Here is a 57,671-nt window from a genome sequence, read left to right on the forward strand (position 1 = left end):
CCCTGAAAGACGATCAGGTTGATAGGTCGGATGTGTAAGTGCAGTAATGCATTCAGCTAACCGATACTAATGGACGAACGCTTGGCCGCATTTATTCAACGCTCTCAGAGAATCGATCTGAGGACAAAGGTAAATTGCGGACTTGGGTTACAAACCCTTTTGAAGGGTAAATAAAGAAGCTTCGGCTTCCTTTTGGAATCTGCAATTCCGCAATTTCAACCGCTCTTACGATTCAACACCAAATTCAAGGGTGTGGTGCTTACCAGTGCCACATTCTTCTTTGGCGACCATACCGCCTGGTGGATACACCTGTTCCCATTCCGAACACAGTAGTTAAGCACCTCGGGCCGATGATAGTGAGTGTACTCGCGAAAGTAGGTATCGCCAATTTATAGACCCTCTGTCGGGACATCCCGGCAGAGGGTTTTTTTATGGACTCCCGCTTACAGTGGGGGTATCCTAAAAATTCAGTGGGCGATCCTGAGAAATTCATTTCTTGTGCTGCAGGTTTTGCCTAGCCTCGCAAGTTTCGGAGTTTGGCGCATGCGACTATTCACGTTTGCAATCTCAATTGCATTTCTACTTACGAGTCAGTCATTTAGCCAAGTTGTTATTAATTCGCCTCCGACTGTTATTCCCTTTCAAGGTTCTTATCCCATTGAAGACGGAACGATTTTAAACGCATACGAAGGCGCGGAAATTCATGCCAGACTTGGCATACAAGATGGTACTCTCAATTTGCTTGGAGCCGATCTCAGTCAAGGTGTTACTGCGAACAGCGGAGCTACTATTAACATCTACGATGGCAACATTAGTGCCTTCTCCGATTTCTTGATGAGTACAGGGTCAACTACAACCATGCGCGGGGGGCGATTTAGCCGGACACTCTTAAAGCAATTAGACGCCACGTTGATTATGGAAGGCGTTGACTTTGCTCTCAACGGGATTCCAATACCAGGTCTTGCATCACTCGGCGATGAAATTTCGATAGCAATTCCGGATGACACACTTTTCTCGGGTGTGTTTGCTAATGGCGCTCCATTCACATTTACGAGAAATGGGTCTTCTGGTGATCGGTTCTATGGCGAAGTTATTCTCCGCCAGACGTCCCTTCCCGCGTTTAATTCTGTCGTAAATGTGCCGGCTGACACTATGCCTACTGGGGTGCTATTTGGCCAAACGCTTAATGTGTCTACGGGTGCCAAGTTGCCCGAGGCGATGAACGCGGCACCTGGCAGTCGGGTAAATTTTGAGGGTGGAGATGCTGGTTTATTCGAGCTCAATGGGGCACGGGCCGATGTCAACTCTGGTAATGTTTGGAATTTACGTGCTTACGCCACCTCTACTATTCATATTAACGGTGGCATGACCTCACAGATTTCTGCAGGCGACGATTCAACTGTTGTCGTGAACGGTGGCACGATTGGAACGCTCAATGTAGCTCCCAATAATGATGTTCGAGTTAACGGAGGAGTTGTTGAACGGCTCAGATTTTTGCGATCGGGGGCGACGGCCATAATGCATGATGGCGTGATCACTGAACAGGTAACTCTAGTCGGTGGATCGAAGTTCCATATTCTTGGAGGTACTATTGAGCGATCTTTGAATATTCCATCAGGTGCGGAAGTTATTCTTAGTGGTGGCTTGGTCGCCCAAAACGAAAGCGCCTCCATCAATGCTTCTCCTGGCGCTGAGCTTTCACTTCGGGGTCGGCAATTTACACTCGGAGGTCAACCGATTCTGGGACTGAGCCAGCCCGGTGACTCGATCATACTCTCTGATAGACCAGATCAAATGCTCGACGCAGTCCTCGCCGATGGCTCACCATTAAGCCTTTACGTGGGCACTATTTTTCCGCCTCAGCAATTTCCTATACGCGACCGTATTTCTTCTCTCAGCATCCTCAGATTAACATTGATCCCAGAACCAACAACTCTATGCTTGGCCATTATTGGAATCATGTTCAGTAAATTGGGCCGTTGTCGATATGGCGCCTGTTCCCATTCCGAACACAGTAGTTAAGCACCTCGGGCCGATGATAGTGAGTGGCCACAAGTTTAAGGAATGGGCAAAAGAAAGTACCGCCAATTTCAGCTTTGTCTGATTTGCTGCCCCCCTCTGTCGGGACAGCCTGGCAGAGATTTTTGTTATGACAGTCGCTTCTTATTTCCTTTGATCTCGCCCACAATTGTGGCTGTGATGCTCTCCCTCTACTACGAACAATTCGCCGGACCACTCAAGCTCGGTCATTTGCCTAGTCCTGTTCCCGCGGACGATGGCGTCGTCATTGAAGTCCGTGCGTGCGGCGTTTGCCGCAGCGATTGGCATGGTTGGCAGGGGCATGATGCGGATATCAAGTCGCTGCCGCATGTGCCGGGACATGAATTCGCGGGCATCGTTGCCGAGGTGGGCAACTCGGTTCGGCATTGGCAAGTTGGCGATCGTGTGACGATTCCGTTCGTGGCCGGCTGCGGGCATTGCCCCGAATGCGAGTCGGGTAACCAACAGGTTTGCGACAATCAGTTTCAGCCGGGCTTCACCGCTTGGGGAGCCTTTGCCGAGCGCGTGGCAGTTCGCTATGCGGATGGCAATCTCGTGCGACTCCCCGAGGAACTCGATTTTGTCTCGGCCGCGAGTTTGGGTTGCCGGGTGAGCACGGCTTATCGAGCCGTCGTGTTGCAAGGCAAATTGCAGCCGGAGCAATGGGTGGCCGTGCATGGTTGCGGTGGGCTAGGTCTGTCGGCCATCATGATCGCGGTCGCTCTTGGTGCCCGTGTGATTGGCATCGATATCCACCCTGTCGCGCTCGAATTGGCGAAATCGTTGGGAGCGACGGCCGTGATCGATGCTTCAAAAGCTAACGAAGTTCCCCAACAGATCCACGAATTGACGGGACGGGGTGCCGATCTTTCGCTGGATACGCTCGGCAGCCAGATCACCTGTGCGAATTCGATCCGCTGTTTACGCAAGCGCGGCCGGCACGTACAAGTGGGACTACTGGTGGGCGACGATGCCTCGCCGCGCGTGCCGTTGGAACTGGCATTGTCGCGTGAGCTGGAAATCGTCGGCAGCCACGGTTTGCAGGCGTCGTACTATCCGGAATTGTTTCGACTGATCACAGCAGGAAAGCTCGATCCCGCGCGGCTGATTCGCCGCACGGTCTCACTGGCAGAAATTCCCACCGTGCTCGCCGAAATGAGCACTTTCACTGGCGTCGGTATGGCCATTGTTGATCGTTTCGACAAATTACGGCAGCCGATTCGTCGCGTTTGATCATCGATGTTTCCTCTCATTATCGAGGATCACGCATGCTACTAGTCATTAGTTGGCAGCCCATTGAAGCAATGTGACAATATCATGGCCATGTGCAATCTCATCATTCATAGGCGTGATTCCATAATTTAGGCCTCTCTGAGTGGGTAAAACTTCCCATTTTGTAGCCGACTGACATGTCAGTATGCACTATGAGGCACACATCGTAATGCTCATAGTGGCCAATACTTACGGTGAATTGGCCTCCAGTGGTGCGAATCTCCATGAGATTGATGGCTTCTTCGACTCGAAAGTTTCGCAGATTTTTCACGTACTTTTGACGGGGATTGGTATCCTAATAGTCGGCGGGCTACGTTTATTGCAACGTCTGTAGGGCAAAACTAGTCTGCCGCTTTTCAACTTATCTTCAATGATTGTCGGAGGGTCTAATGCAACGAGTCACTTCTTTGATAGCCATAGCGGCACTTCTTTTCTGCTCAGTCCAAGGATCAGCGCAAACAGCTGTTTTCGACTTCGAAGATGGAACCGATCAAGGTTTCGGCACAGGCTTTGGGAATGATGGTTCGGCCTCTTTTCCAATTGTCAATATTGGCGGCAGCTTACGCATGGAAGTAACAGACAACGCCTCGTTCCAGCAGGCGGGGCGCGAAACGAGCAATCCAGCCGATCCGTGGTATGTGGCGCTGCAGGCGGCTGCCGCCAACGAATCACTCGCTACGTTCAGCTACGATTGGTACATCGATACCTCGCTGGCTCCCGGCACCAATGGCACGTTCCTGCAACTCGGCTCCTATATCAATTCGGGCAGTGGTTACTATGCACAGAACTTTCCGGGTGCCGGAAAGGAAGTTGAACTGGATGGCACACAACTCGCCAGCGGTCAGGTTTTCTCCGGTACTGTCTCATTTACCTTCGCCTCAGTGGGATATGACATTCCGGCCGCGGACACCTTCTTCCGGCCTGGGGTCATCTCCAATGGGGATGGCACCGGCGTGAAGATTTACTACGACAACATCCGGATTTCTGTTGTTCCGGAGCCGGTTTCTCTGGCCCTGTTGGCTCTGTCAGTGCCAGCGTTGTTGGTCCGTCGACGTGGATCGTGAAACGATTCCTTTGAAGGATTCGTAAAATCATTCTTTGCCTCCTGTCGGGACACCCCGGCAGGAGGTTTTTTTGTTTAAGTCTGCAATGCCAGCACGATTCTTGATCTTCTCTGGCTTGAGCCAAATCGCTACGATTCCCGGCCGCGCGGTAACCTGTTCTCTGACCCCCGACCTCTGAACTCTTCCTTTCATGGCCCTCAATCCGCTCGCTCCGATTACGGATTATCAGTCGACGTTGAACCGGCTTTTCTGGTTCACGACGGCGGCTGCGCTGGGGGCGGTGTGGCTGTTGCGGCACTATTTGCCAGCCGTTGAAGCGGCGTTGAGCCGGGTCGATTTCGAGTTGCAGACCGGGGCGGGAAAGTTGCTGCCCATGCCCGGCGGATATTTGATCCCCGCCGTTGCGGTGGGGTTGATGTCGCGGATCTTTCGCATTCACAGCCAGATAGGTCATTGGCTAGGGATACGTGAGCGGTTCGAGATCGACGTGATTCTCAAGGAACTCGCCGAGCGGGTGGGGGTCGACGTCGATTTGATCTCCGAAGAACAATGGGTGGAACAGCGTTACGATCTGATGCGGAACGGCTTCTATCATTTTGCCAACACACGTTCCCCGCAAATCGATGAGCATCTCATATTGCAAGCTCTCGATTTGTGGTCTTGGTTTTGGATTGTGTTGGAAGCGGCATTCGTCTTTGTTGTAACAGGCTTGGTGCTCGTTGCCCTGCAAGTTCACGAACCGGGCTTGATGACGTTTGGTGGCGCGCTGATGCTGGCCGTGATCGGCCTGCCGGCGATACGTTTTCAATGCAAGATTTACGCGATCGCGCAAGTCCGCGCGATATTGGCTGACCCCGTGCGCGAAGCCATGGTTCGCGAAGTCTTTGCTTCTCTGGGTGCCAAGTCAATTCCTCGCCGCCGCGCGGCTTGAACGATTCTTTATTTGTTCAACTTTGGTTGACGCGGCCTTCATGAAATTTTCATGCTTGGCTCATTCCCCAAGCGGCGGCGATTTTGTAAATTAACGTCAGCCAAGCAAGAGGCGGTTTGGCAAGTTTATTTGGCAAGCGTCAGCAGGGAAGCGGGAAGAAACGTCGTGAGCGTAACGAAGCAGAGAAAAGACTCTTTATTTGTCGGCAAACTAGATTCAATCGGCGTGGCTAAATGCGCGGTGGGCCGCTGCGTGGTGGCTACCAAGACCATTCGTGCCAAAGCACCCGTGGGTCGCGTGACCGGCAAAGTCATTCAGGATGCCGAGTATGGCTCGTCCTATTGCATGGACTTGAGCGACGGCACGACTCTCGAACCAGCCGCACCGTTTCGCTTTCTGAATCATGCCTGCGAGCCTAACTGCGAGTTGGTACTCTGGAAAGTTCCCAAGACGGGGAAAAAATATTCCCTGGAGATTTGGGTCCATACGCTTAGAAAAATCAACGAAGGTGAAGAGCTGACCATCGACTACGGCTGGACCGCCGACATGGCCATTCCATGTCAGTGCGATTCTCCCAACTGCCGCGAATGGGTAGTCGCTGAGGAAGAACTTCATCTGATTAAGAAACGCCGCCGCAAGACGCCGAAATAGTTTCGTTGCGGCTAATTGCATTCTGCTCGCGCGGACCTCATAATTGCGGCGGGTTGTCTTTTCATTACACCGTCGACTTATGGGAGCATGTCATGCGCCAGCGTAGCGGGGCCATCAATCCGGCTCAACTCGTGATCTTTGCGGGGATGGCGATTCTTTGCGTGGTCTTGCTCGCCAACGCCTACAAGTTTTTTGTGCCGTCGGCTTACACAATCGACAAGACCGACGTTGTTGAAGCGCTAGAAGTGATGAAGGGGGTATCGCCGCTGCGTAAGAATGGCGTGCCGCTCGCGCAAGCGGAGTCGCTACGTGGTGGCGGCAGCTCGCGGTTGGTGGTGACTCACCCCGCGTTGGATGGCGCCTTTGAACTTGCCACGGGGAAAGTGAGCCATGGTTTTGTCGCCGGCAAATTGCCGCTCGATAAGATGCTGCATTTGGCCGTTAATGCGAACGAGATCGTTGTTACATGCGATGGGCAACCCGTGCAGGCCGTGCTGCTTGTCCCGCGGACGGAAACTAATCCGCTACGGGTCGATGCCGTTTCGCCCGATCCCGAAGTCGACATTGTTTCCACGTTGTTTACCAATCAAACATTGCTGCCCGCTCCCGCGGGAAAGACAACTCCCGGCAAGTTTGTGAGCAACAACGGCATGTCGGTCGACACGGGCCTGGATATGGGAAAGACCGGTGCGGTGAGCTTGGGCGAAGCCTTGGAACTCGCGTTCACGATTGATCCACTATCTAGCGCGTGGGTGGAAATGCCGCGAACCGTGCGGCTGCAGCATACCGCCGTGGGTTCCGAAGATCTGCTCTTGGGGATTCTGATCCCACGCACTACGCCTGGCACGGGTCCGTATAAAGTGACGATGTTCGGCGAAGAAGTGGCGTCGATTCCGCGGAAGTAGCAGATATTTAATAGCCGACTGCCGTTCACAATTTACTTATGAGCAAAGGTAAATTTGCCTTATCAGGCCGCAAATATCGACTCGAAGGGGATTGCTCCGCGGCACGCCGATTGCCCGGTGATTAGACTAGAAGTGGTACAATTGAGTGACCTTGCTTGTAGTCAAATTACGCAAGATTCGGCGATATGGATTCAAACGTATTTATCGAACTTGGCGTTGCTCTCGGCCTTGGTCTATTGGTCGGGATGCAACGCGAATGGAAGGATTCCGGTGTCGCGGGAGTTCGTACATTTACGCTCATCACCCTGCTGGGTGGTCTGCTGAGCAATCTCGATGAAGGTGTAGCCCCTTGGGCCATCGCGGCGGGGATGCTCGCCGTTGCTGCATTGTTGGTACTCGCCAATCTGGCCAAGCTCAAGGGCGGCGAAACACATTTGGGCCTGACGACCGAAGCCGCCGCGCTGCTGATGTATGGCGTTGGCGCAGCGGCTGGCCAAGGTCTGATCGTGCCAGCCGTCGTTGTCGGGGGCGCCACCGCGGTGCTGTTGCACTGGAAACAGCCAATCCATTCGTTCATCGATTCGATGGGCGAGAGCGATTTGAAAGGTGTCGTGCAGCTTGCCCTGATTGGGCTCGTTATTCTGCCGATCCTACCTGACGAAACTTACGGTCCTTATGATGTCCTGAATCCTTTTCGCATCTGGCGGATGGTGGTGCTGATAGTCGGGATCAGCATGTGTGCGTACGTCGTTCAACGGATGATGGGCGAGCGAATTGGCGCGATTCTGGGTGGCCTGTTGGGCGGATTGATTTCCAGCACCGCGACGACCGTCAGTTATGCACGCCGTACGGCCAGTCAAAATGATACGGCGTGGCTGGGGGCACTCGTCATCATGTTGGCGAGCACCGTCGTCAATGCGCGAGCTTTGTTTGAAATTGGCGTCGTGGCCCCCCAACTTATATCCCATGTGTTGCCGCCTCTCGCGATTTTGGCTGTAGTGATGAGCGTCATCTGTGGAGCCTTGTACTACTTCGCGCGAGGTCAAACGATTGAGGAATCAACCAACGAAAACCCAGCCCAATTGAAAGCTGCGATCGCGTTTGGGTTGCTCTATGCGGCCATTCTTTTCATCGTGGCCATGGTCCGCGACCAATTCGGTGACCGCGCGCTGTATGCTGTTGCCGTCGTTTCAGGTCTCACCGACATGGATGCGATCACGCTTTCCACGGCTGAAATGTATCGCGAAGATCGCATCGATGGCTCGACAAGCTGGCGAATCATTTTGATCGCGATGCTCGCCAATTTGGTTTTCAAGGCGGGCGCCGTGGCGATGCTTGGTTCGCGCAAGCTCACGTGGTTGATTGTTGTCGTGTTCGGCATCACACTCGGAGCGGGCGTCGCCCTACTTCTCGTATGGCCCGATTGGACCATCGAAGCTTTTGGGAACGCACAACCCAAAACATAGCGTAGGTATCCGTCATAATCCGTACACATGGATCAGACCTGTTTGCGCAATGCACGGACGGTCCCCGAGTCGAAGCTATGCTTAAGGAGCCAGAATCACTTAAGGAATGCCACCCATGTCATACGCACAAGATTGGAAAGCACTTTTTACTGATTGGCCCGCGGGGATTCCCAGTCGTGGGATCGTGACCAACTCATTGAACGAGCAGATGCCGTTCAAAGGTTTTATGGTCAAAGGTGACATGCTGTTCCTCGAGCGGACTAACCCCGATGCGATGGGGGGCCGGTTCATTTTTTTGAACTTTGGCGGTATCGACTCGGTGAAGCTCATTGATCCCGTCAAGGAATCCGACATAGCGGCCGCTGGGTTCACAGGTAAGTTCGCGAAGTAAGGCTCTCGCTGATTTAGGTCCGTCGGCGTCCTGCTGGCGGCAACACAAATCGTCCTCGTCGTCCGCAATAAACTGCTAGCAGTCGAGACTCTCGGTCCTGGATGCTGGCAATTGGTTCAGTCAGGCTGATCCTGTGATAAAAATGTATGATTTTCAGCCGGAAATTAACACAATCGAGTGCTTTTTCTCCTGAATCGGCATTGCCAAGGTCCGCCAAATTGTTTTGAATCTGGGCCACGCTTTGACTTAACTTTCCATCAGGGAAGCTAGCCAGGGAAGGACCCCTTGCCATGGAACGGCCACAAAGAATGTTTGTTGGAATACTGCCTAAATTTTTCCGCCTGCTTGGTCAGTCGGCTCTGATTGGTGCTTGCTTGTGTACAAGCTTGACCTTTGCCCAGCAACAAGTTGCCTCGCTCACGCCGCGGACAACGGAAAAGCGAGTCATTGGCCCCACAACGATCGTGGAAGAGGCCAATAGCGAGCTCGCCTTCAAAGCCCGCGTCGATACGGGGGCGACCACCACGTCGCTGCACGTGGAAGAGTGGGCCATCGAAAATGAGTCGAAGGTCATGGCCGAGAACATCGGCAAGAAGATTCGTTTCCGCATGAAGAACCATCGCGGTGAATCGCAGTGGATGGAAACCCAGATCGAAGAGATCGCGCTCGTGAAAACGGCCGCTCACCAGGAAGAGCGCTATAAGGTCCTGCTGACGATCTGCTGGAAAGACATGAAGAAGCAGGTGATGGTCACTCTGAATGACCGTTCCCACATGGAATATCCGATGCTTTTGGGCCGGAATTTTCTCGAAGGGGATTTCGTCGTCGACGTAGATCTCTACAAGAAGCCAAAGCCCGAAGTCGCACCGATTGAAGAAGCTTCCGCTGCCGGGGATAAATAAATCCCCGGCGCAAGCCGCTTAGTCGCACAACGTCATGTTGTGGCACATTGGCTAGCGACTACATTCCCGAACGCGGGTGGCTATTGCTGCGTTGGCCCATGTAAGTCGTGGGACGCGAAGCTTTGTGACTCTTGCGAGTAAAGCCTCTGCGCTTTTTCCATTTTCTGCGGCCTTGAGCGCCGTCGTCGGGTGTACGGCTTTCATCCGATTCCAACTCGGACCATTTCGCGCGATCCATGACACAACTCCCCTCAGCAAGATCGATTGGATTAATCGCAACTCGCACGAGCGACGTAACACATCCTCGGTTACTGGGGCGCTATTGTGATGAAATCGTGAAAATCCGGCAAGAGAATTGTTAATAGCCATTCTTGTCCTGGGCATTCACCCCATAAATACTGGCGTAAGCTCCAGCTCGTAGAGAGTCGTTTGACTTGACACTGGAGAATTGGGGTAAAATTGGCGGTTCCGCGATGGGCTCTCAATTTGCTACTCTGATACTGGAATTCCAATGGCTACTGTAAGCCGACTCGCGATTTTTGTCCTGAAAGTTTTCCATGCCCAATCGACTTGCCGACGAAACTAGTCCCTACCTGCTTCAACATCAGAATAACCCGGTGGACTGGTACCCCTGGGACACGGAAGCCTTGGAACGGTCCCGCAACGAAGACTTGCCGATTTTCCTCTCGATTGGCTACTCGGCGTGCCATTGGTGCCACGTCATGGAGCACGAAAGTTTCGAGAGCGCGGCGATTGCCGAGGAGCTGAACAAGCATTTTGTCTGCATTAAGGTCGACCGCGAGGAACGGCCTGATCTCGATCAGATTTATATGAATGCCGTGCAGGTTTTGACGGGGCGGGGTGGCTGGCCGATGAGCGTGTTTCTCACGCCCGACTTAAAGCCGTTTTATGGGGGCACGTATTGGCCGCCGGAACCACGGCACGGCATGCCTGGTTTCGACCAAGTAATTACCGCGGTTGCCAAGGCATGGAACGAAAATCGCGAAGGGGTTCTGGAAACTTCCGAGCGGCTTACCGAGGAACTTGCCCAGGTTTCGCAACAAGGCAAAGCACCGGGCGAATTGTCAGCGGCCTTAGTTCGCAACGCGGTGAGCCATTTTCGGCAAACCTACGATCGTACTTACGGTGGATTTGGCGGCGCACCAAAGTTCCCCGCACCGATGTCGTTGCGGCTGTTGATGCGTTATTGGCATCGGCATAAAGATCAATTCGCGCTCGACATGGTGACTGGCACGCTCGACCGGATGGCGGCGGGGGGGATTTATGACCATCTCGGTGGCGGGTTTGCTCGGTATTCCGTCGATGCCCGGTGGCTTGTGCCGCACTTCGAGAAGATGCTTTACGACAACTCCCTGCTGGCGATTGCGTATGTCGAAGCCTTCCAAATCACCGGCAACCAAGAGTATGCCCGCGTGATTCGCGAGACGCTTGATTATGTGCTGCGTGACATGACCAACCCTGCCGGAGGATTTTACAGCACTGAAGATGCCGACAGCGAAGGGGTCGAAGGGAAGTTTTACGTTTGGACACCCGAGCAATTGGTCGAAGTGCTGGGCCAAGCCAAAGCGGAGACTTTTGCCAAAGTCTATGACGTCACCGAGCATGGCAACTTTGAAGAGGCGAGCATTCTCAACTTGCCCAAAACGATCGCCCAACAAGCTCAGCCACTTGGACGCGAGGAGGAATCATTACGCCGAGAATTGGCCGAGAGCCGACAGAAATTGTTTAAGGCACGTGAGCAGCGAATTCATCCTCATAAAGATGACAAAGTCATCACGGCTTGGAACGGGTTGATGATCGAAGCCCTGGCGGTGGCAGGTGTGGTGCTTGGAGAAAGCCGCTATCTCGATGCGGCGCGTCAGGCCGTGGTGTTCATCGACGAGAAATTGCGGCGAAAAGACGGACGTTTGCTGCACACTTGGCGAAACGGTGCGGCAAAATACGATGGTTTCTTGGATGATTACTCCTATCTCGCTTGTGGCTTAATTACTCTGTACGAAGCAACCGGAGAAGCGAAATATTTGTCCCAGGCGATTGCGGATATGGAAGCCGTCCTCGCGCGGTTTTCCGATGCAGGGCAGGGGGGCTTCTTCTACACGGCCGACGATCAGGATGCCTTACTCGTCCGCAACAAGGAATTTGCCGACAATGCCGTACCCAGCGGCAATGCCATGGCGGCGCTTGCGTTGGTGAAGCTCGCGAAACTGACGGGCGAAGAGCGTTATTTGACCGCGGCAGAAAAAACGATGCAGGCCAGCGCTGAAATTATGCAGCGTTATCCCTCGGCGGCCGCGCAAATGTTACAAGCGGTCGACTTTCTGTTGGGGCCAACCTATGAGTTGGTGTTTGCCAGCGATCAGGGGCCAGAAGCTCGTGATGTTCTCGCTGAGCTTCAGCAACAATTTCTGCCGAACAAAGTGCTCGCGTTTGCGGGCGATTCCTTACCCGCACTCACAGGTTTGCTTGAAGGCAAACAAATCTCTGCCGCTGAACCAACACTCTACATTTGCGAAGGCTTTACCTGTCAGGCGCCCGCTCATGGCCGCGAGGAAATCCAAGAGCGCTTGACCACCGCGATGCAGAGTTAATTAAAGTTCTCGGACACGCAAGTTCCGAAACTTGTAGACTGCATCTTTTTCGCCATGATGCTGGATACCAACCGGGCCGCGGGCGTCGAGGTCGTCGTTAATGTCGCTGATCAGCACGTCGTTGACTTCAACCTTGAGCGAATCTCCCTGGCAAGTGATCCGATAGCGATTCCAATCGTCGCGCTTGAGGGCTCCGGCGATTTCGGGTTTCTTAAAAAACTCGTGCGATTCTTTCTCGTGTTTGAGGAACTTTTCATCTTTCGTGCGGCCCGTGAGGCTTGGCCAGAGCCACTCGCGCCGGCCTTCGTCGTAGATGCCACCTGACCAACGACGGTCGGAACCATCAACCTCGGCTTGATATCCGTAAACGCGGTTTGGCTCGACGTGACAGCGAAACATGAATCCCGAGTTCGCGGGGCCAGAGGGAAGCTTTACTTCGCCTTCGAGCACGAAATCGCCAAAGTCTTTCTCGCTGACAAGAAAAAATTTCTGATCGCCCGTGAGATGAATCTCACCGTCGACAACTTTTGCCTTCCCCCATTCGAACGGATTTTTCCAACCGGTCAGGTCTTTGCCGTTGAACAGCTCAACCCATTCCTCCGCCGCCTGGCACGGAAGTGCCGTAAGGAGCAAAAGACACAGCAGGGATAATAAAACAATTCGTGGGAGCATATCCGCCTCGCGATGAATGTTGTGATTCCCCCAAGATACCAAACGCGATGTTCATCGCAAGTTCGCTAGATTGTTTCCAGCGATTCCTCGGTGCTGGCCTTGATGATGCGTTCACCCGCAGGAATTCCGGTCGTCCAAAATAACGCTGGCCGCACGAAAAATTCGAGCAACGTGCTGGTGATAAGTCCACCAATGACCACCGTGGCGATCGGATAGAGAATTTCTTTACCCGGTTCGCCAGCGGCCATGGCGAGTGGAATCAAACCGATGCCCGACGTGAGAGCTGTCATCAAAACGGGGGCTAAGCGTTCCTTGCCCGCGCGAACGATCATCTCCTTGGACCACGTTTCGCCTTCCTGCTGCACTAAGTGCACGTAGTGCGTGAGCAACAAGATGCCGTTGCGCGATGCGATGCCGCATAAGGAAATAAAGCCCACCATGGCCGCGACAGTGAGTGTTTGTCCCGTGAACACGAGCGCGGCGACTGCCCCCACCAATGCGGTTGGCAAAGCCGCCATAACTTGCCACGAGAAGTTCGCCGAGCCGAATAATGTGTAAAGTGTGAGAAACATACCGATCAACGAAATGACGAACAACACGCCAATGACGCGCTGGGCCGATTGTTGGCTTTCAAATTGACCACCGAACTCAATAAAGTAGCCTTCCGGCAACTGCGCGCGTAACGGCCAAACTTTTTGGCGAATGTCATCGACGACGTCGACCACGCCACGGCCCGCCACGTTGCATTGAATCACAATCCGCCGTTGGCCCCCTTCGCGATTGATCGTATTGGGACCTCCCGAACGGTAGACCTTGGCAATCGAATCCAATGGCACGCTCCCGCCGCTGGGAAGTTCGATTGCCAGTCGCCGCAAAGCATCGAGGTCTTCACGAACAGGCTCATCAAGTTTCACGACGAGATCGAATGTACGCACGCCGGAGAGAATTTCCGAGACTACCTTGCCGTTCATGGCGGTTTCGATGAATTCGTTGACGGCATAGGGGGTCAGTCCCGACAGAGCGAGCTTATCGCGATCAAGTTCGATGCGGAGTTGAGGGATTTCGCTCTGCTGTTCGATCATGAGGTCGCGAATGCCGGGTATATCGGAGATCAAATTTTGCATCCGCTGGGCAATCTCGCGCAGCGTGGTTAAGTCTTCGCCATAGATTTTGATGCCGATTTGCGCCTTGATGCCTGAGAGCATGTGAGAAATCAAATGGGCAATCGGTTGTTCGACCGAACTAATAATTCCGGGCACGCCGTCGAGCGCCCCGCGAATGTCTTCCAAAATGTCTTCCCGCGAACGATCTGATTCGGGATCGAGCGACAAGATGAGCTCCGAGACGTTGGCTCCCATCACATGCTCGTCGAGTTCCGCGCGGCCGACCTTGCATACGATACTCGTGACTTCTGGAATGTTTTGCAGCCGCTTAATGGCCGCATCGGAAGCAGATTTCGAACTTCGCAGTGAGGCCCCTGGCGGGAGCAGTACGTTGACTTGGACGGATCCTTCGTTGAACGGAGGGAGAAAATCGCTTTCGAGTTTGGTTAACACAAAAACCGAGAAGAGTACGACTCCTGCCGTGAGGATCAGCACCAGCTTAGGAACAGCCAGTGAAAACCGAATGGCCGCGGCAGCAATGCTTTTGAGAACGCGGACCAACCAACCATCGACGTCGTGGGCCATCGACTTCATGCTTGGGAGGAGCCAATACGACAGCACCGGGGTAAGCGTCAAGGAGACCACGAGCGATGCCAGGATCGACACGACGTAAGCAATGCCCAGCGGTGTGAACAGTCGGCCTTCCATACCGCTCAAGGCAAATAATGGTAAGAACACAAGCACAATAAGAATCGTGCTGTAGACGATGGAATTGCGAACTTCAGAGCTTGCTTCGTAGACCACCAAGAGCGCGGATTTGGGATTGCCCGCGACGCGATTTTCTTTGAGTCGCCGGTAGATATTTTCCACGTCGACGATTGAATCGTCCACGAGTTCGCCGATGGCGACCGCCAGCCCCCCCAAAGTCATGGTGTTGATGCTCAAACCCAGCCAGCGGAAGATCAAACCCGTTACGACTATCGACAGTGGGATCGCCGTGAGCGTGATCATCGTGGTGCGAAAGTTCATCAAGAATAAGAACAGAATGATCACCACCAGAATGCCGCCGTCCCGCAAGGCCTCGATGACGTTTGCGACGGCCAAATCAATAAACTGCTTTTGTTGATAAAAATCGGCGGAAATTTTTACGTCTTTGGGAAGCGAGTGACGCAGATCGCGTATCGCCTCCAAAATCTGGGTCGTGAGTTTGCGCGTGTCCGCTTCGGGTTGCTTGGCAATTGTGATGACCACGGCCGGCCCGCCGTTGAACTTGCCGTCGGCTTCGCGCAAATAAGCCGAGCTATCACCGCGCTTGGGCTGCGGGCCTTCGACAATCGTGGCGACTTCTCCTAAAAGCAGAGGGCGATCAGCTCGAGGTTTGACCACGAGTTTTTCGAGATCTTCGATGGAACTGATTCGCCCTAATGAACGAACCAGCAATTCCTGCGGGCCTTGATCGTCGAGATAACCGCCCGTGACGTTGGTGTTGCTTTCGGTGAGGGCCTGTTCGATTTCGTGCAAGGTCACGCCGTTCCTCACGAGTAGTTGAGGATCGATCAGCACCTGAAACTGCTTGCGGCCACCGCCCATCGTGATCACCTGGGCTACGCCGGGAACGGTGAGCAGCCGTTGGCGAACGGTCCAGTCCGCGAGCGTGCGGAGCTCCAGCGGCGAAGTCGCGCCGGTTTCACTCCACATGCCGAGAATCAACACCTGGCCCATTAGCGAAGAAATCGGTGCAAGCTGCGGTCTCACCCCTTCCGGAAGTCGGTCGGCAACCAATGCCAGCTTTTCCGCTACTACTTGCCGGCCGATATAGATGTCGGTACCCCAATTGAATTCAACATAGACGATGCTCAATCCCGCGTCGGAACTACTGCGCACCGCCTGAACGCCGGTGGCTCCATTAAGCACTGACTCCAGAGGGATCGTAATGAGCGATTCCACTTCCTCGGGCGCCATGCCGGGGACTTCCGTGATCACCGTCACACGCGGCCGGTCGAGATCTGGAAACACGTCAATCGGCAATTGCGTGAGTTGCCAACCGCCGTAACCCGTGATGAAAATTGAAAACGCCAAAACTAAAAGGCGATTGCGTAGCGAAAAGCGAATGATCGAGTTGAGCATGGCGAAGTTTTGAAGCGGGTGATTCGTGGCAGAATTCTACGGCGTCGTCATTCGTTAATGATTGTGTCCCGCGTGGGGATCGACCGCTCCGCCGCTCTTGTTTTTCATCGCCAAGTGCATTTGATAGGCACCTTCCACGACGCACTCTTCTCCCGGCTTCACGCGGTTGTCGGCTTCGATGACCGCGAATCGCTGATCTTGTTGAAGCACGCGCACCGGCGTGCGATCGTAGTGCTTGCCATGCACGAGAAAGATAAATGACTCGGCCCCATCTTCGACAATGGCACCGACGGGAACGACCAACTGCTCGGTCCATTGCTCGGCGGGAACAAAGAGTTCACCACGCATGCCAGGTCGGTATTTCCATTGAGAATAAAGTCGGCCATCCGGTTTTTCATGGGTGGCCATTAACTCGTTGGGCAACTCGACATAGAACTGCAACGCACGTGACTCGACGTCGACTTCGTTCGCGACGTAGACAATCGACAATTCCTGCGGTTTGTCGGCCGACTTGTTGCCGGCATCCAATTGGGCCGTCACGGGCCATTCTTTCGCGGCCGCATTTTCAATCGCCGCGGCGTCGCGCTGAAAGGCACGGCCTTCGATGTACAGTTTTGTGTAGTCGGTGAGAATCGCCATCGTGTCGCCAGCGGTGACGTGCTTGCCGATGTTCACTTCGACTTTTTGAATGTTGAAGCAACAACGCACGCCGTGCAGCGGATTTGGCAATGGGGCATCGGGGACATTGACCGTGATTTGTTGAACCAGTTTGCGTTCCTGGCTGATCGAATCGACCAGACCTTCGCTCAGGCCATGGAGCAGCAAGGCTTCGCGGAGTGCTTTCAAGGCAGCGTTCAATTTTTGCTGTTCGTATTGCCGTTCGAGGAGCGATTTGCCAGCGATGGCACCCGTGGCTGTGACGATTTCAAGCCGTTTGATTTCGCGCTCGACGACGTCGAGTTCTTCGAGCGTGACAAGATATTCCCGCTGCGTGGAAACCAACTCTTCGTGCGTTAAACGCATCTCGAACAAAGGTTGCAGCGGGCCGATGCTCTCACCGGCCGAGTGAAAAACTTTGGTGACGATGCCCGTCAGCGGGGCACTCACTTCGACGCGGGAAATTCCCGGACGCTCCACGACCACGGCCGGTACGGAGATCGTTCGTTGATACGGCTTGGTTTCCAGCGGGGCGATTTTCAGACCGATGTTACCTTGGGCTTCGGTGCTTAAATCGAGGTGGTCGTGTGGTTCTTCATGCTCGTGGTCATGTTCTTCCTCGTGAGCCGCGTGCTCCTCTGCCGTTTCATGCGCATGGTCGTGTTCGTCCTCCTCATCATGGGAGTGTGCGGCATGTTCTTCTGCCGTTTCGCCAGCGTGGTCATCTTCGGCAACACTCTGTTGATAAGCGACAAGTGGGTCAACGGGCTCACCGGGAATGAACTTTTTGTGCCATCCTACGGCGTACCCAAGACCCAACACGGCGAATATGACAACGACAACCAAGAAAGCAACAACGCGGTTCATAACAAACTCACAGCGCAAGGAATAATGAGATTGCCGCGCGAAAATATCAGTCAAGAACGAGCGCGGCAGCAAAGCTAGCTGAGAGATGGGCGCGCTAAATCACCAACACGCATTGCCAGAGATGCAACGCGGGGCCCGCGGGATGGAGAACGTCGGTTTCGACAGCGCGGTTTACAACGGAGAGTTGACTCGAGTAGTGATCGACGACTGCAACCAATGCCGTCACGGTTGCCAAGCAGTCCAAGGCAACACAGGAGTTATTCTCCTGAGAGACAAAGACGCAAGATTCTTCGTCGCAACTTTCAGGATCCGTCGATTGATCGGAATCCGAATCCGTTTCGGCAGGGTGGCCATGGCAAGCGTGATCATGGCAAACGGCGACGGCTTCCTGCCTAACATGCTCATGGTGCGCGCAACAACCTAGCCCGGCGTGGGCGGCCATCACGGCGGTCAGCACAAGTGTCAGAACGAGCTTCATATTAATATTGTCGCCGCTAAACGGGGGGTGGTCAATTTCAATCCGTGGCCGTGAGCAGGCCTTCCATCAAGGCATGACGGGTCCAAACGATTTCCAGGGGTTTTGATGTACAGAAGCTGGGCCCGGCTGGCCCCCTTTGCCATCGTCACCTATTTTCGTGACCAGCAAAGTCGCGGCGAGTAGCGGTAGGAACTTCATGAGACGACAATTCACCGGTTTGTCGCCATGGTAAGCGAGCACCGGACGGGGAAAAGAGCTTGAAAAGCATGGAAGCCATCCCTTCAGGGCGTAGCGTTCCATGAATCTCTATCGGCACGAAGAAATCCTGAGTTGATCGTGCTGGCATGTGTTAATCCGCTACCAGCCTTGCGGTATAGCGTTTGATCTGAAGAAATCCTCAAAAAATCGCTTCAAGGGCTGTGATTACCTGCTACCGGTCGTGGACGAATTACCCATGAATTTAAAAATCACACCCTCATCGGGTGGCTACCGACTGACCTGCGAAGTACGATTGCCAGCGCCGCGGGACCAAGTGTTTGAGTTCTTTTCCGACGCGACCCAGCTCGAGCGGCTGACGCCCAGCTGGCTCAAGTTTTCGGTGCTGACGCCTACGCCGATCAAGATGCAATTAGGAACGCTGATCGATTATAAGTTACGCGTTCATGGTATTCCTATGCGTTGGAAATCGCGTATCAGCGTGTGGGATCCGCCGTATAAGTTTGCGGACGAGCAGCTTCACGGACCTTACCGACATTGGCATCACGTGCACACGTTTGAAGACGATGGCGACGGCACGATCTGTCGGGATGAGGTGAATTACTCCTTTATCGGTGGGGCTTTGATTCACACACTGTTTGTCAAGCGTGATCTATTGAAGATTTTTGCTTTTCGCACACAGGTACTGCAACAGATATTCACCGTAGCCCCCAATCGCAACTCCTTGAACCACTTTGCTCATTCGCTTTAGAGCGTCGGCCAGGGAGTTATTGATGAAAATCGCTGTGATTGGAAGCGGAGTGAGCGGCCTTGTTGCTGCGCGCTTGTTGGCGACGCGTCATGATGTGCAACTCTTTGAAGCAGCGGAAACCGCGGGCGGTCATGCCAACACCGTCGATGTTGAAATTGATGGACGTCACTTCGCGGTCGACACCGGCTTTATGGTTTTCAATGATCGCACCTATCCACTTTTCACGCGGATGCTCGAGTTGCTGGAAATCGAAGCCCAACCCAGCGACATGAGCTTCAGCGTTTCCTGTGAACGAACGGGGCTGGAGTATCAGGGAAGTTCGCTCGGCGGCTTGTTTGCTCAGCACAAGAATCTGCTGCGGCCAAAGTTTTTCCGGATGCTGCTGGAGATCGTGCGATTCAATCGTACGGCAAAGGCTTATCTAACTGCTTCCGAACAGCGGCTTACGCTGGGCGAGTTTTTATCGCGAATGCGGTTCTGTGCTGAACTGCGCGATCACTATTTGCTACCCATGACGGCCGCGATTTGGTCGTGTCCCGCCAAGCAGGTCCTCGATTTTCCTGCAAGGTTCCTATTTCAATTCATGGAGAATCATGGGCTCTTGCAACTCAAAAACAGGCCAAAGTGGCTGACGGTTCCAGGTGGTTCGCGTAAGTATGTCGAGGCGTTAACGTACGCTTTGGGAAACCGCGTGCATCTTGGATCTCCCGTGAAACAAGTTACTCGGCATCCCCATGGCGTGTTGCTTGAGTTTTTCGAGAAACCGTCTCGAATGTTTGACCTGGTGGTGCTGGCGACTCATGCCGACACGTCGCTGCGATTGCTGAGCGATGCCAACGACGCCGAACATACTCTGCTTTCGGCTTTTCCCTATCAACCCAACGAAGCTATTCTACACACAGATGAAAGTTGGCTACCACAACGCAAGGCCGCTTGGGCGAGTTGGAATTACCGGATTTCTGCTAACAATACGCAGGTTTGTGTGACGTACGATCTCACACGTTTGCAGCGAATTGAATCCCCGCGTCGTCTGTTGGTGACGCTCAATCCCCCACGAGAAATCGATTCACGATACGTATTAAAACAGTTTTCGTATCAACATCCTGTATTTTCCGCCGACGCGATTGTCTCACAAACTCGGTGGAGCGAGATTAACGGACAGCGCCGCACTTATTTTTGCGGTGCTTATTGGCGGCACGGTTTCCATGAAGATGGCGTGGCCAGTGCGCTGGCCGTCACAGAGAAGTTTGGCCTAGGGCTTGAAGCATGCACAGCGCCTTGTATCATGGCACGGTCGCTCACGCCCGCAGTCGCCCGATAAACCATACGTTCCGCTACCCGGTGACGATGGCTTATCTGGACCTCGCGGAGCTGCCGGAACTGCTGCGCGGTGTGAAACTGCTGGGAAGCCGCTGGCGGCCATTCGTGTTTCGTGAGGCCGACCATCGATTTGATGAGACAAGTTCGCTCGAAGCTGAAATTCGCGACACCGTGGAGCGAACTATGGGGATACGACCGGCCGGGCCAATTCGCCTGCTCACGATGTTGCGAACGTGGGGCCTCTATTTCAGTCCGCTGAATTTGTATTACTGCTTCGATGCCGATGCCGATGGCGAGCGGCTTACTTCCATCGTGGCCGAGGTTTCCAATACACCCTGGCTGGAGAAGCATCGCTACGTCCTGCGGGTTAAGCCCAATAATTCGTTGCAATTTGTTCACTCGAAAGATTTCCATGTCTCTCCATTCATGCCCATGGAACTCGAATACGCCTGGGATTGCTCACTGCCGGGCGAATCACTTGGTGTGCAGATTTCCTTGCAGCAAGGTGGCGGAAAGTTCTTTACGGCCAGTATGGCGCTCGAACGACGCCCTTTGACGGATAAGACGATGGCGTACTCACTGGCGAAATATCCGGTCGCGACGGCACGAGTCGTGACCGCCATTTATTGGCAAGCCCTTAAACTTTGGTGGAAAGCATGTCCGTTTTATTCCCATCCGAAAAAACTGAGTGCCACCCACGGCGGCACTCCGCTGGTCTGAGTGATCATTCCGAGCGCTCCTCGCAAGCTCCGACGACTATCGAGCGATGGTGCCGTGCTGCGCTGTTGAAGCGATTGGGACACCTACGGCATGGACAGATGGTTTTAATCGATAGTGGGCAGCCCTTTTGCTTTGGCGATTTGGCCAGCAATTCCGTTCAACTTCGCGTATACAACCCCCGTTTCTATCGTGACGTGGTTTTAGGAGGTACGCTCGGAGCGGCTGAGGCTTATATTCGCGGCGATTGGGAAACGGATAACTTGGTAACTTTGTTGCAGTTCATTGCTCGCAACACGTCCGTACTGAGCAGGTTTGATTTGGGATTGGTACGGCTGACAAAATTCTTGGCGAAATGGCGTCACGTTTTTGCCTCAAATACCGTGGCTGGCAGCAAGCAAAACATTGCCGCTCATTACGACCTGAATAACGATTTCTTTGGCACATTTCTCGACCCCACGATGACGTACTCGTCGGGATTGTTCGAGGACTCACAAACGACGTTGGCCGAGGCCACCCATGCCAAGTACGAGCGGTTATGCCAATTGCTTGAACTCAAGCCTCACGATCATTTGCTGGAGATCGGCACGGGCTGGGGTGGATTTGCTTGCTATGCAGCGCGTGAATATGGCTGTCGCGTGACCACGACCACGATTTCGCAAGCCCAGCACGATTATGCTCAGCAGAAAATCCGCGATCTTGGATTGCAGCATCGCGTTGAGCTGTTGCAATGCGATTATCGCAATCTCACGGGAGAGTACGACAAGATCGTCTCAATCGAAATGATAGAGGCCGTGGGGCATGAGTTTCTTCCCACGTTTTTTGGTAAGTGCGATCAACTCTTGCGGCCAGGGGGGAAGTTCGCCCTGCAAGCAATTACAATTCCCGACCAGCGTTACGAGAAGTACCGTACATCGGTCGACTTTATACAGCGATATATCTTTCCGGGAGGCTGCTTGCCTTCACTGGGCGCGATGACCGAGGCGACTGGGCGAACTTCGCTGTTGCTCACGCGGCTAGATGACTTTGCTGCTGACTACGCAAGAACTCTTGAGTTGTGGCGTGAAAACTTTCATCAGAATCTCGACGTGATTCGCCAGTTGGGGATGAGTGAACGGCTCATTCGTACCTGGCAATACTATTTTTGCTATTGCGAAGCTGGCTTTCGTGAGCAGTTGATTGGTCTCAAGCAGATGTTGTACGTCAAACCGAGAGTTTAGCGATGGCCGCCAATGTCTTGATTGATCTCGCTGAGAAAGAATGGCTGCCCGACAAAGCGATACGGATGGGCATACGACGATTGCTCGCCACCCGACTGCAGGGAATTGAGCAGCAGGCGGAAAGTACGTCCCAATTCGCAGAACTCATGCGGCGAGGTCCGCTCCTCTTGGCGGAAACAGAAGCTAACGAACAGCATTATGAAGTCCCCACGGAGTTTTTCTGCCAGGTGCTCGGGCCACGGATGAAATACAGTTGTGCGCTATGGGAAGCTGGGTGCCGCGATTTGGCCGCTGCCGAAGAAGCGATGCTTGAACTCACGTGTGAGCGTGCGGAGATTGCCGACGGCATGGAGATTTTGGAACTCGGTTGCGGTTGGGGGTCGCTGGCCTTGTGGATGGCGGAAGAGTATCCCACGGCCAAGATCGTCGCGGTTTCCAACTCGGCCACGCAGCGGCAGTTTATTGAGTTGCGAGCTCGCGAAGCGGAGTTCACCAATCTGGAAGTCATCACGGCCAACATTGCTGATTTCCAAACTTCACGACGATTCGATCGCATCGTTTCAGTCGAAATGTTCGAGCATGTCCGCAATCATGCCGAACTGCTGCGACGGGTGGCCGATTGGCTTGCTGACAACGGCCGGCTGTTTGTGCATGTGTTCTGCCACCGCGAAACGCCTTATGCCTTTGAGGACCGTGGCTCCGGCGACTGGATGGCTCGTCACTTTTTCACGGGTGGGATCATGCCTTCGGCGGATCTGTTCCATGAGTATTGCGAGAATCTCCAAGTGACACGGCAATGGCCCGTGAATGGGCAGCATTACGCCCGCACGGCTGAGGCTTGGCTGAAGAATCTCGATTCACATCGCGATGAGCTGCTGGAATTATTTGGCGGTGGTGTGGATCCCAGCCTGGCCGCCGTGCGCTTGCAGCGATGGCGGATGTTCTTCATGTCGTGCGCCGAGTTATTCGGCTATCGCGATGGTGGGGAATGGTTTGTATCGCATTACTTGTTCGAGCACGCGGCATTACCAGCAGAATAAGTTTAGTGCTTTGGTGGTCCCGGGAAGAAGGCGTTCGTTCGTTGGATATAGTCGCGATACTCGGGGCGACGTTCGACGATCGTGCTTTCAAGTAGAGTGACGCCGCTGACCTTCATCAAGAAAAAACTCATCACCAGCGGGCTGAGAGCGGTCCACCAGGCACCGCCACTGGCCGCGATTAGATAGATGCCCCACCAGACACAGAAGTCGCCGAAATAATTGGGGTGCCGTGTGTAACGCCATAATCCGGTATCGAGAACTCGACCTGCGTTCTTGGAATTCGCTTTGAAACGTGCCAGTTGCCAATCGCCGACGCTTTCAAAGACGATGCCGGTTAAGCAAAGCACAGCCCCCACGTAGTCGAGCAGTTTGAGCTGCTGCCCGAAGACGATCCCCATCTGCACGGGCCAGGAAATGAACCACAATAGCACGGCTTGCAGCAGAAACACCGTGAACAAGCTCACCAGCCAGAACTTAGCGCCATGTTTCTCGCGCATGGTTTGATAGCGGCGATCTTCGCCGTGCCCCCAGTTGCGCCAGAGCAAATATCCCGAAAGACGCACTCCCCACAAGGTTACGAGTCCGATCAAGAGCCAACCGCGTGGTCCCGGCGGCGTTCTCATAAGAAACGTATGCCAGGCAACGAGCACGAACCCCATCCCCCAACAGGGATCGACGATACTGGCGTCTCGAAGTGCTAAGCTGAACAGCCACAGCACAAGAAATACGCCCGCGACGAGCGCAAGATTCCATAACAAAATTGTGGCAATCGTGGTCATGGATCAAAACAAGCTGGGTTGGTGTTTGTCGGAATACTTTTCGATGTACTCCGACACTTTGACTTTACGCGCCGTATTCTCGCTCGACATGTACCGAATCTTGCCGAAGATCGACCGTTCAGGCCCCCAGGCACGGTCGTACCTTCCCAGGACCCAGAAGATGCCGGAATAGCTGTTGGGATTGCGGCCATCGACCGCGTACTTGTTATTAAGCTCGATCATCACGCCAAGTGCATCTTGCGGCGAAGAGGACCATTCCAGAATTTTCTTGCCCCACAGCATACGCAAATAATTGTGCATGCGGCCTTCGGTCACCAATTGTCGTTGCGCCGCATTCCACAGAGGATCGTGTGTGCGGCTTTCAGAGAATTCAGCGAGAGAATACTTGAATTCGCGTGGATCGTCGGCATGCTCGGCCAATGTCGTTTGTGCCCAGTCAGGAAGCGAGGAGTAACGAGCATAATCTTGCCGGCGCGAGCACATGTTGTAGCCAACTTCGCGCCACGTGATCAGTTCGTCTAAGAAAGATTCCGCTGCCCGATCAACGCCCCACCAACCGCTGGAGCTGCCGGTCGCCTTGGCAGCCAACTTGTTGGGATTCCAGTTTTCATGGGCCATCGTCGCGGCGAAGATTTCGTGGGCCGAGAGATGCCCGAAGTGCAAATAAGGCGACAAACCGCTGGCGACTTCCTGCTGCGGCTGGTTTCGCGAATCCGCGTATTCGCTCAACCGTTGCTTCAAGAACAATTGCATTTGCTTGTGGGCCGCTTGTTCGCCACCGTCAAACAGGGCAGGGCCGACCGTGTGATCGATGGCGAGTGAACTCATATCCTGGGCCAACTTGCCAAGTAGCTCCGCATCAAGGGCAGGCCAACGTTTCACAATTTCCGGAGGTAACTGTTCGAGTTGAGGAAACTTAGCACTGGCCAGCGGATTTTCTTCTGGGAGTTCAGCCAAGTAAGGCGTCAAAGTTTTCTGCAAGAAGCGACGAAAATCAAACGCCCGCAAAAAGGTGCGATCCGCGGCTCTCATCGGCAGCAACCCGTTGGAATCGATAATCTCAAACCGAACGGGGATATGCCGTTTAGCAGCCGTCACCATCTTTGGCAGGAAGAAGCAAGGGAAGTCGTCGCTCACCACTACACAAGCCCGCGCGGCCAGTCCCGCGAGCAGTCCATCGCCGTCACCTGGCTTGCGTTCGAGATACGGGTAATAAGTCGCCTTGAATTTTGAAAATGACTTGCTGTTGTCAATCATCCCTTGAATGACAAAGCGATGCAGCCGATCGCTAGCCCAAGGATAATCGCAACGTAACGCCTCGAGCACTACAAGTGGTTTCTTGATTTCCGCCGCCCAATCGACGGCCCGTTGCAGAGAAAAGTTCCAATGTGCCCGGCGATTGGCAATCATCCAATACAGCACGAACTCCCCATCGATCCGAACGGATTTTTCGTTGACGAGATTGATGCGAAGTGCGGGGACATCGCTTTGGATTCGAGACATGGTTCGCGGGCTTGGGAGCGGCAAGGAATAGGTCCAGTTTTTGAAGTAAACCGCAATGTTCGGTGTTCATTAACCAAACCCCGCCCTGTGCATTTTGATTCGGTTGGATGTGCGAGTACGCACGTTTTCACACTGTGGAAAACCAGATTTTGCTGAAAATACCGCCATTTTCGCTGGGTAAAGCTAGCGGACCATCTTTTGCGATTTCTAGCAAGCGTTAAGTCAGCATGCCCTCAGCAAGGCGTGTAACTGTTTCGTAAATGGGGATCGAACCATGAGCACTGCAATGCAAAAACTCGCAAATTTGCGCGTCGAGCAGGTGATGGCTCGGGATGTCATCACCGTTCACGAAGACTGCTCGATGATTGAGGCTGCCAAGATGCTGCATAACTATGGCATCACGGGAGCACCAGTCGTCGACGACTACGGTCGTTGTGTAGGCGTGCTAAGTGCCAGCGATTTCGTGCAATCGAAATACGAAGTGGGCTGCAACTGCGTGACGCATGTGGTGACCAACATCGATTGTTCGGGGTTGTTGCGCGCCGAGGAACTCGACAACGAATCGGTGCGAGCGCACATGTCGCCCCACGTGCAAACGATTCGCGAGCATCGGTCCATTGTCGACGCTGGAAACATCATGTGCCACGAACACATTCATCGCTTGATCGTGGTCGATCGTCAGGGGAAACCCATCGGAATTATTACGAGCTTGGACCTCGTTTCGGCGATGGTCAACGCTCCCCAAGAATGAACTCACGTTTGAAGGGTCTCTGTATGGCAACTGCTTCACATTCTCCGCTTGATAGTCTGCGTAGCTGGCATTCCGTGGAAAGCCATCCCGTTTGGTTTCGCAGCTTTCAAACAAGCGAACAGGAAAATCTCGTCAAGGACGACCTGACTGCCAGCTTTAGCGTGGCTGGGGTTCTGGTCTCCGTCGTGGCGCTCGGTTTTCTGCTGATCGCCGGCAGCGTGCTGTGGATCGTCCTCTAACGGGTTGCACGGCACGTTCGCGTGGCGTTAAATAAGGTTCTTCTCGCACACCAATTCGAGGGAATCTTATGCGATGCCGTGCGCTGTTGCTCTGTTTGCTTATTGTGTCGTTCGCGAGTGTTGCGTCCGCCGAGGAGCTTCCACTTTTGGTGGAAGAATCCTTTGACGGGGATCTCGGGCGTTGGCAGACGTCGGATCCCCCGGGTGCGGACCCGACGTGGACGATCCAGTCGATTAAGCTCAAAGGCGTCGGAGAAACATATGCCCGCGCGATGGGTGGTAGTAAGTACGAACCGCCCTATCGTAGTCCTTGGAACATTGCACTCTTGAAGGAACCCGTCGTGGGAGACTTTGAGCTCTCCGTGCGCGTGCAAAACACAAACTACGAAGCGGGCGAACATCGCGACTTATGCATCTTCTGGGGCTACCAAGATCCCGCGCATTTTTATTACGTCCATCTCGGCGCGAAACCCGATCCGCATTCCTGTCAGATATTTGTTGTCGATGGTGCCGACCGCAAGATGATCACCGACAAGCAATCCACCGGCACGCCGTGGGGCCGCGAGTGGCATCAAGTCGAGGTCCGCCGCAATGTCGAGACGGGCAGTATGGAAGTTTACTTTGACGATCTAGAAACGCCGCTGATGACCGCCAACGACAAACGATTTACCTGGGGCAGGGTGGGGCTAGGCACATTCGATGACCATGGCAATTTTGATGACTTCAAATTGCGTGGCACCGCAATCGAACCAATTCCCGATGCAGCCCAAATGCCCAACGAGACGATGCCCAACGATTAGCTCGCGCGGGCCGTGTCGATGATCGTGCGGGCTTCACGGGCGTTCTGTTCGATGGCTTGCCAATCTTTGGCCGCGATCTTTTCGCGAGCAGCCAGCCACGAACCACCCACCGCCGCGACCAAGGGTTCGGCCGTGTATTCCGCCAAGTTTTTGGGACCAACACCCCCCAGCGGAATGTATTTGACGCCCAAATGATTGTACGGCGGCGACATCGCTCGCAAGTAATTTAAACCACCGAGCGCTTCGGCGGGAAAGAATTTTAGTCGGCGGCAACCGCACGTGATCGCCATTTCCACGTCGGAAGGCGTGGCGATACCCGGTGCAAATGGTAAGTCGGCCTTGATCGCCGCTTCAACGACCGCAGGATTGAGCCCTGGCGACACGCCGAAGGCAGCCCCTTCGGCGACCACTTGCCGAACTTGCTCGGGCATCAGGATCGTGCCGATGCCGACAATCATCTCCGGCACGGATTTGCGAATCTCCTTGAGAGCATCGATGGCTGCATCAGTGCGAAGCGTCAGTTCCATCGCATTCACGCCGCCAGCGAGCAAGGCTTCCGCAACCGGTACGGCATCCGCGGCATTGTCAATAATCAATACCGCAAGCACGCCGGTGGCTTCGAGTTGGTCAAAGATGGCAGGGACACTCACGCTTTGTACTCCAGAAAGTTAAACCGCCAAACCTAAATATTCCTTGGCGTTGTGGTAACAGATATTGCGAACCATTGGACCCAACAGTGAATCATCATCGGGGATCGCACCGTTCTCGACGTCGGTTCCCAGCAAGTCGCATAAACATCTGCGGAAATACTCGTGCCGGGGATACGACAGAAACGATCGCGAATCGGTCAGCATGCCGATGAACCGTGCGAGCAGTCCTTGCGACGACAGGGCGTTCATCTGCCACTGCATCCCTTCCCATTGATCGAGGAACCACCAGCCGGAACCCATCTGAATTTTGCCGGCGATCTCGCCGTCTTGGAAATTGCCGATCATCGTGGCAATCACGTAATTATCCGCCGGGTTGAGATTGTACAAAATTGTTTTCGGGAGTGCGTTCTCTTGTTCCAAGCGATCGAGGAACTTCGCCAAGGCCGTGGCTTGTGGTGAATCGCCGATTGAATCGCAACCGACGTCGCGGCCGAGTTGCTTCAGTAGCCGCGAATTCGCGTTGCGCAGCGCGCCCAAATGCAGCTGCATCGTCCAGCGCTTCTCGGCATTGAGCTGGCCCACGTAAACCATCAAGTGCGTGGCAAACTGGCGCTGCTCCTCGGGTGACACGGAATGGCCCGCACGAGCTTTGTCGAAGATCGCCGCCGCGGTTTTTTCGTCACAAAAATCAGCGTAGCAATTGTTGATACCGTGATCGGAAAGCCGGCAGCCCTGCTCGTGGAAGAAGTCATGCCGTTGTTTCAGTGCGGCGAGCAGGTCGGCAAACTTGCTGATTGCCATGTTGCTCACGGCGGCGAGCTTATCGACCCACGTGTTGAACTGCTCAGTCAGATCAATTTCCAACACCCGATCGGGACGGAACGTCGGATAGACCCCCGTGCCAAGATCACTGCCCGCGATCTGCTTATGATGCGCGAGATTGTCGGTCGGGTCGTCAGTCGTACAAACGGCACGGACTTTAAACTTTTGGAAAATTCCCTTGGGGGTCAGTTCATCGGTGTTGAGCAGGGCGTTGGCTTGTTCCCAAATCCGCGGGGCGCTTTTTTCGTCGAGCAGTTCGTCGATGTCGAAATACCGTTTCAGTTCCAAATGGGTCCAATGGTAGAGCGGATTGCGCAGCGTTTGGGGCACGGTGCGCGCCCAGGCCAGGAATTTTTCGTAAGGCGCGGTATCGCCGGTGCAGAATCGTTCAGAGACGCCGTTCGCCCGCATAGCCCGCCACTTGTAGTGATCGCCCCCCAGCCAGACCTTCGCAAGGTCGCCAAAGCGGCTGTTGGAGGCCATCTCCGCCGGGGGGAGGTGGGTGTGGTAATCGAGAATCGGTTCGTCCGCGGCAAACTCGTGGTAGAGCCGTTGGGCGGTTTTGGTGCGGAGCAAGAAGTCGTCGTGGATAAACGGCATGGCTAATTCTGGGCGGGCCGAAATAAGGACAAAAATATCAAGATAAGTACAAAAAAAGAGCTGCTTGCATCACATAGGATAATGCAAGCAGCTCTCCTTAGCATGAGGCGCCGGTGAGAGTCGAACTCACGATGTCGGATTTGCAATCCGATGCCTTAGCCACTTGGCCACGGCGCCTAATTCGTGGTTCAGGACAGATTTCCTGAACGCTTCGCAACGTATTTTCGGACGAGTCAGCCACTAATCTTGAGCGGTTAATCCGAATTTGCTGCTGTTCGTGCAAAGTTAAGCAATCAAGGGGTTTCGGTCAAGTGCGGCTATTTTTTCGGTTGAGTAAGCCAGGTAATATGTGAGTACTTTGGCTGATACGGCGAGCCCGCTAAGCGGCGCCGATCTTTTGCAGTTGCCAGCACCTAGGACTCGATTCAATAGATACCGGTTCACAGGGATAGGCTGCCGCGGCACCGTTCGGTGAGCCCACTCAAGGCCGAAGGAGCTTACCTTGATCAAGAAAATCATCAGTTTGTTACTTGGACACCCCCGTTCCAACGTCGAGCCATTGATTCGCCAGATCGCCGAGCAAAGCTTGGCCGAAGTCTGTCAATTGGTGGATGGTCGCATGGTGGGGATGAGCCTCGCTGAGGCACGTGGCTACGTGCGGGCGCGGGCCACTCAAATCGTGATGCACGAAACGCGCCTCGCGATTGCCAAATCGACCAATGTCGAATTCGCATCGATGGCCGACATCGTGCGTCAGGCGACCGAACGGTTGATTCCCCAAGTGATTCGCAAAATGCACGTTGGTGCTCACCAAGCCTCGCGCGTTGCGGCCTAGCGTAGCGCGTTCCCGCCATGGACACGACCGACTATCCCTCGTTGCCGAGTCTTGCGCGCATCCACGCGCGGTTGGCGCGTGATTGCCGCCGCGTCACAGAAATTGTCGATGGCCAGTTGGACGTCATCGAGCAACTCTTTCATGCCACGACCGCCGAAGATTGGGCCGGGGTTGCCAAAGCAACTCAGATTCTTGCCAGTCTCGAGCCCGCCGAAGTCGGCGCCGAAGTCGTGAGCGAAGCTCGTAAGCTTTCCGAAGAACTCACCCACGCACAGGCAGGGCTCAAGCAGCCCAAGCATCTGGCGAATCTACTGGCGGCATGTCGAGCAGCCAGAAGTCGGACGCGACAGTAAAACGTTTAGCCGTATTTAGGAAGTCGTTACGATCTTCGTAGCCGCGACTTAGCAAGTCGCAGGAACCCAAACGTACTTGGTCGCACGCTGAGAACCAACGACGCTTACCAGTACGACGCTTACCAGTACCAAGACGCTGGATAGGTGTTGAGAATCGGTTGTTGATAGCCGGTGTACCAAGAGAAAGGCTGACCACCGGGACGGGTCCAGGCTGGTGAGTACATCGAAGTTGTGAACGGCATGGTGGCTGCCGTCGGACGGCCGGGCGTAAAGCCGTACCAGCGCAGCGAGGCCAAACGGTCCATCCGCTGCTGGGCCTTCAGCTCGGCTTTCTGCATGGCGATGGACTTTTCGCGTGGTTTTTCTTCGCTCGCGCCGTAATACCACTCGTTCTGGTCGTCCTTGGCTTCGATTTCCGCCTTGGTCGGACGTTGAGCATTGGCTTGGCTGGCCACCCACACCTGGCAGAACGAAAACGCCAACAAGATCGCCGAAAAATGCAAGGTTCGTGAAGACATAGAAGGATGCCCGCAAGCTTTGAGGGTGGTTACTCAGCAAAGTCCGTCATAACTTCCATTCGGCAAGGGCAGGGGGGGGCATTGAATCGGAGCACGCTCAACGCGGCTCAATGTGCATTTGGGTTGCCGAAAAAACAAATTAGTCAAACTTTACCGCTCACTGTTTCTTAGCGGTCGCCCGCTTGGCGAGATATTCCTTAAGCCAGTTGGTTTCCCCGCGGAGGAACAGCGGTCCGATCATGGTGCCGATCCCCAAAAGCAAGATGCCGCAGTTGACCAGAAGCATCGCGATGCGGGACATGGAACTTTCTTTGGTTTGGCCATCCGTGGTCATCACCACGAGAAACAACAGCAGAAACAATCCAATGCCTCGCATGCCGACAGCGACCTTCACTGGGCGTTCGCACTTCTCGCGCTTGTGCGAGAAAATTTCCCAAACCGTAAACAGCACTTGATAGACAATCAGGCTGATTAAAGAAAAGCGAACGCCACGGTTAGCCAGCAACGTGCTATCAAGCTTCTCGCCTGCTTCGGCCAACATGACCAAAAGCAGCACAGTCCCAATTCCGCCAAGAAGCACGTCGACGAAGGCCCCCATCCACGGTTCGTATTTCGCACGAAGATGAGACTTAAGAGCCGTCGTTTTTCCAGCGCGCAAAGCAGCGACAATCGTCCAGACATGCCAGTTGTCGTAGCTCGCCGCGGCCCATTGATGAATTTGCTTTTCCAAAAACCACAATTTGGCAAAATCGCACAAGATTGCGACCCACGTACCAACCAGCAGAAACATCAGGAGTTGGCGGGCCGACCAGTCGAACCACAGCATCCCCACAAGCGGAACGCCGCCGAGAAAGAGAGAACGCAATCCATTGCCCAATTCATCGAATGCGTAAGTCCCTGCGCGGCGTTTCAGGGCCATCGGAGCGTTGCGATGAAATCGCTCCATGTCGGCAGGCGTGATCGCGACCTCTTCGTTGTCATGCTGCTTGTGCATGGCAACGAGGATACTTCGAGTGGTTGCCGTCGACTAGACACCCCGCTTGGGCCTGGGAACTTTGTTCCCCATCTTGCCGGCACCGCGGCGGCGTTTTCCTGATCCGCCGACTTTTTCCTTGATGGCATCGACCGGTTGCCCGATCGCATCGTGCATCTGCTCAATGCGGTCGCGAATCGCTGCGGCCCGTTCGAATTCGAGATTCTCCGCAGCGGTGAGCATTTCAACTTCGAGCTCGGCGATGTATTCCTCGGTGATGTATTTGGTCTCTTCGGTTTTGCCCACGGCGGCGTTCGCTTGAGCATGAGCGGCGGCCGTGGCTTCGATGCCGCGGTGAATCGCCTTGCGGACCGTTTCGGGGGTGATGCCGTGCTTCTCGTTGTACGCTTGTTGTAACTTGCGGCGGCGTGTGGTTTCGTCGATCGCTCGCTGCATGGAGTCGGTCACCTTGTCGGCGTAGAGAATCACCTTCGCGTTGACATTACGAGCCGCGCGGCCGATGGTTTGCATGAGCGATGTTTCGCTCCGCAAGAAGCCTTCTTTGTCGGCATCTAAGATCGCCACGAGCGAAACTTCCGGTAGGTCCAAACCTTCGCGTAACAGGTTGATACCGACCAGCGCTTCAAAGCGACCTTGCCGTAAATCTCGCAAGACTTCCACGCGCTCGAAGGCGTCCATCTCGCTGTGCAGCCATTTGCAGAGCACGCCATTGTCGGAGAAATAACCCGACAAATCCTCGGCCAGACGCTTGGTCAGCGTGGTCACAAGAGTTCGCTCGCCGTTGGCGGCCCGTTCTTTGATCTGTTCGAGCAAATGCGGAATTTGCCCACGCGCGGGGATCACTTCGATCACGGGATCCAACAACCCCGTGGGCCGGACCACCTGTTCAACAACTTCGCCGCCGGTGCGTTCGAGTTCGTAAGCCGCCGGAGTCGCCGAGACGTAGATCACTTGGTTGTAACGCTGTTTGAATTCGTCGAACTTGAGCGGTCGATTGTCGAGCGCGCTCGGCAAACGGAAACCGTGTTCCACGAGCGTCGTCTTGCGGCTGCGGTCACCAGCGTACATGGCACCGATCTGCGACACCGTGGCGTGCGACTCGTCGATGAACAGCAAGAAATCTTTAGGGAAGAAGTCGAACAGCGTGAACGGTGGTTCGCCCGGCGCGCGGCCACTCAACGGTTGGCTGTAGTTTTCAATCCCGGGGCAGTAGCCCACTTCCATCATCATTTCTACGTCGAAGCGGGTGCGCGCATTGAGCCGTTGAGCTTCGAGCAACTTGCCTTGTTCGCGGAATAGCTCCAAGCGTTCGCGGAGTTCCTGGCGAATACTATCGACCGCATTGTGGATGCGATCTTCCGGCAACACAAAGTGCTTGGCCGGGTAAATGTAGATTTCGTTCAAGTTGTCGATCGTCTCGCCAGACGTGGCGTCTATGATAGACAGCTTCTCGATATCATCGCCCCAGAATTCGATGCGATAGGCGAACTCTTCATACGATGGCCAGATCTCCACGCAATCGCCACGGACGCGGAACTTGCCGCGCGCCGGATCGGTATCGTTGCGCTCGTATTGAATGTTGATCAAGCGTTCGAGCACCTTGTCGCGATCTAGGGACTCGCCGACCCGCAAACCGACCATCATGTCCTTATAGTCTTGCGGCGAGCCCAAGCCGTAGATGCACGACACGCTGGCTATCACGATCACATCGCGGCGGCTGACCAGCGAGCTCGTCGTTGCCAAGCGCATGCGGTCGATCTCTTCGTTGATCGAAGCATCTTTTTCGATATAGATATCCCGTTGAGGGATATAGGCTTCCGGCTGATAGTAATCGTAGTAGCTAACAAAATAGCTCACCGCGTTGCGGGGGAAAAATTCCTTGAACTCGCTATACAATTGGGCGGCCAGTGTTTTGTTGTGCGAGAGAATCAGCGCAGGGCGCTGGAGCTGCTGAATCACGTTCGCCATCGTGAACGTCTTGCCGCTGCCGGTCACACCCATGAGTACTTGCTCGTTCTGGCCGTGCTTGAGGCCTTCGACGAGCTTTTTGATGGCAGCGGGCTGGTCCCCGGCGGGTTGGAACGGTGATTCTAGCTCAAATTGCATGGCAGGTGGGGTCGTTGTGATCCGCGGAGAGGCATCTTACTGAAGCTACAATCGTAGCGCCCAACCCACCATTAGACCAGATTTGCCGTTCGCGGATGAGTCTTAATGGCGAGTTCTTCGGGAAAATTTTCTCGGCAGGCGGCGGTGGTCCAGTCGGCCATGCGGCCTGCGGTCAGCAATTGCCGATTCATCACGCACGGTTTTTGTACGATAGGTGGACTAATTTTTTGAATTCTTTGTAAGGCCAAACTCGTTCAAGTTACCAACACCTATGAAAGCAGGTTTGAGTTGCTTGAGGATGATCAACAATCGGTGTTTCTCTCGTGGCTGGATGAGCATGGCTCGTCGGTGTTGAAGGTCGCGCGCGCCTACACGCTCACCAGCGACGAGTGCCAGGATTTAGCGCAGGAAATATTGCTGCAAGCGTGGCGGTCGCTGCCCAACTTCGCGGGTCATTCCAGCCCGGCGACGTGGTTCTACCGCGTGGCCCTGCACACGGCGATGAACTGGCAACGCAAGGACAAACCCCGCCGAAAATTGCAGCAACCATTGCTGGAAGTGCAAACAGTTATCACCGAGGGCTGTGACAGTGCGGAGAACGTGCAGCAACGTGAAATGGTCGAACAGCTTTACAACGCCATTCATCAATTGCCGAAAGGCGATGCGGCACTCGTGCTATTGTATTTGGATGAATTGAGTTATCGAGAAATGGCCGAGGTGCTTGGCATTTCCGAAAGCAACGTGGGAGTGAAGCTCAACCGCGCGAAAAAAACTCTCAGCGCTTTGATGAACGGCGAGTCCCATGAACCGAGATAATGCGATGGAACCCGACAAATTTCAACAAGCCTGGCAGTCGCAAACGGCTCGCTCTCGCGTCACTGTTGATTCGAATTTGTTGCTCAATGAAGTGCTGCGTAACCAACAAACATTCCAAGGGACAATTTTAGGGCGCGATATCGGTGAGATTGTCGTAGGTTTGGGTTTAATTCCGGTATGGTTCTTTATGGGGGCGATGTTGTCGTTGCCATGGACTTGGTATCTCACCGTACCCGCCTGCATTTGGGTGACCGGGTTTATTGCGATCGACCGCATTCGCCATAAGCCAAGACAATTTGGGCCTGGTGAGCCACTGATCCAAAGCGTGCGGGCTTCTTTAGCTGACGTGGAGCATCAAATTTGGTTGCTGCGCAATGTCTTCTGGTGGTACTTGCTGCCGTTTGTGATTTCGCTCTTCACGTTCTTTATTCACATAGCATGGCTCAGGTCGTCGAATATCTGGTCCGCCATTTTCCCTGGCCTGTTCGTGGCCGCTTTATACACGGGCATTTATTACCTCAATCAACGCGCCGTGCGGACGCAACTCATGCCACGCCGGCAAGAGTTGCTTGCCTTGCTCTCAAGTCTGCAAGATGAATCCAGCAGCACGGATCAGGAACAACTCAACACCGAAGAAAGTCTGATAGACGCCGTTGAGGGGCCAGCGTGGCAGCCATTGATTTCAAATTTTGTCTTGGCGGCGGGCGTAGTGATTATCGCCTCCATCGCAGCGTTTTTCTCAGGCAAAGCGATAGCGGGTTATCCCGAGGTTTCTCCGTTCGCGGCGGTGCGTTGGGAAGATTCTCAGCCCGAGGTCAAGGTCGACGGCGAGTGGTTTAAGCTCGTGTCGATTGATGATGTCTCGATCACGAAGATCATCGACTTTAGCAAAACGACCTACGACGACTTGTGGCAGAAACGGTTCGAGGAGGACCTCGTCGAACTGATGGCTGGCATGGGGCACGAGCCGTCGGAGAGTGTCCGATTGGTCGTGGTCCCCCTCTTTCCGAAAGACGCCAAGGAACAGATCCTCGAGGATGTTCCCCTAACCGAGGCCAATCGTCGCGCTATTAAGTATGAGGCCTTGAAAAAAGAATTCCGCGTCGAGCCGCAGGTAACCTATGACGGGCCTGCCCAAAGCAACGGTCCCAAGGGAGATTGGCTAGCAGGCTTAGTCACCGAGCAGCGCAAGAAGAAAAATCTCGTCGGGCTGGCCGCAATGGTGATGATCGACGGGCAAGTCGAGGCCGTAGCGGTTCAAGGTGAACGCAAGATCGACAGCAAGGTGTCGCTCGAAATCGACGACCGCTGGCATCTGGGAGGAATCGCCAAGAGCATCACCGCCACGATGATCGCGCGCTTGATCGAATCCGGTAAATTGAATTGGGATGATACCGTCGGCGAAATTTTTCCTGATGATTCGGTGCATGAAGATTGGCGTCAGGTCACACTCAAGCAGTTATTGACAGATACGGCCGGCGCGCCGCGCAGCTTTTCCATCGAGATTCGTCGCCAGCATCCTGCACTTGGTTCCGAATCCACAAAGGCTCGCCGTGAGGCCGTGCTGGAAGTGCTGGCTGACCAACCTGACTATCCGCCGGGAGAAAAAAATGTGTACTCGAATGTGGGCATGACACTAGCCGCGGCTATGGCCGAGAAGGTCACCGGCGAGACTTGGGAAGACCTTGTGAAACGCGAAGTGTTTGAACCGCTCGACTTGAAGGGCTCGGGATTTGGGCCCCCGACAAGCTCCGACGAAAAACTCGAACAGCCGCGGGGTCATCGGAACGTCCGGCACTTGAAAGTCGCGACCAATGATAAGCGAGACAACACATTTATCATGAGTCCCGCGGGTGCCGTGCATATGACGCTTGGCGATCTCTGCGCTTATGCATCGGAACATCTTTGTGGCGAGCTTGGTGAAGGAAAACTGCTTTCGGCGGATAATTATCAACGGCTGCACACACCCGAGTTGGATCAACAAGCCAGTGGTTGGGTCAGGAAAGAGCCCAGCACAGAAATTCCCTATACCGTGTATTGGCACAACGGCACAAACACGATGTGGTATGCCCTCGTGGCGTTCATCCCCGACAAGAACATGGTGGTGGCCGTCACATCCAACGACGGCGACTACGAGTTGGCGGAAGTGGCCGCTTGGGAAATCGTCGAAGCAACCGTGAAATCATTCGGTGATAGCCAATAGTAACAAACGATAGTCAGCACACACGAGGGTTTATCCCATGTCAAATTACCTGCGAATTTTGAAAACAGCCTCCTTCTTGGCCGTATGTCTAGTAATGCTCATCCCTTTGAAGGGCAGGGCGATTGATTTCAAAGCCGAGGTCGATCCGCTCGCGCAGTCTCTATTGAACGACGGGCTGGCCGTCGGTTTCGTTGTCGGGATCTATAAGGACGGCGAAACTCAGATCCTGAGTTACGGAGAAACCGAGAAAGGAAGTGCCATCGCCCCCGACGGTGATACGATTTATGAAATCGGCTCGGTTAGCAAAGTCTTCACGGGCGTGTTGCTCGCCGACTTGGTGCAACGTGGACAAGTGAAGCTTGATGATCCGCTGCAAAAGTATTTGCCCAAGGCCACAAGGTCATCACTGACCAATCGATCGGGCATCACCTTCGAGCATCTGGCCACCCACACCTCAGGGTTGCCAGCCTTGCCGGATAATTTGTCGCCGGCCGATATCATGAATCCCTACGCCGACTATACGCACCGTCAGGCATTTGAATTCTTGAAGAATTACAAGATGACTCGTCTCCCCGGCGAGTACGAGTATTCGAACTACGGCATGGGCCTGTTAGGAATTCTGTTGTCGAGTCGCGAGAAAGTGCCCTACGAACAACTCATGATCGAACAGATTGCTAAACCATGCGATATGAATGACACCTGCATCAAGCTGACCGACAAACAACGCGAGCGGCTTGCTCCGCCCTTTGACGCGACTTTGCAAAAATCGAAGAATTGGGATATTCCGACTCTCGCTGGTGGGGGAGGGATTCGCTCGACGGTTAACGACATGCTCAAGTTCATTGCAGCCAATCATGTCGAGGATGACCAACCCCTGACAAAAGCCCTGCGACGTTCGCACGAAAAGCGGCATGCAATGGAAGAAGGCGAAGCCATAGGCCTCGCTTGGCATATCGAATCCGACGGTATCACCCGTTGGCACAATGGCATGACGGGGGGCTATGCCTCGTGGGTGTCCGTTGTTCCGGCGCGTGACGCAGGCGTCGTTGTGCTGTGCAATACGGCGTGCGACAAGATCACCGAGTTTGGAGAAAATATTACGCGGATCACCTTGGGAGAAACGATCGAGCAACCGGCAGCCCCAGCCGTTGTCAAAGTTTCGCCGCGCACGCTCAAGTCCTATGAAGGTGTGTATGCCATCACGCGTCAGTTTGCGCTGACGGTCAAACTCGAAGGAGATCAACTCACGGTTCAAGGAACCGGGCAACCACCGCTCCAAGTGTTTCCTGAATCGGAAACGAAATTCGCGTGCAAGGTGATTGACGCCCAAATCACCTTTGCCGGCGAGAAGAATGGCAAAGCAGCGATGCTGATCTTGCACCAGAATGGGGCTGATCAGGTCGCGAAACGTCAGGATTAGCTACTCGAATCCTAAGGCCAGCGGCTATTTAGCACCCAGAATCATCCAGCAAGAATCGTGTTTCTGCATGCCGATGTGGGGATAGTAATCCGCCGCAGCCGGGGCGGCGAGTAGGATCAATCGAGTCTTCAGACCGGCAGCTGCGTGGGTCCGGCGGACAAGTTCCTTGCCAATTCCCTTGCGCTGAAACTGTTCGTCCACGGCGAGATCAGAGAGATACGTGCAGTAAGCAAAGTCGGTGATGGCCCGCGAAATGCCGACCAACATGCCGTCGCTACGAGCCGTGATTATCACGTCAGCGTTACGCAGCATACCCTCGATCGCTACACGATCATCCACGGGCCGCCGCTCGGCAAGTGTCGAACGCACAAGCAGGTCGATGAACTCATCGCAGGCGAGATCGGGTTCGAGGTTGTAGTTGATCGGGTTCATGCGGCTCACATCTCATACACAATCCGCCCGTGCGATTGGCTCCTACTGATGCGGTCGGTGGCGTACAGGCCCGCGAGGATGAACTCCACACAGGAGGCGCGCACGGCTTCGTTCTGGCTGGCGTTGACCTCGAAGGCTTTATCCCAGACTGGCGGAACGCGCTGCAAGAGTTTTGCATAGTGGGAGGACGGCAACATATCGCCCACTTCGATCTTCACTCCTTCGGAGAAGATTTGCGCAATTTCAGCAAGACCGTGCTTGTCGACGTATTCGTTGAACACCGTGGCGATCGCCTCGGCCAGCACCGCATCGAGCACCTGCTTCTCACTCATTTGATGGGTCCCCATCAAGTCGAGTTCCAACTTGCCGAGTGACGACGCATAGAGATGCCCGAGATCACTTATCCGAGGCACGGCCGGTGTTTCACCCAGCACGGCCGCCCGTTGCCGGGCACTGGCCAGCATCGTGCGAAAGTTGGCAATCGACAACCGCGCGCTCACCCCAGATTGATGATCCACGAATTTCGATTTCCGCGCGGCTCGGCTGACCTCTTCCACTAGTTCCTTCATAAAATAAGGAACGACGACACCATTTTCAGTATCTTCCGCCTTCCCCTTTCCACCATCCCCCTTACTCTCCGCCTCTTGCTCCAAGATTTGCACGCCCAGCTCGCGTTCGAGCGGGTAATGAGTCTGGATCATCGAGCCAATGCGGTCCTTAAGCTGCGGGATCACTTTGCCGCTGCGGTTGTAAGTGGCGGGGTTCGCGCTGAACAGGATCAGCACGTCGATGTCGAACTTAATGGGATAGCCGCGGATTTGCACGTCGCGTTCTTCCAGAATGTTGAACAAGCCGACCTGGACGAGCTCATCCAACTCGGGAAGTTCGTTCATCGCGAAGATGCCGCGGTGCATGCGTGGGATCAAACCAAAGTGCAGGGAGTCTTCGGCACTCATGCTGATGCCCGCAGCCAATTTGGCGGGGTCGATCTCGCCAATAATGTCGGCAAACTTTGTCCCCGGGGAGAGTCGCTCGGCATACCGATCTTCACGGCTCCACCAACCGATGGGAACATCTTCGGCCGCGCGCTCGGCAATGATTTGTTTCCCGCGCGTGGTGATCGGCTGATATGGATCGTCATGCACGGGAATCTCGGGATCGGCGATGAAGGGAATCGCGTCGTCCAAGAAGCCCGCGATTAACCGCATCAGCCGGCTTTTGGCTTGTCCCTTCTCGCCGAGGAACAGAATGTCGTGCTGCGCGAGAATCGCGATATTCAGTTCAGGAATGACAGTATCATCGTAGCCGATGATGCCTGGGTACAGTTCTTCGCCTGCTTGCAAGCGGCGCATGAAGTTGTCGTGGATCTCTTGTTTAACAGTTTTCGATTGCCAACCGCTGGCGCGGAGTTCAGCCAGAGTCGCGGGGCGCTCGGTTGCAGTCATAATCATGTTCCAAGTTCAAAAGTGTATGGCTGGAAACTATTGTTCGATTATAGGACTCATCGATTGAAAGCCAACTCGCGATGAGGCTGAGACGGTTCTGATCGCTGTTTTGCAGAGCAGACATGGATCGGGGTGGAACCGACCGACAATCTGGGTTAGGTTTGGGCGAGACACATTCATTCACACGTCGCGACCCCACCTAGCTCGATACATATGCACGAATATCCCCTGATTAGCACGCTAGCGATAGGCTTCACCGTGGCCTGGGTCCTGGGCCTGCTGACGCAGCGAATGCGCCTGTCCCCAATAGTGGGTTACCTGCTCGCTGGGGTGGTGATCGGTCCGCATTCGCCCGGGTTTGAAGCCGACATTAACTTGGCCCATCAGCTGGCCGAGGTCGGCGTCATTCTACTGATGTTCGGTGTTGGCTTGCATTTTCATCTCAAAGATTTGTTGGCGGTTAAGGGGATCGCTATTCCTGGTGCTATCGCACATTGTTTGATTTGTACGGTCGTCTCCGTGCCGATTTACACTTGGTTAGGCTTTTCAACGGACACGAGCCTCGTCCTAGGTTTCGCCTTATCGATTGCAAGTACTGTCGTACTTATGCGAGTACTGATGGATGCTGAAGAGCTCAATTCGCATCAAGGCCACGCTGCTGTTGGATGGCTCTTGGTCGAGGACGTACTCTCGGTCATCGTTCTGGTGCTGATTCCTGTGCTAGGTCAAACGGAAGGTGTGGAAGTCGCAGCCGGCCCAACATCGCATCCCGCGCTAGCAATTACTTGGGCGCTCATGAAGCTCGTGGCAATGGTTGCCATTATGTTGATTGCAGGAGCAAAGATCGTACCCTGGGCGTTGGTGAAGGTGGCTCGCCTGCGCTCTCGCGAGCTCTTCACCCTGACAATTCTCGTATTCTCGGTCGCAATTGCCGCTGGGACCTACGTGCTCTTTGGAACTTCCATGGCACTTGGCGCATTTCTGGCCGGCATGGTTGTGGCCCAATCCCCCGTGAGCCATCAGGCTGCCGCCGACGCCTTGCCCCTGCGCGATGCTTTTGCAGTACTGTTTTTTGTGTCAGTCGGGATGTTGTTCGATCCCGACATTCTAGTGAGTCAACCACTCATGATCCTCGCGACGATGGGGATCATCCTAGTCGTGAAATCAGTTTCGGCAGTCATCATCGTGGCATTTTTAGGTCACTCAGTGCGAATGGGTTTGACCGTGGCCCTTGGGCTTGCGCAAATCGGTGAATTTTCCTTTATTCTTTCTAACCTCGCGCAAGAATACGGGTTGATGCCGATCGAAGGGCATAGTTTGCTTGTTGGGGGGGCAATATTATCAATTACGATTAACCCAATTCTTTATCGTAGCTTACACCCCATCGAAAATTGGCTCCGTCAGCATCCGCGTTTGTGGCGATTACTAAACGCCAGGGCCGAACGTCGCGTGCAAGGAGCGAATGACGTGTCGATGGCTCAAATTGCCGCCTACGGCGACGACGCCAAGCTCGCCATCGTGATCGGATATGGCCCCGTCGGTCGTGCCGTGGATCGACTTCTCCGCGATGCCGGGATGGATACCGTCGTCATTGATATGAACATGGACACCATCACTGAATTACACGCCCAGCGGCGCGTGGCCATTTTTGGCGATGCAGCACGGGAAGCCATTCTCGAACAGTCGGGCGTAAAAACGGCGACGCATCTTGTCTTAACTCTCCCGGCAGCCACGGGACGCACGGCGATCGTGGCTTTGGCCAGAAATCTTAATCCCAAGGTGCGAATCCTTGTTCGTGCCCACTATTTGCGCGAACGCGAGTACCTGGAACAAGCCGGGGCCACCGCCGCCGTGTTTGAAGAAGGGGAAGCCGCCGTCGCGCTCGCGCGGCTGGTGCTTGTCGACACAGGAGCCAGCAAGGAATCGGTCGAGCATGCGGTACGCGATCTGCGGACGCAGCTCATTTTGGAAAACGTCAGCAACCTCCAAACCCAGACCGTGCGATCGATCATGGTCCCCTGGACACGTGTGCGGCGGCTTTCCAGTTCCGCCACCGTCGATGAGGTCCGCCGGCAAGTCGCCGAGCATCACTATTCCCGCTGGCCGATTGTTGATTCTCAGACCGGGCGGACAACCATGTATCTGTTGGCCAAAGATCTTGTCACCGAAGGAACCGAGAGCACCGATTGGCTGCGACTGGCACGACCACTTTCCGCCGTGAGTGCCAACACCGACATCGAAACCGCGCTCGCTCATTTCCAGCGCGAGAATGCCTCGGTTTGCCTCGTGGAAGACAACGGTAGTCCCGTCGGGCTGGTGACGATTGAAGACATTCTGGAGCAGGTCGTCGGTCGCATCGAAGATGAATACCCGCGCGAGCCCAAGATTTTCTTGCAAGAAGCTCTACTGACAGGGGGTGTTGTTTTAAATTTACGCGGCAGCACGCCTCAACAAGTTATCAGTGAGCTCGCAGCAAACATTCCCACAGGGCTGTTGCCGCTGGGGACCGACGTCACTTATTTGGCCCTGGAGCGGGAACGCGAACTCCCCACCTGTTTAGGCTGCGGCGTGGCGATTCCCCACGCCCGCGTACCCGGGCTCACACGGCCGCTGGTTGTGTTTGGCAGGTCGCAGGAAGGAGTGTTGTTCAACCCGGATTCCAGCGAAATCGTGCGGCTGGTGTTTTTGCTCGTCACCCCCGACGATCAGCCCGATGTGCAAGTCGTGCTCCTGAGCCAACTAGCAAGCCTCGCCGGTAGCAGCGAAATCCGCGACCAGCTTGAGAAAGCGGATTCCGCGCCCGAGGTAATGGAGATCTTCTCGGCAGGGAATCGGGAAGAAGTACACAGTTAGCCGGCAGTGTTCCACTGCCGTGAAAACAGTGCAAATACCTTTACTCGGCATCGGGACGATGCCGAGTAAAGGTCTCACTCATCCGTCACGCAACCTTCGCTCGCGCTTTTCACGTTCTTAATATACTTGTAGAGCGTCCCACGGGTCGCTTTATACGCTGGTGCTTTCCAAGCGGCGCGGCGAGATTGGAATTCCGCGTCGGAGATATCGACATCGATCGTGTTCTTCTCGGCGTCGATGATGATTTTGTCGCCCGTCTTTACCAGCGCGATGGGACCGCCCATTTGCGCTTCGGGCGTAACATGCCCCACGATAAATCCGTGTGATCCGCCACTGAAGCGGCCATCGGTCAATAGCGCCACGTCGCTGCCCAAACCGGCACCCATGATCGCGCTCGTGGGGGTGAGCATCTCGGGCATGCCGGGGCCCCCTTGTGGGCCTTCGTAGCGAATAACCACCACGTCGCCTTTGTTGATCTTCTTTTGCTCGAGCGCGTGCAGCATGTCTTCTTCGCTGTCGAACACTTTGGCCGGGCCGGTGAACTGCAAACCTTCCTTGCCGGTGATTTTCGCGACCGCGCCGTCAGGACAAAAGTTGCCCCGCATGATGCGGATGTGACCCGTCCTTTTGATCGGATCGGAAAGCGGCTTCACCACCTCTTGCCCGGCTTTGAGTCCTGGCAAATCGGCCAAATTCTCGGCAATCGTTTTGCCCGTGACCGTCAGGCACGAGCCGTCGATCAAGCCTTCGGCGAGCAACATCTTCATGACGGCTGGCGTGCCCCCCACGGCGTGCAATTCTTCTTGAACGTATTTTCCGCTTGGCTTGAGATCGGCGAGCAAGGGAATACGATCACTCACTTTTTGGAAATCGTCGATCGTGAGTTCGACATCGACGCTCCGCGCCATTGCTAACAAATGCAGCACGGCATTGGTCGAACCCCCGACGGCCATCGTGAGCACCATCGCGTTTTCAAACGCCGCGCGGGTCATGATGTCGCGTGGTTTAATGTCGCGTTCCAGCAAAACGCGGATGGCTTTGCCCGCTTCCAAGCATTCTTTGAGCTTGTCGGGGTCTTCAGCAGGAATCGACGAACTGTAGGGTAGCGACATCCCCATCGCCTCAATGGCCGAGGCCATCGTGTTGGCGGTGTACATACCGCCGCAGGCCCCTGCGCCGGGACAACTTGAACGCACGATTTCCTTGCGTTCGTCTTCGGTGATCCGTCCCGCAAGGAATTCACCGTAGCATTGAAACGCGCTTACAACGTCGCGCTTTTGCGAGTCGCCGCCGAAGTGCGTGAATCCCGGTTTGATCGTGCCGCCGTAAACCATCAAGCCGGGGCGGTTCAAACGACCCATCGCCATGATGCAGCCCGGCATGTTTTTATCGCAACCGGGAATGGTGATACAGGCGTCATACCACTGGGCACCCATGACCGTTTCAATCGAGTCGGCAATCAGATCGCGCGATTGTAGCGAAAAGCTCATGCCGTCGGTCCCCATCGAAATGCCGTCCGACACGCCAATCGTGTTGAATCGCATGCCAACGAGTCCCGCCGCCTTGACGCCTTCCTTGACCTTGGCCGCCAGATCGAGCAGGTGCATGTTGCACGTATTGCCTTCGTACCAAACGCTGGCGATGCCGACCTGCGCCTTTTGCATGTCGTCTTCGGACATCCCCGTGCCGTAGAGCATCGCTTGCGAGGCACCTTGCGACTTAGGTTGCGTGATGTGGCTGCTGATTTTATTGAGTGCTGCGGGCACGATTACGGTCCTTACGTTGCGGTTTGGTAGGCCTGGAGACGAGAAACGGTCATTGTAACCCCATCCTGGCCACCGGCGCAAGCCCGTGGTTTCTGAGGGTTCGACCACCGGCTTGCACCGGCGGCTAGGGGGATGGCGTCACGATTGGTATAAGCCTTCCAATGAGACCCCGCCCCCAAAGAACCGCACTTCGCGGGTGAGGTTCGCGCACTATTCTTACGATGGCGGATGACCTCAGATATTGCCGGCGAGATTGCACTCACATGCTTACACTTCCCCTGGAATCAAGCGACCCCCTGGTCGAGTCGCCGCCGTCCGGTCTTCCGGAAGTGATGCTGGCCGATGGACATTGGCTGCCGCTCGCGGGACTCAGCGTCTTGGAACTCGCCGAGTTGCAGTGGAAGCAAGAGCAACGCTTCGCTCGCGCGATCGCCCAGTTGCCCAAGAACAGCCGCGAACGCGCTCTGGTCACGGGGCAGGCTTACGACACGATTTGCACGATTCTTGCCGCACAACGCACCGACGACGAGCCGCTGGTGATGGGGCTCGACAAACGCTACGTGAAGTTGGTGCTCGAACTGTTGCACCGCCAGACGAATCAAGGCGTCGAGTGTCCCCACTTGTTCGAGATTGGCTACGGCAGTGGCATGCTGCTGAAAGAAGTCAGCGACCATGGCTTCTCGGTCGCGGGAGTAGAGATTTCCAGCACCATGCGCGAACATGCCGTCGCGCTGTTGGGAGAACGCTACGCCGATCAACTTCTGTTTGGCGATCTCCGGCAAGTGAAACGCGACTCGTTGGATGAGCGTCCTACGTTGATCTATTGGAACGACGTGTTCGAGCATATTTGCCCCGACGAGATCGCCGACTACCTTTCGCACATTTACAGCTTGCTGCAACCGGGCGGCATGCTCGTCACGATCACGCCGAACTGGTTGTTGCGGCCTTCGGACATCACGCGAACATTTTGTCCGCTGCGCACCGAAGCCCGCGGCCTGCACTTCAAAGAATACCGACTGTCAGAGACGGTCAAACTGCTCAAGGAAACCGGGTTCCGCTCGGTAGCCACGCCACTGTGTGTGAGCAGACAGCGCATCTACCTTTGCGGCAAGGGACTGCGGTTGTGCAAGCAATGGTGCGAACCATTGATTGATAAGCTGCCCGTCAAATTCGCGCATCTCTTATGCCGTGGCTTAGGGCTCTCGTACACGATCGCGACGAAGTAATTGATACCGGTAGCCCCGACACATCGTCCGCAAAGTGCGTAGTCAATAGGAAAAACTCAGTCGGACATGCGTCGGGGTGCGCAGCACAAGAGGTATTCAAGCATCGCCCAAAACTTCTTGTCGCAGGCGACACCGACACTCGACTGATTCCATTCTCACGTACACGATCTCCACATCAGTCGAGTGTCGCTGGCACCCACCATTTTAAACTCCGCTAGTGGCCAAGAATCGTTGTGGCGAAGCACTCCTTCACGTGTCACAATACGCCTGCGCGGCGTTATGTATTTGGCTGGCGCTGGGCGCTAAATCTCGAATCAACGCGAAAATATTTTGACCAAAACCCCAGGACTTTTGTCACCTGTGATTTCTGTATTCATCGATTATTGCAGAGCAAACTCGTTGGCACCGTTCCAAAACTCATGGGTTTTGTCACCAGAAATCGAAATTCGCCTGATTCGTTCCAAAACTCCAAAAGCCATACCACGAGTCGGGCCAGATAGACCATTATTTCAAATCGGACTAGAATCGCGGAGCAATTTTCCGGCGGGGTGTTGGGCGACTACTCATGGCTGATTACGAAAAAAATGGTTCCTTTTACCTTGGTCGACCCTTCGATCTCGCCACGGGGCAGCTTGCGCAGGAGAAGGTGCTCTACGATGCCAACGATCTGACTACCCACGCGGTGTGCGTCGGCATGACCGGGAGCGGCAAGACCGGCTTGTGCATGTCGCTCTTGGAGGAAGCCGCGCTTGATGGCATTCCCGTGATCGCCATCGATCCCAAGGGGGACTTGGGTAATTTGCTGCTCGCGTTCCCGCAGCTCAAGCCGAGTGACTTCGAGCCGTGGGTCGATCCCTCGGTGGCCCAACAACTGGGCATCACGAAAGAGGAATTGGCGGAGCAGACAGCCTCCCTGTGGAAGAAGGGACTTGCCGACTGGAATGAAGACCAAGCGCGACTTCAAAGGTATGCCGATGTTGATAAGGTGATCTACACCCCAGGCAGCACGGCGGGGATGCCGCTCACGGTGCTCAAAGGTTTTCATGCCCCGCCGCAGGCCGTCATCGATGACGGCGACACCTACAACGATTTGCTGCAATCAACCACGCAGTGTGTGCTAGCCTTGGTGGGAATCGACGCCGATCCGGTACAAAGCCGCGAGGCGATTCTCATTTCCAACATCCTTGATCACGCCTGGCGTGCCGGGCGCAGCCTCGATTTGTCGGCACTCATCCATGACATTCAAAAGCCTCCCTTCACCATGGTTGGGATCGTCGACATCGAGAATTTTCTCCCAGCCAAAGACCGCATGGCGTTGGGGATGAAAATTAACAATCTGTTGGCTTCTCCCTCGTTTGCGAATTGGTTGCAAGGGGAGTCACTGGATATCGAGTCGCTGCTGTACACCTCCGATAAGAAACCGCGGTTGTCAATTCTTTCGATTGCTCATTTGAACGACAACGAGCGGATGTTCTTCGTGACAATTCTGCTCAACGAAATATTGAGCTGGATGCGCTCGCAATCCGGCACGGGGAGCCTCCGGGCGATCCTCTACATGGACGAAGTGTTCGGCTATTTTCCGCCATCGGCCAATCCTCCGAGTAAGCGACCAATGCTCACGTTGCTTAAACAGGCGCGTGCGTTTGGTTTGGGAGTTGTACTCGCCACGCAGAATCCGGTCGATCTGGACTACAAAGGGCTTTCCAACGCGGGGACATGGTTTCTGGGGCGGTTACAAACCGAGCGCGACAAACTCCGCGTGCTCGACGGCTTGGAAGGCGCTTCGGCCCAGGCGGGCTCCAAGTTCAATCGCAGCGAGATGGACGCGCTGCTCTCCGGGCTGCGGAGCCGTGTGTTTCTGGTGAACAATGTTCACAGCGAACAGCCGCAGGTGATGCACACCCGCTGGGTGATGTCGTACCTGCGCGGACCGCTCACCCGTGACCAGATTCGCGAGCTGATGCAGGATCGCAAGCCAAACGCGGCCGAGTCTCAAGCTGCTGAGAACAAGCCAGCGGAACGATCGACCGTGAGTCACGATCAAGCCCGGCCGATGCTGTCAGGCAATATCTCGGAAAAGTTCTGGCCGCTGAGCCGCGTTCCTGATGCGGAAAGCTCGATACAGTATCAACCGGCACTGGTTGCTGAAATCCAACTTACGTCATCACCTCAGGCCAAGTTTCTGGTGCGTCGCGAGATGAACAGCGAGATTCCATCATCGATTTGGGACGGTGCCCAGATTCTCACGCCTCCGAATGATTGGGATAACGAACCTTACACCAACAGCGGATTTCTATCGCTCGTGGGGCCACTGACCCAGGACAAAAACTACAAGATCTGGCAACGTGATCTGGGCGAGTGGTTTGAAAAGCAATATCGCACCCTACGCGACCTGACGACGAAGCGTGATAAGCTAGAAGATTCGGTCCGCAAAGTTCAACTCGAAGTCGATGAGAATCGGTGGTGGTGGCTGGGGAGTCTGTGGCGAGCGCTCGAAGTGATTTTCGTTCGTTTGCTGGGTGGCAGTACACGCAAGCAAATCGTGACGCAGACCTCGACCAAACAAATGACTCGCGGCAGACGAAGATATTCCGAAGCCAAGGCCGAATTGGCTGAGCTCACAGAGAAACTCGCAGACTGTCAGAAGGAATTCGACGACTTCAGAGTTGCGCTGGGTACTCGGCTTTCAGCTGATCATGAAGTTCGAGATTCCCTGCTCACGGCGATTGAAAAGAATCAGGTCGAAGTCAGCCGCGTGAACCTAGCTTGGCTGCCTCGGCAAGTCGACGCACAAGGTCAATCACAAGCACTATATTAGATCATAATTTTTGTCAGGAGTGAGGCATGTCGGAACGTGAACGTTGGATCATCTACCCTTTGCTGTTGTTCGCCTTAGGGGCGGCGGTCCGGGACAAGCTCATCGACCGCGTGGAAGCCAAAGAGATTCGCTGCGAACGGCTGCAAATCATCGATCAGCAGGATCCTGATAAATCGCTCGCCGAGCTTGGTTTCAAACGAGCCATCAACGGCGACCCCACGCGATTGGCCGACCGCGTGGGAGCTCTCATTCTGAAGGATAGCGACGGGAACGAAATCTGTGATATTTCGCACGACGTCATCGTCGGAAGGGTTATCGCGAGGCAGTTGGCGGTGATCGATGAAATGCGGCGGCCGCTCGTGGTGGCCTTAACGGAACCACTTCCGGTGATGACGCCAGGGCAGGGGGATGGGGCCGTCTCCTACCAAGGGGTCATTTACTTAAACAACCAACGGTTGGGCATTCGATTGGCTCCCCCGACGAATCAACCCGCGACCAATCCGCCTCCCGCGAATCCGGCAGAAGCGTCTCCCGAGGCAAATCCCTAAGGAATACGGAGTATTATCCATCCGAATGAGCGAAATTCGATCACGGAGTTTGCCTGTTCGTTCCGATTTTTGGGAACGATACGTGCAATTGTGTTCCCCAAAGCACGCCAACCGGCTAATCTATGGCAGCCTGTTGCCTGCAGGTCCCGAGAAGAAGCTTTCCCGTGTCGTTGATTGTAATGGATAACGAGCTGATACAGACCGGCACGCGATTCGCCAGCCTGGCCGACATGGTCGAGCAGCAGGCGTTAAGTTATCCCGATTGCAAGGCCTTTGTCTTTGAAGACGATGCGGGACAGACCGAATCGTGGAGCTACCAAGAATTATCTGCGCGTTCACGAACCTTGGGGGGGTGGCTTGCCTCGCGGGTGAAGCCGGGTGATCGGGTGCTGCTGGTTTACCCCCCCGGTTTGGAGTTCATCGCGGCATTCATGGGATGTGTCTACGCGGGGGCGCTCCCCGTGCCGGCGACCTATCCCAAGCCCAAGCGGCCGATGCCTCGGCTAGACTCGATCGTGGCCGATTGCCATCCGAGCTTAGTGCTGACACAGACCAGCGTGTTGGGCGGTCTTTGCCTTGATCAACAATCCCCTGCGATCAGCGTGCTTGCTTGGGAAGCGACCGACAATGTCGCAACGCAACAAGGCTGTGCGTTTCAACCTGTGGTTCGTAGCGCCGACGATCTTGCCTTTTTGCAATACACGTCGGGCTCAACATCCGAACCACGCGGCGTGATGGTGAGCCACGGCAATATCATGCACAACCTCGAAGCGATTCGAGTTGGCTTTGGTATTCGTATCGATGAACATGCCCAAGGCGTGTTTTGGCTGCCGGCTTATCACGACATGGGATTGATAGGCGGAATTCTGACGCCGTTGTATGTGGGTGCGACGAGCACACTCATCGCGCCAACGACATTTCTACGTCGACCGCAGCGTTGGTTGGAATTAATCTCCGCGACGAAGGCGACGATCAGCGGCGCGCCGAATTTTGCTTATGAATTGGCCGAGCGTAAGACGAGTCCCGCCGACCGAAAGGCCTTGGATTTGAGTTCCTGGCGGCTGGCGTTTTGCGGCGCGGAACCGATCAATTCCGAAACCCTCACGGAATTCGCCGATGCCTTCGCCGACGCGGGGTTCAAGCCGAGCGCATTCTTCCCTTGCTATGGATTGGCTGAGTCGACGCTGCTGGTGACGGGTGGGCAATCCGCCGCGGGGCCGCGCGTGCTGCAAGTCGATCGCCAGGCGATGCGTGACAATCGAGTCGTGCAGTTGGCCGAGAAAAATGGACGCACACAAGCCCTCGTGAGTTGCGGCCCAGAATGTCTGGGGGTCGAAGTAGAAATTGTTGATCCCAAGACCCATGCCAGTTGTGGCAAGAATGAAGTTGGCGAGATTTGGGTTCGTGGCGAATCGATTGCTCGTGGTTATTGGAATAAAGAAGCCGTCAATGCCGAAGTCTTTCGTGCGAAGCTCGCCACGAATGGTTCGAGCCACGACGAAGAGTATCTCCGCACGGGTGATTTAGGATTTTGTCACGAGGGTGAGTTGTTCGTGACCGGGCGTTTGAAGGATGTCGTCATTGTGCGGGGACGCAATCACTACCCGCATGATCTGGAACGGACAGCGCAAGCTGCCCATGAGGCGGTCGATCTCGGAGCCGCTTTTTCCATCAATATTGATGGCCGCGAAGAGCTGGTGCTCGCTCATCAATTGCGCCGTGAAAGCCGGAATGCCGATCACAATCAAGTGCTCCAAGCCATCCGCACGGCCGTCGTTGATGAACATGAAATCGATCCTTACGCGATTGTGCTCATTCGCCCAGCCAGCTTGTCGATGACTTCCAGCGGCAAGGTGCAGCGGCATCGCATCCGCGAGCAATATCTGAATGGTGATTTGGCCATTACCGCGAAATGGATCAATCAGAATACAGAAGGCAACGACCGGGAAGGCTCGCCAACCCAAGCCGAACCCCCGATGTTTCTTGATCGCATCGGTCAGATGTCACCAGAGAAATTGCAGGCGGAGATGCTGAGCTGGCTGATGACTTGGTTGACGGCCCGCGCGAATTTGATGCCGGGGGCCATGCAGCCGCAAACACCTTTCGCTCAACTGGGGATTGATTCGCTCACGGCCGTAGAAATTAGCCAGGAACTTGATCAGTTGCTGGGTTTGCAATCGCCGCCGATGGTGATTTGGAGTTGCCCCACTCCGGAGGAATTGGCGGACTACTTGGTAGGAGAATTGCAAACTGCCAAGGCTTAAACTATTGCTGTGTTGTGGGCGTGGAAAGCAATTGTTCGGATTGATAATGCACCGGTTCGATGAGTTCTTCGCTCGTGTCTTCGAAGAGAAGCGTCACCTCGGATTCTGTTTTGGGTGCAATCGGAACGGCAGTCACATTCGGCTTCCAGGGTGGTTGAACAGCCTCGGAAACATCCGGAATCATTTCGGTCGTTGCTTCTTCATCGGCGGGCTCAGGAATGACTGGTGGCTCCGGTCCAGTTGCTGATTCATGAATGACTTTGTCGAGCCGTTGTTCGTAAGGACCGTAAGCCACGAGCGGGGCTTGCGACGACGCGTAGTTCAACTCGCGAGGACGGCCACGGCGATTCTCCCGGATCGTGGCATCGTTGTAAGCCGCCATCGGCCAACCTCCTTCGCTCAGGTAGACACCGTCGTAATCGAGTAATGTGCCTTTAGCAAAATGGACGTTCTTAACCGCGATGGCGTACTCAGACAGCGAGCGGAAGTAGCGGCTTTCGGAATCCGCCAAACGCCGTTGGGCATCGAGTAGCAAATCCAAGGGTGCTTTGTCAGCTTCAAAGGCCGCACGGATGGCTTCGAGTTGATTCCGCGCTGCATCGAGCCGGTTGTAAGTGGTTTGCGAGACAACATAGGCACGTTCCATCTCGGCTACTGCGGCGGATACGCCGTGTAGCACTTGATGTTCTTGTTCACGAAGCAAGGCACGCGAACGGCTAAGCAGCAGCTCGGCATTACGCACCCCAGCGGCCCCCCGGCGATAGCCGAGTGGTACGGTCAATTCCAAGCCAATCTGCCATTCTTGGAAGCGGCCGCTGGCGAGATTCTTGTAGGCATTGTCAAACTCGCCGCCAGCACTGTAATCCGGATTCAATAAGTCGTGACCAAAGCCACGCCAACGGTAGCGACCCACCGTGTCGAACTGCGGCAGCAAATGGTTCTTGCTGGCGATCCACTCGAGTTCGTAGCGCCGCGTTTGGAATCGTTGGCGGCGCAACTCAGGACGTCGAATCACGGCTTCTCGAGTCGTAGCGGTCCAATCGAATTGCACGGGAGCGGTCAATGGTTCGTCGGAGGGGCGAAGCAGCCGGCCATCGCTAGGTGGTAAGCCCATCAACATGCGCAATCGCCGTTCCGCTACTTGCACGCCGCCGTTACCACGGAACGTACCACCTGGGCTACCGTTCTCGGTACGCGTGCCATCAACCAGATAGCCGCTCAATGCGTTTTGCACTTCTTCCTGGAAACGGAAGAACTGTTCGCGAGCTTGGGCTTCTTTTTCGGCCTCGCCACCTCGGCGGCCCGATTCGTACAGGGCGTGAATTCGTCGCCAGGTTTCGAGCGAGGCATCCCGTGCTGCAATTTTCGCGTCGAGGTCACGATAGGCGAAGTAGAGATCCCAGTAGGCATTTTCGATATTGCTAACTAAGTCGCGAACAGAAATCTCGAAGTCGGTGAGTTCGATGTCGGTGTTTGCACGAGCGATCAACACGCCGTTGTAGACGCCGGGTATATTTGTCGGCCCAGCGATGCGGTTGTACTCCATGCCGTATCCTTGGAGCAACGGCTGACGAAATTCAGTTTCGATATTCGTATTCCAGGCACTCGGGAAGAGATTGCTAGGAGCATTGTTGCCGTCATAGTCGGTAAAGTGCCGGACGGCCAACTGTGTACCAGCCACGGAGGTCTTAGTAATTTGCGACTGCATCACAAAGGCGTCTTGATACAAGATGCGTGTGCCGCCGCCAAAGAATTCGTTGTTGAGTGCGCGGTTGTTTTTCTCGCCGTAAGCACTGGACGAAAATTGTGCGTCAAATGCGCTCAATGCGGCGTCGACACCGAATCGTGGATCCGTTTCGACGATAGCCGTGTCCCAATAAGTTTGCACGGTAGCCGGTGATCTTAGAACGGTTCCCCCCAGGTCACGCAACACTTGAGATTGCGAGAGTGTCATTTGGACGACTGTCTCAAGATTCACGTCCCAGTATTCGGGCGGTTGCTCGTTGGTGACTGACAATGGGGCCAGCGGGGCCCAATCCTCGGTGGCGCTGCAAGGCGAGACCACGGGGTAGTCAACCTCGGTGGCAATCGTGTGGTAGCAGTCTTCGGGGATCGCCGCCTTGAAGGTTTTGTCGCCGCCCGAACGACAGCCGGGGAGCGCTACCATGAGGTAGAGCACTATCACAGCCCATCGTGTGCGAGAAGAGGATGCCATACCACCGAAGGCCTATTTTCGAGGCCGCCGAATCAATTGCAGGTTACGTACAGGGAGTCCACACTCCCAGAGAAGTTAGGGTCTCTGCTTGGTTTTCGGCCTGCCAAAACCGGTATAACTATGATTTCCGTTACCAACGGCAAAAGTTACGCAGCTTGCCAAGCCGTTATGCCAGCAATGCTAAGGTCAAGAATCTTGCTGGCAGCCAAACCAGGAAGCAGTCAATTCATACGGCGTGGATATACTGGAAAAGTGATGAGCACACTCGAACCAGATACACTCGCGGCAAGTTGGCAAGAAGTGGAGGAATTGATCACCAATCTCCATGAGTTGGCTTGCGCGCCGATTGAGCCAACTGAATTCTTCCGTCGGCTGCTGGATCGTTGTATCACGACGCTAGCAGCCGAGGGTGGGGCGGTTTGGCTGCCGGACTCACACGGCAAGTGGCAGCCCATAGCGGCAGTCAATTTTGAATCGCTTGTACCGTCTGACGAGTCGAGTCGCATTGCTCATCATTATCTGCTGCAACAGGCAGCCATGGTTGCACAGCCGCGTGTTTTGTTACCGGGAGAAGATAATCCAACTCATGCTGCGATTTTGATCGGAACTGCTCGCGACAAGCAGACGGCTCGCCCGCAAGTCGTCCTTGAATTATTCCTGCGAAACGGCGGTAGCCCGGCCACTCAACGCGGTTGGGTGGAATTTTTGTCGGCGGTCATTCATGCCGTCGACCAATATCACCTGCATCATGAACTACGAACGCTTCGTAGCGAGCAATCAGATCACGATGCGGTGCTTACATTTTTGCGCCGATTGCATCGCGGCAAGAGCCTTACGGAAGTTGCCTATGAACTGGCCAATGAAGGAAGTCGCTTTTTAGGTGCGGATCGTTTGAGCGTTCTCGCGCGAGACGGCCAAACATGGACAATGTTGGCAGCCAGCGGTACGGAGCGTTTGGAACAACGATCTGACGCCGTGAAAGATTTGCAAAATCTCGCCGCCGCGACGGCCCACTGGGGTGAGCCCCTTGATTACTCAGAACGGATCGAACTCGCCGAGCTTCCAACTCCATTAGCCAGCGCACTCGAACAACATATCGATCATTCCCATGCTCGGCAGCTTGTGGCTGTGCCGCTTGAGTTTCAGCCTGATGAAGACAGCGATCACAAATCACAACACGCTGCTGTGGTCTTGATTGCTGAGGCGTTTGGTTCAGAGGGAACACTATCGCGACAGAAAGTTGTCGAGCTTGCCCATTTGTGTGAGCCGGTTCTACAGCAAGCCATCGAGTGGAATCGTTGGCCGGTTCGCACGGTGGCTGATTGGACCAACCGATGGACGCGATTGTGGAAAAGTTGGGGATTGAGTCGGTTTGCTGTGGCGGGTGGGGGAATCGCCGCCGTGGTTTTGGCTTTGATTTTTATCCCAACCGATTTCGAAATCGAAGCGCCAGCCACTTTGATGCCACGCACCGTTCAAGATGTTTTTGCCACGACCAATGGAACGGTCCGTGACATCAAGGTCCACCATGGCGACCAAGTCAAATTGGGGACTGTTCTGGCCGTCTTGGACGATCCAGAATTAGATTTAGAAACCGAGCGAGTCCGCGGCGAGTTGGCAACCGTACGCAAGCGATTGGAAGCTATCGCCGTCAGTCGAACGGATCGCCAAAGTCGCGAAGAATTAAAGCCTGACCGTTTACCGCTTTCCGCGGAAGCCAAACAGTTGGAACTTCGCGAAGCGAGTTTACTCACACAGATGGAAATCTTGACCAAGCGCCGCGAGGCACTGACCTTACGCAGTCCGATTGCAGGAACCGTTCTGACCCTCGATGTACAGAACCTTTTACAGACTCGCCCCGTGGAACGTGGGCAAGTGTTGTTTACGATTGCCGACACGAACTCGGGATGGAATTTGGACGCGGACGTTGCTCAAGATCGAATTGGTCATATCATCGCAGCGGAACGTCAAACGGAAGTGCCACTGACGGCACGTTTTCGCTTGGCTGGAGATTTGGATCACACCTTCCATGGCCAGGTGAACACCATTACTGAAACGGCGGTGCTTGATCCCACCAAGCTCACCGAGGAACTGCCCGACGTGCGTGTGGAAATTAAAGTCGATGAACAATCGTTACCGGCTGCCCGTCCGCAAATGGCGGCGATAGCGCGAATCAATTGCGGCAGCCGTTCGCTTGGTTATGTGTGGCTGCACGACGTTTGGGACACAATTTATTCCTGGTTAGCATTTTGATGAAGCAATTGCTGCGAATTTATTGGGGTGCTTTAATTTGCATTTGTTCGGTAACAAATGCACTTTGTGCTGAACCCCTGGTGATTGATTCGGTAGTGTTGAGTCCCTTTCAGGCCGCGGAAGTTCCCGCGCAACAAGTGGGTATGTTGCGCGAGATTCTGGTAGATGAAGGGGCCGTCGTGGAAGTGGGGCAAGTATTAGCAAAGCTTGATACCCGCCAGGCGGAACTTGATGTCGCGAAAGCGGAGATCGAAGCGGCCCAAGCAGCCGCGAAGGCGGGCAATCTCACAAAAGTTAAGTACGCGGAGAAGTCACTGGAAGTCGCGGAAGCAGAACTGAAAAGATCACAAGAATCGATCGCTCAATTCGCCAAGAGCATTTCGCAGTCGCAGATCGATGTCGAGCGGCTGACGGTGGAAAAACTGAACTTAGAGAAAAAACAAGCGGAACATGAACTCGATTTGGATCGTTTTGCCTTGCGAATGAAGGAACAGGAGTTGGTCGCGGCGGAACTGAAGCTTGAGCAACATGGCGTGCAGGCGCCCTTCGCGGGAACCGTGGTGCTCGTACATGGCCGAATCGGCGAATGGCTGGAAATCGGCGCGCCGGTTTTGCGATTGGTTGCCGTCGAAAGTTTGCGTGCCGAAGGATTTCTTGCAGCAGAAGATGCTGTAGGAGATATGGTGGGACGTGATGTGGTCTTTAACAGCGAAACGGGAAAAATCGCCAAAGGCAAACTCCGTTTCGTCAGCCCCGAGATGGACGCCGTCACACGACAAGTCCGAGTCTGGGCGGAGTTGGAAAATCCGGATGGCGAGTTTCGCTCAGGCCAACAAGGTTCTTTAGAAATTGCGCGTTAGCAATCTGAGATGGCTGCCAACCTCGATTATTTGCTGTCGACCGTAGAACGCCCGCTGATGCTCCGTGCGCGGAGCGATATCCAGCAAGTGGCCTTTCCCGTGGCCGGGCAGCCAAGTTATGTGCTCAAAGACCCGCTGACGCTGGAGCATTTTCAACTGACTCCTGCCGAGCACTTCTTGTTTGAACAGTTGGCGCAATCAAC

47 protein-coding genes, 1 tRNA gene and 2 rRNA genes (1 of these 50 running past the window's edge) are annotated in these 57,671 nt (G+C 54.8%); 33 read left to right on the forward strand and 17 right to left on the reverse strand.

Translation table 11 applies throughout. The features are described from left to right. From AC6T8Q_RS00005 to AC6T8Q_RS00055, 11 genes are all read left to right on the forward strand, one after another. Positions 1-89 (forward strand): 23S ribosomal RNA (locus AC6T8Q_RS00005); the annotation flags it as partial. A 190-nt stretch (positions 90-279) separates the two neighbouring features. Then, positions 280-390: ribosomal RNA gene (rrf, locus tag AC6T8Q_RS00010) — 5S ribosomal RNA — on the forward strand. 153 nt (positions 391-543) lie between these two features. Beyond that, positions 544-2,022, forward strand: a complete 1,479-nt coding sequence (locus AC6T8Q_RS00015) for a hypothetical protein (RefSeq protein ID WP_500677137.1) — start codon at positions 544-546, stop codon at positions 2,020-2,022. Positions 2,023-2,199: 177 nt separating this feature from the next. Continuing rightward, the gene (locus AC6T8Q_RS00020) at positions 2,200-3,273 is read left to right on the forward strand and encodes a zinc-dependent alcohol dehydrogenase family protein (protein WP_500677138.1); all 1,074 of its coding nucleotides are present in this window, start codon (positions 2,200-2,202) and stop codon (positions 3,271-3,273) included. Between the two features lie 428 nt (positions 3,274-3,701). Next, a complete protein-coding gene (locus AC6T8Q_RS00025; RefSeq protein WP_500677139.1) occupies positions 3,702-4,376 on the forward strand; it encodes a hypothetical protein in 675 nt (224 codons plus the stop codon). Positions 4,377-4,566: 190 nt separating this feature from the next. Beyond that, complete coding sequence (locus tag AC6T8Q_RS00030; protein WP_500677140.1) at positions 4,567-5,307, forward strand: hypothetical protein; 741 nt, start codon at positions 4,567-4,569, stop codon at positions 5,305-5,307. 165 nt (positions 5,308-5,472) lie between these two features. Further along, positions 5,473-5,958, forward strand: a complete 486-nt coding sequence (locus AC6T8Q_RS00035) for an SET domain-containing protein (protein WP_500677141.1) — start codon at positions 5,473-5,475, stop codon at positions 5,956-5,958. A gap of 92 nt (positions 5,959-6,050) precedes the next feature. After that, on the forward strand, positions 6,051-6,863 hold the full coding sequence (locus AC6T8Q_RS00040; protein ID WP_500677142.1) for a hypothetical protein: 813 nt from the start codon (positions 6,051-6,053) through the stop codon (positions 6,861-6,863). A gap of 185 nt (positions 6,864-7,048) precedes the next feature. Continuing rightward, a complete protein-coding gene (locus AC6T8Q_RS00045; protein ID WP_500677143.1) occupies positions 7,049-8,329 on the forward strand; it encodes an MgtC/SapB family protein in 1,281 nt (426 codons plus the stop codon). A gap of 115 nt (positions 8,330-8,444) precedes the next feature. After that, on the forward strand, positions 8,445-8,720 hold the full coding sequence (locus AC6T8Q_RS00050; RefSeq protein ID WP_500677144.1) for a hypothetical protein: 276 nt from the start codon (positions 8,445-8,447) through the stop codon (positions 8,718-8,720). Between the two features lie 290 nt (positions 8,721-9,010). Next, complete coding sequence (locus tag AC6T8Q_RS00055) at positions 9,011-9,622, forward strand: ATP-dependent zinc protease family protein (RefSeq protein WP_496921831.1); 612 nt, start codon at positions 9,011-9,013, stop codon at positions 9,620-9,622. A gap of 58 nt (positions 9,623-9,680) precedes the next feature. Here the strand turns inward: AC6T8Q_RS00055 and AC6T8Q_RS00060 are convergent, their stop codons facing one another. Continuing rightward, on the reverse strand, positions 9,681-9,860 hold the full coding sequence (locus AC6T8Q_RS00060) for a hypothetical protein (RefSeq protein WP_496921832.1): 180 nt from the start codon (positions 9,858-9,860) through the stop codon (positions 9,681-9,683). Between the two features lie 319 nt (positions 9,861-10,179). Between AC6T8Q_RS00060 and AC6T8Q_RS00065 the strand changes: the two genes are divergently transcribed. Further along, positions 10,180-12,231 carry a thioredoxin domain-containing protein gene (locus AC6T8Q_RS00065; protein ID WP_500677145.1) on the forward strand — a complete coding sequence of 684 codons (2,052 nt, stop codon included), beginning with the start codon at positions 10,180-10,182 and terminating at the stop codon, positions 12,229-12,231. Here AC6T8Q_RS00065 and AC6T8Q_RS00070 read toward each other — a convergent pair whose 3' ends face one another. The 4 genes from AC6T8Q_RS00070 to AC6T8Q_RS00085 all read right to left on the reverse strand — a co-directional run bounded on the left by AC6T8Q_RS00070 (position 12,232) and on the right by AC6T8Q_RS00085 (position 18,135). Beyond that, positions 12,232-12,903 (reverse strand): 3-keto-disaccharide hydrolase, encoded by a 672-nt coding sequence (locus AC6T8Q_RS00070; protein WP_500677146.1) that lies wholly within the window; start codon positions 12,901-12,903, stop codon positions 12,232-12,234. A 65-nt stretch (positions 12,904-12,968) separates the two neighbouring features. Further along, the gene (locus AC6T8Q_RS00075) at positions 12,969-16,133 is read right to left on the reverse strand and encodes an efflux RND transporter permease subunit (RefSeq protein ID WP_500677147.1); all 3,165 of its coding nucleotides are present in this window, start codon (positions 16,131-16,133) and stop codon (positions 12,969-12,971) included. 54 nt (positions 16,134-16,187) lie between these two features. Continuing rightward, the gene (locus AC6T8Q_RS00080; protein WP_500677148.1) at positions 16,188-17,657 is read right to left on the reverse strand and encodes an efflux RND transporter periplasmic adaptor subunit; all 1,470 of its coding nucleotides are present in this window, start codon (positions 17,655-17,657) and stop codon (positions 16,188-16,190) included. A 94-nt stretch (positions 17,658-17,751) separates the two neighbouring features. Further along, positions 17,752-18,135 carry a hypothetical protein gene (locus AC6T8Q_RS00085; RefSeq protein ID WP_500677149.1) on the reverse strand — a complete coding sequence of 128 codons (384 nt, stop codon included), beginning with the start codon at positions 18,133-18,135 and terminating at the stop codon, positions 17,752-17,754. Positions 18,136-18,589: 454 nt separating this feature from the next. On the opposite strand from AC6T8Q_RS00085, the gene AC6T8Q_RS00090 reads away from it, so the two are divergent. From AC6T8Q_RS00090 to AC6T8Q_RS00110, 5 genes are all read left to right on the forward strand, one after another. Continuing rightward, a complete protein-coding gene (locus AC6T8Q_RS00090) occupies positions 18,590-19,102 on the forward strand; it encodes an SRPBCC family protein (protein ID WP_500677150.1) in 513 nt (170 codons plus the stop codon). A gap of 22 nt (positions 19,103-19,124) precedes the next feature. Further along, on the forward strand, positions 19,125-20,423 hold the full coding sequence (locus AC6T8Q_RS00095; protein WP_500677151.1) for an NAD(P)/FAD-dependent oxidoreductase: 1,299 nt from the start codon (positions 19,125-19,127) through the stop codon (positions 20,421-20,423). Next, a complete protein-coding gene (locus AC6T8Q_RS00100) occupies positions 20,369-21,142 on the forward strand; it encodes a DUF1365 domain-containing protein (RefSeq protein WP_500677152.1) in 774 nt (257 codons plus the stop codon). The genes AC6T8Q_RS00095 and AC6T8Q_RS00100 overlap by 55 nt, the downstream gene beginning before the upstream one ends. Before the next feature lie 98 nt (positions 21,143-21,240). Continuing rightward, the gene (locus tag AC6T8Q_RS00105; RefSeq protein ID WP_500677153.1) at positions 21,241-22,359 is read left to right on the forward strand and encodes a class I SAM-dependent methyltransferase; all 1,119 of its coding nucleotides are present in this window, start codon (positions 21,241-21,243) and stop codon (positions 22,357-22,359) included. A 2-nt stretch (positions 22,360-22,361) separates the two neighbouring features. Continuing rightward, positions 22,362-23,399 carry an SAM-dependent methyltransferase gene (locus AC6T8Q_RS00110; protein ID WP_500677154.1) on the forward strand — a complete coding sequence of 346 codons (1,038 nt, stop codon included), beginning with the start codon at positions 22,362-22,364 and terminating at the stop codon, positions 23,397-23,399. Positions 23,400-23,401: 2 nt separating this feature from the next. Here the strand turns inward: AC6T8Q_RS00110 and AC6T8Q_RS00115 are convergent, their stop codons facing one another. Then, complete coding sequence (locus AC6T8Q_RS00115; RefSeq protein WP_500677155.1) at positions 23,402-24,178, reverse strand: DUF1295 domain-containing protein; 777 nt, start codon at positions 24,176-24,178, stop codon at positions 23,402-23,404. 3 nt (positions 24,179-24,181) lie between these two features. Further along, the gene (locus AC6T8Q_RS00120) at positions 24,182-25,681 is read right to left on the reverse strand and encodes a cryptochrome/DNA photolyase family protein (protein ID WP_500677156.1); all 1,500 of its coding nucleotides are present in this window, start codon (positions 25,679-25,681) and stop codon (positions 24,182-24,184) included. Between the two features lie 274 nt (positions 25,682-25,955). Here AC6T8Q_RS00120 and AC6T8Q_RS00125 point away from each other — a divergent pair, with 274 nt between their 5' ends. From AC6T8Q_RS00125 to AC6T8Q_RS00135, 3 genes are all read left to right on the forward strand, one after another. Next, complete coding sequence (locus AC6T8Q_RS00125; protein ID WP_496921846.1) at positions 25,956-26,432, forward strand: CBS domain-containing protein; 477 nt, start codon at positions 25,956-25,958, stop codon at positions 26,430-26,432. Positions 26,433-26,455: 23 nt separating this feature from the next. After that, on the forward strand, positions 26,456-26,671 hold the full coding sequence (locus AC6T8Q_RS00130) for a hypothetical protein (protein WP_500677157.1): 216 nt from the start codon (positions 26,456-26,458) through the stop codon (positions 26,669-26,671). 68 nt (positions 26,672-26,739) lie between these two features. Continuing rightward, entirely contained in the window at positions 26,740-27,471 is a 732-nt protein-coding gene (locus AC6T8Q_RS00135) for a hypothetical protein (RefSeq protein WP_500677158.1), read from the forward strand. Here AC6T8Q_RS00135 and AC6T8Q_RS00140 read toward each other — a convergent pair. From AC6T8Q_RS00140 to AC6T8Q_RS00150, 3 genes are all read right to left on the reverse strand, one after another. Continuing rightward, complete coding sequence (locus tag AC6T8Q_RS00140; RefSeq protein WP_500677159.1) at positions 27,468-28,121, reverse strand: bifunctional 4-hydroxy-2-oxoglutarate aldolase/2-dehydro-3-deoxy-phosphogluconate aldolase; 654 nt, start codon at positions 28,119-28,121, stop codon at positions 27,468-27,470. The genes AC6T8Q_RS00135 and AC6T8Q_RS00140 overlap by 4 nt on opposite strands. Before the next feature lie 18 nt (positions 28,122-28,139). Next, a complete protein-coding gene (gene uxaC / locus AC6T8Q_RS00145; protein ID WP_500677160.1) occupies positions 28,140-29,543 on the reverse strand; it encodes a glucuronate isomerase in 1,404 nt (467 codons plus the stop codon). 105 nt (positions 29,544-29,648) lie between these two features. Further along, positions 29,649-29,720: transfer RNA gene (locus tag AC6T8Q_RS00150), tRNA-Cys, on the reverse strand. Between the two features lie 325 nt (positions 29,721-30,045). Here AC6T8Q_RS00150 and AC6T8Q_RS00155 point away from each other — a divergent pair. Beyond that, entirely contained in the window at positions 30,046-30,378 is a 333-nt protein-coding gene (locus AC6T8Q_RS00155; RefSeq protein ID WP_500677161.1) for a hypothetical protein, read from the forward strand. A 17-nt stretch (positions 30,379-30,395) separates the two neighbouring features. Then, entirely contained in the window at positions 30,396-30,731 is a 336-nt protein-coding gene (locus AC6T8Q_RS00160; RefSeq protein ID WP_500677162.1) for a hypothetical protein, read from the forward strand. Positions 30,732-30,850: 119 nt separating this feature from the next. Here the strand turns inward: AC6T8Q_RS00160 and AC6T8Q_RS00165 are convergent, their stop codons facing one another. From AC6T8Q_RS00165 to uvrB, 3 genes are all read right to left on the reverse strand, one after another. Next, positions 30,851-31,249: a hypothetical protein gene (locus AC6T8Q_RS00165; RefSeq protein WP_500677163.1), complete on the reverse strand. Its 399-nt coding sequence runs from the start codon at positions 31,247-31,249 to the stop codon at positions 30,851-30,853. A gap of 157 nt (positions 31,250-31,406) precedes the next feature. Next, positions 31,407-32,243 carry a hypothetical protein gene (locus AC6T8Q_RS00170; protein ID WP_500677164.1) on the reverse strand — a complete coding sequence of 279 codons (837 nt, stop codon included), beginning with the start codon at positions 32,241-32,243 and terminating at the stop codon, positions 31,407-31,409. Positions 32,244-32,276: 33 nt separating this feature from the next. After that, positions 32,277-34,349, reverse strand: coding sequence for an excinuclease ABC subunit UvrB (uvrB, locus tag AC6T8Q_RS00175; protein ID WP_500677165.1), 2,073 nt, complete (start codon positions 34,347-34,349; stop codon positions 32,277-32,279). A 288-nt stretch (positions 34,350-34,637) separates the two neighbouring features. On the opposite strand from uvrB, the gene AC6T8Q_RS00180 reads away from it, so the two are divergent. Genes AC6T8Q_RS00180 through AC6T8Q_RS00190 form a run of 3 tightly spaced genes read left to right on the forward strand, consistent with a single transcriptional unit; the run spans position 34,638 to position 38,788 of the window. After that, positions 34,638-35,165 (forward strand): RNA polymerase sigma factor, encoded by a 528-nt coding sequence (locus AC6T8Q_RS00180; protein WP_500677166.1) that lies wholly within the window; start codon positions 34,638-34,640, stop codon positions 35,163-35,165. Beyond that, complete coding sequence (locus AC6T8Q_RS00185; RefSeq protein ID WP_500677167.1) at positions 35,152-37,368, forward strand: serine hydrolase; 2,217 nt, start codon at positions 35,152-35,154, stop codon at positions 37,366-37,368. Before AC6T8Q_RS00180 ends, AC6T8Q_RS00185 begins: the two co-directional genes overlap by 14 nt. Before the next feature lie 37 nt (positions 37,369-37,405). Then, positions 37,406-38,788: a serine hydrolase gene (locus tag AC6T8Q_RS00190; RefSeq protein WP_500677168.1), complete on the forward strand. Its 1,383-nt coding sequence runs from the start codon at positions 37,406-37,408 to the stop codon at positions 38,786-38,788. Positions 38,789-38,812: 24 nt separating this feature from the next. On the opposite strand, the gene AC6T8Q_RS00195 is transcribed toward AC6T8Q_RS00190, so the two are convergent. Both AC6T8Q_RS00195 and AC6T8Q_RS00200 read right to left on the reverse strand, forming a co-directional pair. After that, positions 38,813-39,220 (reverse strand): GNAT family N-acetyltransferase, encoded by a 408-nt coding sequence (locus tag AC6T8Q_RS00195; protein WP_500677169.1) that lies wholly within the window; start codon positions 39,218-39,220, stop codon positions 38,813-38,815. 5 nt (positions 39,221-39,225) lie between these two features. After that, positions 39,226-40,665, reverse strand: a complete 1,440-nt coding sequence (locus AC6T8Q_RS00200) for a magnesium chelatase (protein ID WP_500677170.1) — start codon at positions 40,663-40,665, stop codon at positions 39,226-39,228. Positions 40,666-40,878: 213 nt separating this feature from the next. On the opposite strand from AC6T8Q_RS00200, the gene AC6T8Q_RS00205 reads away from it, so the two are divergent. Then, positions 40,879-43,518 (forward strand): cation:proton antiporter domain-containing protein, encoded by a 2,640-nt coding sequence (locus AC6T8Q_RS00205; protein ID WP_500677171.1) that lies wholly within the window; start codon positions 40,879-40,881, stop codon positions 43,516-43,518. A gap of 74 nt (positions 43,519-43,592) precedes the next feature. On the opposite strand, the gene ilvD is transcribed toward AC6T8Q_RS00205, so the two are convergent. Next, complete coding sequence (gene ilvD, locus AC6T8Q_RS00210; RefSeq protein WP_500677172.1) at positions 43,593-45,284, reverse strand: dihydroxy-acid dehydratase; 1,692 nt, start codon at positions 45,282-45,284, stop codon at positions 43,593-43,595. A gap of 263 nt (positions 45,285-45,547) precedes the next feature. Between ilvD and AC6T8Q_RS00215 the strand changes: the two genes are divergently transcribed. The 4 genes from AC6T8Q_RS00215 (at position 45,548) to AC6T8Q_RS00230 (ending at position 52,140) form a co-directional block, all read left to right on the forward strand. Continuing rightward, positions 45,548-46,510: a class I SAM-dependent methyltransferase gene (locus tag AC6T8Q_RS00215; protein WP_500677173.1), complete on the forward strand. Its 963-nt coding sequence runs from the start codon at positions 45,548-45,550 to the stop codon at positions 46,508-46,510. Positions 46,511-47,075: 565 nt separating this feature from the next. Further along, positions 47,076-49,328, forward strand: a complete 2,253-nt coding sequence (locus AC6T8Q_RS00220) for an ATP-binding protein (RefSeq protein ID WP_500677174.1) — start codon at positions 47,076-47,078, stop codon at positions 49,326-49,328. Between the two features lie 26 nt (positions 49,329-49,354). Further along, the gene (locus AC6T8Q_RS00225; protein ID WP_496921865.1) at positions 49,355-49,876 is read left to right on the forward strand and encodes a hypothetical protein; all 522 of its coding nucleotides are present in this window, start codon (positions 49,355-49,357) and stop codon (positions 49,874-49,876) included. Between the two features lie 164 nt (positions 49,877-50,040). Then, positions 50,041-52,140 (forward strand): AMP-binding protein, encoded by a 2,100-nt coding sequence (locus tag AC6T8Q_RS00230; protein WP_500677175.1) that lies wholly within the window; start codon positions 50,041-50,043, stop codon positions 52,138-52,140. Between the two features lies 1 nt (position 52,141). Here AC6T8Q_RS00230 and AC6T8Q_RS00235 read toward each other — a convergent pair whose 3' ends face one another. Next, a complete protein-coding gene (locus AC6T8Q_RS00235; protein WP_500677176.1) occupies positions 52,142-54,355 on the reverse strand; it encodes a TolC family protein in 2,214 nt (737 codons plus the stop codon). 255 nt (positions 54,356-54,610) lie between these two features. Here AC6T8Q_RS00235 and AC6T8Q_RS00240 point away from each other — a divergent pair, with 255 nt between their 5' ends. From AC6T8Q_RS00240 to AC6T8Q_RS00250, 3 genes are all read left to right on the forward strand, one after another. Next, positions 54,611-56,608, forward strand: a complete 1,998-nt coding sequence (locus tag AC6T8Q_RS00240) for an efflux RND transporter periplasmic adaptor subunit (RefSeq protein WP_500677177.1) — start codon at positions 54,611-54,613, stop codon at positions 56,606-56,608. A 95-nt stretch (positions 56,609-56,703) separates the two neighbouring features. Then, positions 56,704-57,468 (forward strand): efflux RND transporter periplasmic adaptor subunit, encoded by a 765-nt coding sequence (locus AC6T8Q_RS00245; RefSeq protein WP_500677178.1) that lies wholly within the window; start codon positions 56,704-56,706, stop codon positions 57,466-57,468. 9 nt (positions 57,469-57,477) lie between these two features. Further along, positions 57,478-57,671 carry the start of a hypothetical protein gene (locus AC6T8Q_RS00250; RefSeq protein ID WP_500677179.1) on the forward strand. Its footprint extends 1,984 nt past the window's final position, so 194 of the gene's 2,178 nt are visible here — the first part of the coding sequence; its start codon is at positions 57,478-57,480; its stop codon lies off the right edge, out of view.

It is taken from the genome of Bythopirellula sp., from assembly GCF_041737835.1.
Lineage (GTDB): Bacteria > Planctomycetota > Planctomycetia > Pirellulales > Lacipirellulaceae > Bythopirellula.

Coding starts and splice junctions, on each gene's coding strand:
- AC6T8Q_RS00200 (WP_500677170.1), bottom strand. CDS start 40,665: ATGACTGCAACCGAGCGCCCCGCGACTCTGGCTGAACTCCGCGCCAGC.
- AC6T8Q_RS00055 (WP_496921831.1), top strand. CDS start 9,011: ATGGAACGGCCACAAAGAATGTTTGTTGGAATACTGCCTAAATTTTTC.
- AC6T8Q_RS00195 (WP_500677169.1), bottom strand. CDS start 39,220: ATGAACCCGATCAACTACAACCTCGAACCCGATCTCGCCTGCGATGAG.
- AC6T8Q_RS00235 (WP_500677176.1), bottom strand. CDS start 54,355: ATGGCATCCTCTTCTCGCACACGATGGGCTGTGATAGTGCTCTACCTC.
- AC6T8Q_RS00115 (WP_500677155.1), bottom strand. CDS start 24,178: ATGACCACGATTGCCACAATTTTGTTATGGAATCTTGCGCTCGTCGCG.
- AC6T8Q_RS00050 (WP_500677144.1), top strand. CDS start 8,445: ATGTCATACGCACAAGATTGGAAAGCACTTTTTACTGATTGGCCCGCG.
- AC6T8Q_RS00025 (WP_500677139.1), top strand. CDS start 3,702: ATGCAACGAGTCACTTCTTTGATAGCCATAGCGGCACTTCTTTTCTGC.
- AC6T8Q_RS00190 (WP_500677168.1), top strand. CDS start 37,406: ATGTCAAATTACCTGCGAATTTTGAAAACAGCCTCCTTCTTGGCCGTA.
- AC6T8Q_RS00060 (WP_496921832.1), bottom strand. CDS start 9,860: ATGGATCGCGCGAAATGGTCCGAGTTGGAATCGGATGAAAGCCGTACA.
- AC6T8Q_RS00170 (WP_500677164.1), bottom strand. CDS start 32,243: ATGCACAAGCAGCATGACAACGAAGAGGTCGCGATCACGCCTGCCGAC.
- AC6T8Q_RS00045 (WP_500677143.1), top strand. CDS start 7,049: ATGGATTCAAACGTATTTATCGAACTTGGCGTTGCTCTCGGCCTTGGT.
- AC6T8Q_RS00110 (WP_500677154.1), top strand. CDS start 22,362: ATGGCCGCCAATGTCTTGATTGATCTCGCTGAGAAAGAATGGCTGCCC.
- AC6T8Q_RS00135 (WP_500677158.1), top strand. CDS start 26,740: ATGCGATGCCGTGCGCTGTTGCTCTGTTTGCTTATTGTGTCGTTCGCG.
- AC6T8Q_RS00090 (WP_500677150.1), top strand. CDS start 18,590: ATGAATTTAAAAATCACACCCTCATCGGGTGGCTACCGACTGACCTGC.
- AC6T8Q_RS00030 (WP_500677140.1), top strand. CDS start 4,567: ATGGCCCTCAATCCGCTCGCTCCGATTACGGATTATCAGTCGACGTTG.
- AC6T8Q_RS00220 (WP_500677174.1), top strand. CDS start 47,076: ATGGCTGATTACGAAAAAAATGGTTCCTTTTACCTTGGTCGACCCTTC.
- AC6T8Q_RS00040 (WP_500677142.1), top strand. CDS start 6,051: ATGCGCCAGCGTAGCGGGGCCATCAATCCGGCTCAACTCGTGATCTTT.
- AC6T8Q_RS00225 (WP_496921865.1), top strand. CDS start 49,355: ATGTCGGAACGTGAACGTTGGATCATCTACCCTTTGCTGTTGTTCGCC.
- AC6T8Q_RS00125 (WP_496921846.1), top strand. CDS start 25,956: ATGAGCACTGCAATGCAAAAACTCGCAAATTTGCGCGTCGAGCAGGTG.
- AC6T8Q_RS00095 (WP_500677151.1), top strand. CDS start 19,125: ATGAAAATCGCTGTGATTGGAAGCGGAGTGAGCGGCCTTGTTGCTGCG.
- AC6T8Q_RS00205 (WP_500677171.1), top strand. CDS start 40,879: ATGCACGAATATCCCCTGATTAGCACGCTAGCGATAGGCTTCACCGTG.
- AC6T8Q_RS00080 (WP_500677148.1), bottom strand. CDS start 17,657: ATGAACCGCGTTGTTGCTTTCTTGGTTGTCGTTGTCATATTCGCCGTG.
- uxaC (WP_500677160.1), bottom strand. CDS start 29,543: ATGCCGTTTATCCACGACGACTTCTTGCTCCGCACCAAAACCGCCCAA.
- uvrB (WP_500677165.1), bottom strand. CDS start 34,349: ATGCAATTTGAGCTAGAATCACCGTTCCAACCCGCCGGGGACCAGCCC.
- AC6T8Q_RS00020 (WP_500677138.1), top strand. CDS start 2,200: ATGCTCTCCCTCTACTACGAACAATTCGCCGGACCACTCAAGCTCGGT.
- AC6T8Q_RS00185 (WP_500677167.1), top strand. CDS start 35,152: ATGAACCGAGATAATGCGATGGAACCCGACAAATTTCAACAAGCCTGG.
- AC6T8Q_RS00130 (WP_500677157.1), top strand. CDS start 26,456: ATGGCAACTGCTTCACATTCTCCGCTTGATAGTCTGCGTAGCTGGCAT.
- AC6T8Q_RS00240 (WP_500677177.1), top strand. CDS start 54,611: ATGAGCACACTCGAACCAGATACACTCGCGGCAAGTTGGCAAGAAGTG.
- AC6T8Q_RS00070 (WP_500677146.1), bottom strand. CDS start 12,903: ATGCTCCCACGAATTGTTTTATTATCCCTGCTGTGTCTTTTGCTCCTT.
- AC6T8Q_RS00160 (WP_500677162.1), top strand. CDS start 30,396: ATGGACACGACCGACTATCCCTCGTTGCCGAGTCTTGCGCGCATCCAC.
- AC6T8Q_RS00015 (WP_500677137.1), top strand. CDS start 544: ATGCGACTATTCACGTTTGCAATCTCAATTGCATTTCTACTTACGAGT.
- AC6T8Q_RS00085 (WP_500677149.1), bottom strand. CDS start 18,135: ATGAAGCTCGTTCTGACACTTGTGCTGACCGCCGTGATGGCCGCCCAC.
- AC6T8Q_RS00120 (WP_500677156.1), bottom strand. CDS start 25,681: ATGTCTCGAATCCAAAGCGATGTCCCCGCACTTCGCATCAATCTCGTC.
- AC6T8Q_RS00100 (WP_500677152.1), top strand. CDS start 20,369: ATGCACAGCGCCTTGTATCATGGCACGGTCGCTCACGCCCGCAGTCGC.
- AC6T8Q_RS00065 (WP_500677145.1), top strand. CDS start 10,180: ATGCCCAATCGACTTGCCGACGAAACTAGTCCCTACCTGCTTCAACAT.
- AC6T8Q_RS00165 (WP_500677163.1), bottom strand. CDS start 31,249: ATGTCTTCACGAACCTTGCATTTTTCGGCGATCTTGTTGGCGTTTTCG.
- AC6T8Q_RS00215 (WP_500677173.1), top strand. CDS start 45,548: ATGCTTACACTTCCCCTGGAATCAAGCGACCCCCTGGTCGAGTCGCCG.
- AC6T8Q_RS00105 (WP_500677153.1), top strand. CDS start 21,241: ATGGTTTTAATCGATAGTGGGCAGCCCTTTTGCTTTGGCGATTTGGCC.
- AC6T8Q_RS00075 (WP_500677147.1), bottom strand. CDS start 16,133: ATGCTCAACTCGATCATTCGCTTTTCGCTACGCAATCGCCTTTTAGTT.